Origin of the sequence: Listeria farberi, assembly GCF_014229245.1 — a bacterium.
GTDB classification, from domain to species: Bacteria; Bacillota; Bacilli; order Lactobacillales; family Listeriaceae; genus Listeria; species Listeria farberi.
On the sequence record NZ_JAARZJ010000002.1, the window covers coordinates 57,672 to 115,342 of the forward strand.

General features: G+C 37.1%; 61 protein-coding genes and 1 pseudogene (2 of these 62 cut by a window edge). 4 read left to right on the top strand and 58 right to left on the bottom strand.

Annotated features, from left to right (window positions below):
• From HCB45_RS02080 to HCB45_RS02115, 8 genes are all read right to left on the bottom strand, one after another.
• Window positions 1-783, bottom strand: partial view of an ABC transporter permease gene (locus HCB45_RS02080; protein WP_185318209.1) — the 5' portion only. Its footprint begins 198 nt before the window's first position; only the first 783 of its 981 coding nucleotides appear in the window; the start codon lies at window positions 781-783; its stop codon lies beyond the left edge, outside the window.
• Entirely contained in the window at window positions 776-1,681 is a 906-nt protein-coding gene (locus HCB45_RS02085) for an ABC transporter ATP-binding protein (protein WP_185318208.1), read from the bottom strand. The genes HCB45_RS02080 and HCB45_RS02085 overlap by 8 nt, the downstream gene beginning before the upstream one ends.
• The gene (locus tag HCB45_RS02090) at window positions 1,653-2,474 is read right to left on the bottom strand and encodes an SGNH/GDSL hydrolase family protein (RefSeq protein WP_185618533.1); all 822 of its coding nucleotides are present in this window, start codon (window positions 2,472-2,474) and stop codon (window positions 1,653-1,655) included. The genes HCB45_RS02085 and HCB45_RS02090 overlap by 29 nt, the downstream gene beginning before the upstream one ends.
• Window positions 2,475-2,593: 119 nt before the next feature.
• Window positions 2,594-3,610 (bottom strand): adenosine deaminase, encoded by a 1,017-nt coding sequence (gene add / locus HCB45_RS02095; protein ID WP_185618535.1) that lies wholly within the window; start codon window positions 3,608-3,610, stop codon window positions 2,594-2,596.
• Between the two features lie 18 nt (window positions 3,611-3,628).
• Window positions 3,629-4,447: a purine-nucleoside phosphorylase gene (locus tag HCB45_RS02100; protein WP_185618537.1), complete on the bottom strand. Its 819-nt coding sequence runs from the start codon at window positions 4,445-4,447 to the stop codon at window positions 3,629-3,631.
• A 60-nt stretch (window positions 4,448-4,507) separates the two neighbouring features.
• Complete coding sequence (locus HCB45_RS02105; protein ID WP_069888252.1) at window positions 4,508-5,926, bottom strand: PTS transporter subunit EIIC; 1,419 nt, start codon at window positions 5,924-5,926, stop codon at window positions 4,508-4,510.
• 18 nt (window positions 5,927-5,944) lie between these two features.
• Window positions 5,945-6,874, bottom strand: a complete 930-nt coding sequence (locus HCB45_RS02110) for a nucleoside hydrolase (RefSeq protein ID WP_070006258.1) — start codon at window positions 6,872-6,874, stop codon at window positions 5,945-5,947.
• Window positions 6,875-7,025: 151 nt separating this feature from the next.
• On the bottom strand, window positions 7,026-7,808 hold the full coding sequence (locus tag HCB45_RS02115) for a DeoR/GlpR family DNA-binding transcription regulator (RefSeq protein ID WP_185618538.1): 783 nt from the start codon (window positions 7,806-7,808) through the stop codon (window positions 7,026-7,028).
• A gap of 188 nt (window positions 7,809-7,996) precedes the next feature.
• Between HCB45_RS02115 and HCB45_RS15545 the strand changes: the two are divergent.
• Window positions 7,997-8,068: pseudogene (locus tag HCB45_RS15545) on the top strand (hypothetical protein); the annotation flags it as partial.
• A gap of 117 nt (window positions 8,069-8,185) precedes the next feature.
• Here HCB45_RS15545 and HCB45_RS02120 read toward each other — a convergent pair.
• The 5 genes from HCB45_RS02120 to HCB45_RS02140 are packed head-to-tail and all read right to left on the bottom strand — an operon-like array spanning window position 8,186 to window position 12,485.
• Window positions 8,186-8,689, bottom strand: a complete 504-nt coding sequence (locus tag HCB45_RS02120; RefSeq protein WP_003731229.1) for a hypothetical protein — start codon at window positions 8,687-8,689, stop codon at window positions 8,186-8,188.
• Window positions 8,690-8,718: 29 nt separating this feature from the next.
• Window positions 8,719-10,719, bottom strand: a complete 2,001-nt coding sequence (locus HCB45_RS02125; protein ID WP_185618540.1) for an ABC transporter ATP-binding protein/permease — start codon at window positions 10,717-10,719, stop codon at window positions 8,719-8,721.
• 14 nt (window positions 10,720-10,733) lie between these two features.
• Window positions 10,734-11,438 (bottom strand): hypothetical protein, encoded by a 705-nt coding sequence (locus tag HCB45_RS02130; protein ID WP_003727183.1) that lies wholly within the window; start codon window positions 11,436-11,438, stop codon window positions 10,734-10,736.
• Window positions 11,435-12,124 (bottom strand): ATP-binding cassette domain-containing protein, encoded by a 690-nt coding sequence (locus HCB45_RS02135; protein WP_185607596.1) that lies wholly within the window; start codon window positions 12,122-12,124, stop codon window positions 11,435-11,437. Before HCB45_RS02135 ends, HCB45_RS02130 begins: the two co-directional genes overlap by 4 nt.
• On the bottom strand, window positions 12,108-12,485 hold the full coding sequence (locus tag HCB45_RS02140) for a GntR family transcriptional regulator (RefSeq protein ID WP_185618542.1): 378 nt from the start codon (window positions 12,483-12,485) through the stop codon (window positions 12,108-12,110). Before HCB45_RS02140 ends, HCB45_RS02135 begins: the two co-directional genes overlap by 17 nt.
• A 264-nt stretch (window positions 12,486-12,749) precedes the next feature.
• Here HCB45_RS02140 and HCB45_RS02145 point away from each other — a divergent pair, with 264 nt between their 5' ends.
• Entirely contained in the window at window positions 12,750-13,409 is a 660-nt protein-coding gene (locus tag HCB45_RS02145) for a Crp/Fnr family transcriptional regulator (protein WP_185318198.1), read from the top strand.
• On the opposite strand, the gene HCB45_RS02150 is transcribed toward HCB45_RS02145, so the two are convergent.
• From HCB45_RS02150 to glmS, 7 genes are all read right to left on the bottom strand, one after another.
• A complete protein-coding gene (locus tag HCB45_RS02150) occupies window positions 13,406-15,295 on the bottom strand; it encodes a MucBP domain-containing protein (RefSeq protein WP_185618544.1) in 1,890 nt (629 codons plus the stop codon). The genes HCB45_RS02145 and HCB45_RS02150 overlap by 4 nt on opposite strands.
• 701 nt (window positions 15,296-15,996) lie before the next feature.
• On the bottom strand, window positions 15,997-17,565 hold the full coding sequence (locus HCB45_RS02155) for a leucine-rich repeat domain-containing protein (protein ID WP_185618545.1): 1,569 nt from the start codon (window positions 17,563-17,565) through the stop codon (window positions 15,997-15,999).
• A 248-nt stretch (window positions 17,566-17,813) separates the two neighbouring features.
• Window positions 17,814-18,209 (bottom strand): DUF4064 domain-containing protein, encoded by a 396-nt coding sequence (locus tag HCB45_RS02160; protein ID WP_185318195.1) that lies wholly within the window; start codon window positions 18,207-18,209, stop codon window positions 17,814-17,816.
• A gap of 149 nt (window positions 18,210-18,358) precedes the next feature.
• Entirely contained in the window at window positions 18,359-18,697 is a 339-nt protein-coding gene (locus tag HCB45_RS02165) for a GIY-YIG nuclease family protein (RefSeq protein WP_185318194.1), read from the bottom strand.
• Between the two features lie 13 nt (window positions 18,698-18,710).
• Window positions 18,711-19,190 (bottom strand): DUF6530 family protein, encoded by a 480-nt coding sequence (locus tag HCB45_RS02170; RefSeq protein ID WP_003765864.1) that lies wholly within the window; start codon window positions 19,188-19,190, stop codon window positions 18,711-18,713.
• 85 nt (window positions 19,191-19,275) lie between these two features.
• Entirely contained in the window at window positions 19,276-20,013 is a 738-nt protein-coding gene (ribC, locus tag HCB45_RS02175) for an FAD synthetase RibC (RefSeq protein WP_185618547.1), read from the bottom strand.
• A 112-nt stretch (window positions 20,014-20,125) separates the two neighbouring features.
• On the bottom strand, window positions 20,126-21,931 hold the full coding sequence (glmS, locus tag HCB45_RS02180) for a glutamine--fructose-6-phosphate transaminase (isomerizing) (protein ID WP_045553507.1): 1,806 nt from the start codon (window positions 21,929-21,931) through the stop codon (window positions 20,126-20,128).
• A 447-nt stretch (window positions 21,932-22,378) separates the two neighbouring features.
• Between glmS and HCB45_RS02185 the strand changes: the two genes are divergently transcribed.
• Window positions 22,379-22,591, top strand: coding sequence for an LPXTG cell wall anchor domain-containing protein (locus tag HCB45_RS02185; protein ID WP_185618549.1), 213 nt, complete (start codon window positions 22,379-22,381; stop codon window positions 22,589-22,591).
• Window positions 22,592-22,631: 40 nt separating this feature from the next.
• Here the strand turns inward: HCB45_RS02185 and HCB45_RS02190 are convergent, their stop codons facing one another.
• The 3 genes from HCB45_RS02190 to HCB45_RS02200 all read right to left on the bottom strand — a co-directional run bounded on the left by HCB45_RS02190 (window position 22,632) and on the right by HCB45_RS02200 (window position 27,065).
• Window positions 22,632-23,360 (bottom strand): C39 family peptidase, encoded by a 729-nt coding sequence (locus HCB45_RS02190; RefSeq protein ID WP_185618551.1) that lies wholly within the window; start codon window positions 23,358-23,360, stop codon window positions 22,632-22,634.
• Window positions 23,361-23,373: 13 nt separating this feature from the next.
• A complete protein-coding gene (locus tag HCB45_RS02195; RefSeq protein WP_185318190.1) occupies window positions 23,374-25,173 on the bottom strand; it encodes a methyl-accepting chemotaxis protein in 1,800 nt (599 codons plus the stop codon).
• Between the two features lie 161 nt (window positions 25,174-25,334).
• Window positions 25,335-27,065 (bottom strand): pyruvate oxidase, encoded by a 1,731-nt coding sequence (locus HCB45_RS02200; RefSeq protein ID WP_185618553.1) that lies wholly within the window; start codon window positions 27,063-27,065, stop codon window positions 25,335-25,337.
• 271 nt (window positions 27,066-27,336) lie between these two features.
• On the opposite strand from HCB45_RS02200, the gene HCB45_RS02205 reads away from it, so the two are divergent.
• Complete coding sequence (locus tag HCB45_RS02205; RefSeq protein ID WP_185318188.1) at window positions 27,337-27,984, top strand: FusB/FusC family EF-G-binding protein; 648 nt, start codon at window positions 27,337-27,339, stop codon at window positions 27,982-27,984.
• A 44-nt stretch (window positions 27,985-28,028) separates the two neighbouring features.
• Here the strand turns inward: HCB45_RS02205 and HCB45_RS02210 are convergent, their stop codons facing one another.
• The 35 genes from HCB45_RS02210 to HCB45_RS02380 all read right to left on the bottom strand — a co-directional run.
• Window positions 28,029-28,352: a DUF1048 domain-containing protein gene (locus HCB45_RS02210; protein WP_185618555.1), complete on the bottom strand. Its 324-nt coding sequence runs from the start codon at window positions 28,350-28,352 to the stop codon at window positions 28,029-28,031.
• Complete coding sequence (locus HCB45_RS02215; protein ID WP_003765846.1) at window positions 28,345-28,677, bottom strand: PadR family transcriptional regulator; 333 nt, start codon at window positions 28,675-28,677, stop codon at window positions 28,345-28,347. Before HCB45_RS02215 ends, HCB45_RS02210 begins: the two co-directional genes overlap by 8 nt.
• Before the next feature lie 119 nt (window positions 28,678-28,796).
• Entirely contained in the window at window positions 28,797-29,441 is a 645-nt protein-coding gene (locus HCB45_RS02220; RefSeq protein WP_185618557.1) for a hypothetical protein, read from the bottom strand.
• Window positions 29,442-29,454: 13 nt separating this feature from the next.
• A complete protein-coding gene (locus HCB45_RS02225) occupies window positions 29,455-30,114 on the bottom strand; it encodes a lytic transglycosylase domain-containing protein (protein ID WP_185618559.1) in 660 nt (219 codons plus the stop codon).
• A 16-nt stretch (window positions 30,115-30,130) separates the two neighbouring features.
• Window positions 30,131-31,432, bottom strand: a complete 1,302-nt coding sequence (gene fliI / locus HCB45_RS02230; protein WP_185618561.1) for a flagellar protein export ATPase FliI — start codon at window positions 31,430-31,432, stop codon at window positions 30,131-30,133.
• Window positions 31,429-32,121: a FliH/SctL family protein gene (locus tag HCB45_RS02235; protein ID WP_185318183.1), complete on the bottom strand. Its 693-nt coding sequence runs from the start codon at window positions 32,119-32,121 to the stop codon at window positions 31,429-31,431. The genes fliI and HCB45_RS02235 overlap by 4 nt, the downstream gene beginning before the upstream one ends.
• Window positions 32,108-33,214, bottom strand: coding sequence for a flagellar motor switch protein FliG (locus HCB45_RS02240; protein WP_185318182.1), 1,107 nt, complete (start codon window positions 33,212-33,214; stop codon window positions 32,108-32,110). The genes HCB45_RS02235 and HCB45_RS02240 overlap by 14 nt, the downstream gene beginning before the upstream one ends.
• A 2-nt stretch (window positions 33,215-33,216) precedes the next feature.
• Window positions 33,217-34,866: a flagellar basal-body MS-ring/collar protein FliF gene (fliF, locus tag HCB45_RS02245; protein ID WP_185618562.1), complete on the bottom strand. Its 1,650-nt coding sequence runs from the start codon at window positions 34,864-34,866 to the stop codon at window positions 33,217-33,219.
• A gap of 67 nt (window positions 34,867-34,933) precedes the next feature.
• Entirely contained in the window at window positions 34,934-35,230 is a 297-nt protein-coding gene (fliE, locus tag HCB45_RS02250; RefSeq protein ID WP_185318180.1) for a flagellar hook-basal body complex protein FliE, read from the bottom strand.
• A 16-nt stretch (window positions 35,231-35,246) separates the two neighbouring features.
• Window positions 35,247-35,657, bottom strand: coding sequence for a flagellar basal body rod protein FlgC (gene flgC, locus HCB45_RS02255; protein ID WP_185618564.1), 411 nt, complete (start codon window positions 35,655-35,657; stop codon window positions 35,247-35,249).
• A gap of 11 nt (window positions 35,658-35,668) precedes the next feature.
• Complete coding sequence (gene flgB / locus HCB45_RS02260) at window positions 35,669-36,070, bottom strand: flagellar basal body rod protein FlgB (RefSeq protein ID WP_185618566.1); 402 nt, start codon at window positions 36,068-36,070, stop codon at window positions 35,669-35,671.
• A gap of 20 nt (window positions 36,071-36,090) precedes the next feature.
• On the bottom strand, window positions 36,091-36,372 hold the full coding sequence (locus HCB45_RS02265; protein WP_185618568.1) for a hypothetical protein: 282 nt from the start codon (window positions 36,370-36,372) through the stop codon (window positions 36,091-36,093).
• On the bottom strand, window positions 36,344-36,730 hold the full coding sequence (locus HCB45_RS02270; protein WP_185318177.1) for a flagellar export chaperone FliS: 387 nt from the start codon (window positions 36,728-36,730) through the stop codon (window positions 36,344-36,346). Before HCB45_RS02270 ends, HCB45_RS02265 begins: the two co-directional genes overlap by 29 nt.
• 18 nt (window positions 36,731-36,748) lie before the next feature.
• Complete coding sequence (locus tag HCB45_RS02275) at window positions 36,749-38,038, bottom strand: flagellar hook-associated protein 2 (protein WP_185618570.1); 1,290 nt, start codon at window positions 38,036-38,038, stop codon at window positions 36,749-36,751.
• A gap of 11 nt (window positions 38,039-38,049) precedes the next feature.
• Window positions 38,050-38,925, bottom strand: coding sequence for a flagellar hook-associated protein 3 (locus tag HCB45_RS02280; RefSeq protein ID WP_185318176.1), 876 nt, complete (start codon window positions 38,923-38,925; stop codon window positions 38,050-38,052).
• A gap of 11 nt (window positions 38,926-38,936) precedes the next feature.
• Window positions 38,937-40,457 carry a flagellar hook-associated protein FlgK gene (flgK, locus tag HCB45_RS02285; protein WP_185618571.1) on the bottom strand — a complete coding sequence of 507 codons (1,521 nt, stop codon included), beginning with the start codon at window positions 40,455-40,457 and terminating at the stop codon, window positions 38,937-38,939.
• A gap of 19 nt (window positions 40,458-40,476) precedes the next feature.
• Window positions 40,477-40,905 carry a Myocilin gene (locus HCB45_RS02290; RefSeq protein ID WP_185318174.1) on the bottom strand — a complete coding sequence of 143 codons (429 nt, stop codon included), beginning with the start codon at window positions 40,903-40,905 and terminating at the stop codon, window positions 40,477-40,479.
• Between the two features lie 9 nt (window positions 40,906-40,914).
• A complete protein-coding gene (locus HCB45_RS02295) occupies window positions 40,915-41,379 on the bottom strand; it encodes a YaaR family protein (protein WP_003721824.1) in 465 nt (154 codons plus the stop codon).
• A 106-nt stretch (window positions 41,380-41,485) separates the two neighbouring features.
• Window positions 41,486-42,652 (bottom strand): hypothetical protein, encoded by a 1,167-nt coding sequence (locus HCB45_RS02300; protein ID WP_185318172.1) that lies wholly within the window; start codon window positions 42,650-42,652, stop codon window positions 41,486-41,488.
• A gap of 22 nt (window positions 42,653-42,674) precedes the next feature.
• Entirely contained in the window at window positions 42,675-44,060 is a 1,386-nt protein-coding gene (locus HCB45_RS02305) for a hypothetical protein (protein WP_185618742.1), read from the bottom strand.
• A 23-nt stretch (window positions 44,061-44,083) separates the two neighbouring features.
• Entirely contained in the window at window positions 44,084-45,625 is a 1,542-nt protein-coding gene (locus HCB45_RS02310) for a flagellar motor switch protein (protein WP_185318171.1), read from the bottom strand.
• Window positions 45,626-45,627: 2 nt separating this feature from the next.
• On the bottom strand, window positions 45,628-46,620 hold the full coding sequence (gene fliM / locus HCB45_RS02315) for a flagellar motor switch protein FliM (protein ID WP_185318170.1): 993 nt from the start codon (window positions 46,618-46,620) through the stop codon (window positions 45,628-45,630).
• Between the two features lie 20 nt (window positions 46,621-46,640).
• On the bottom strand, window positions 46,641-46,877 hold the full coding sequence (locus tag HCB45_RS02320; RefSeq protein WP_003721819.1) for a flagellar motor switch protein FliN: 237 nt from the start codon (window positions 46,875-46,877) through the stop codon (window positions 46,641-46,643).
• Between the two features lie 13 nt (window positions 46,878-46,890).
• Window positions 46,891-48,126, bottom strand: coding sequence for a flagellar hook protein FlgE (gene flgE, locus HCB45_RS02325; protein ID WP_003721818.1), 1,236 nt, complete (start codon window positions 48,124-48,126; stop codon window positions 46,891-46,893).
• Window positions 48,127-48,145: 19 nt separating this feature from the next.
• Window positions 48,146-48,568, bottom strand: coding sequence for a flagellar hook capping FlgD N-terminal domain-containing protein (locus HCB45_RS02330; protein WP_185618572.1), 423 nt, complete (start codon window positions 48,566-48,568; stop codon window positions 48,146-48,148).
• Window position 48,569: 1 nt separating this feature from the next.
• Complete coding sequence (fliK, locus tag HCB45_RS02335; RefSeq protein ID WP_185618573.1) at window positions 48,570-49,616, bottom strand: flagellar hook-length control protein FliK; 1,047 nt, start codon at window positions 49,614-49,616, stop codon at window positions 48,570-48,572.
• Between the two features lie 15 nt (window positions 49,617-49,631).
• A complete protein-coding gene (locus HCB45_RS02340; protein ID WP_014600605.1) occupies window positions 49,632-50,042 on the bottom strand; it encodes a hypothetical protein in 411 nt (136 codons plus the stop codon).
• 18 nt (window positions 50,043-50,060) lie between these two features.
• The gene (locus HCB45_RS02345; RefSeq protein WP_003724429.1) at window positions 50,061-50,360 is read right to left on the bottom strand and encodes a flagellar motor switch protein FliN; all 300 of its coding nucleotides are present in this window, start codon (window positions 50,358-50,360) and stop codon (window positions 50,061-50,063) included.
• A 12-nt stretch (window positions 50,361-50,372) separates the two neighbouring features.
• Window positions 50,373-52,229 carry a chemotaxis protein CheA gene (locus HCB45_RS02350; protein ID WP_185618574.1) on the bottom strand — a complete coding sequence of 619 codons (1,857 nt, stop codon included), beginning with the start codon at window positions 52,227-52,229 and terminating at the stop codon, window positions 50,373-50,375.
• Between the two features lie 19 nt (window positions 52,230-52,248).
• The gene (locus HCB45_RS02355; protein ID WP_003721812.1) at window positions 52,249-52,608 is read right to left on the bottom strand and encodes a response regulator; all 360 of its coding nucleotides are present in this window, start codon (window positions 52,606-52,608) and stop codon (window positions 52,249-52,251) included.
• A gap of 263 nt (window positions 52,609-52,871) precedes the next feature.
• Complete coding sequence (locus HCB45_RS02360; protein ID WP_003724427.1) at window positions 52,872-53,735, bottom strand: FliC/FljB family flagellin; 864 nt, start codon at window positions 53,733-53,735, stop codon at window positions 52,872-52,874.
• Between the two features lie 237 nt (window positions 53,736-53,972).
• Window positions 53,973-54,881 (bottom strand): chemotaxis protein, encoded by a 909-nt coding sequence (locus HCB45_RS02365; protein ID WP_003760944.1) that lies wholly within the window; start codon window positions 54,879-54,881, stop codon window positions 53,973-53,975.
• A gap of 12 nt (window positions 54,882-54,893) precedes the next feature.
• Complete coding sequence (gene gmaR / locus HCB45_RS02370) at window positions 54,894-56,807, bottom strand: transcriptional anti-repressor GmaR (RefSeq protein ID WP_185618575.1); 1,914 nt, start codon at window positions 56,805-56,807, stop codon at window positions 54,894-54,896.
• A 22-nt stretch (window positions 56,808-56,829) separates the two neighbouring features.
• Window positions 56,830-57,330 (bottom strand): hypothetical protein, encoded by a 501-nt coding sequence (locus tag HCB45_RS02375; protein ID WP_185318166.1) that lies wholly within the window; start codon window positions 57,328-57,330, stop codon window positions 56,830-56,832.
• A 9-nt stretch (window positions 57,331-57,339) separates the two neighbouring features.
• Window positions 57,340-57,671, bottom strand: the end of a protein-coding gene (locus tag HCB45_RS02380) for a flagellar motor protein MotB (RefSeq protein WP_185318165.1). 496 nt of this gene lie beyond the right edge of the window; the window shows 332 of its 828 coding nt (coding positions 497-828); the start codon falls outside the window, past its right edge; it ends in the stop codon at window positions 57,340-57,342.

Genomic DNA, 57,671 nt, shown 5'->3' on the forward strand with positions numbered 1-57,671 from the left:
AATCGTTCCGGTGATAAGGGAGGCAAGCATAATCCCCATAACCGCTGCTGTGGAGCGAACTAACACGGATACAAACATTGTTAACACGCCGACCACAACACTGACAAACCATGCGAGTCCGAACTCCATGAGTAGTAGTTGCCAAACCGGCAGTTGGTACACGTCCATTGTGGTCACAGCGCCATCTTTCATCCCAAACCCGGTGAGAACTGGTGCATCCCAGCCACCGTAACCAAAGACAATCCCAGAAATCAGATAGGCAATAACGGCGGATAATACCATAATTGCGGAAATCGAGAGCAACATTGAAATATATTTACTCGTCAAAATCCGCCATCGCTTCACAGGCCTTGTCAGCAGAAACTTCATCGTTCCCGCACTTGTTTCAGCACTGATTAAATCGGCTGCTATAACCATAATAAAAAGTGGAAACAATAAACTAATACCATTTTCGACGAATGTTTTTAAGAAAGTTGGTGCTCCAGGGGCGTTGGGATTGATGTCATTATCTAAGTAATATTGTAGTTGCCCGACAAGCACTTTGAAATATTTTTGATATTCTTCGGGAAGACGGCCTGTACCGAGTCTATTTTCAAGGTCGACGATTTGTTGCTGGGTCTGCACATGCCAATCGCTTGTCCCAGCTTGCTTTTCATCTTCTTGATGCTGCCGGAACTGTGCGTACGTAAAAATCGCTACAATAATTGCCACTAGCACCAAAATAACGATAAGTCGCTTTTTACGCCAAAGTTTTAATTGTTCATTATAAACTAAATTAATCAATCGAATGACCTCCTGTTAACTCAAGAAACAGGTCTTCGAGAGATGGTTTTTTCTTGTCAATTTCATGGACTTGAATGCCTTTTGCAACCAACTGTTCGTTCCATTCGGCGCTATGTTCATTCACTGCGGTCACGAGGTATTCGCCGTCCACTTCTACTTTGGTTACACTTTCCAAAAATACTTTAGCTTGTTCAAAAGGAGTCGCCCGCCAGCGTAATTGTGCGCGAGAGCTAAGAAGATGTGAAACTTGATCGGTTTTAATAATCGTCCCGTCCGTCATAATCGCCACCCGGTCACATAAAAGTTCAATTTCACTTAATAAATGAGAAGACACAAGTACGCTAATACCTTCATTTCTGGCAAGCGCACGGATAAAGTCGCGCATTTCATGAATTCCAGATGGATCGAGACCATTTGTTGGTTCATCAAGAATTAATAGTTTCGGACTGGAAAGTAATGCTTGAGCAATGCCTAAACGTTGGCGCATACCAAGTGAATAAGTAGAAACTCGGTCATTTATCCGTTTTTCTAGCCCCACTAGCTCGGTTACTTCTTGAATGCGTTCTTTTTTTATCGAAGAATCCATTCGGGCAAAATACGCTAAATTTTCTTGTCCTGTTAAAAATGTATAAAATTCCGGATTTTCTACGATGGAACCAAGACCTCGCATTGCTTCGGTAAAATTTTTCCGGATATCTTTCCCACCAATTAAAATCGTTCCAGATGTTGGTTTAATTAGGCCGACAATCATTCGAATCGTCGTTGTTTTGCCAGCTCCATTCGGTCCAAGAAAGCCAAAAACTTCTCCGGGCATTACTTCAAAAGAAATCCCTTTAATAATTTCTCGTTTACGAATTTTTTTATGCAGATTAGTTACTTGAAGTGCTCGCTCCGTCATCGTCTTCTCCTCCTCCCGTCTCTATAACCTGTGTCACCCGATTACCGATAAACTGGTATCCAGCGTGATTTGGATGGAATTTATCACTCGCTAAATAAGCAGCCCCATTTTGCTGAAATAAATCAAAAGTCGGAACATAAATGATATTTTTCTCGTTTTGCGATAGATTTTGACTTTGCATGTTCCACTCATTCGCAACCGCTGACATTTCGCTCGCATTTTCTAACGACATAAACGGATTATACAGCCCAATATGAAAAACTGGCGCGGATGAATTTAATTTTCGTATCGTTTGGTAAATTTGTTTTAGATTGCTCGTATAACTTGCTTCGGCTTGTTTAATCGCATCACTTTTGAAATCATCCAGTGCTTCCCCGCCGCGAAATAAATCATTGCCGCCGATTGTCATTAAGACTACATCAGCTGATTTTATTTGGTTTTGCACTTCTTTTTGTTCTAATTGTTTGAGTAGTTGTCCTGATTTCGCCCCGCTAATAGCAAGATTGACGTTCTCGACATTTTTCTCTTTTTGTTTGTAGAAATTCTCCACCACTCGGACATACCCGCCGCCTTCTGTATCACCAACGCCATATGTAAGTGAGTCGCCGAGCGCCGTTATTTTAAAGGTATCTTGTTTTTTCGTTACAGTAATATCTTTTTTTGCAGCTGAATTTGTATTATTTGCTTGATGATTTTTTTGCCCTAACCAGATGGAACCAACACCAATAATGCTTAGAATAAGCGCTATAACTGAAAAAAACAGCAAAAATTGAACTGTTTTACTTTTTTTCATTGACTAATCACCTGCCTTATTATGAGGTTTATTTAGGACTAAGTATACCAGACATTCTCGAAAAGCACCTAGTAAAAAAGCACCTATATCATTCGCGTAGGTGCTAATTTTATGCTATTTCATATTATATTGTTTGGTAAAATTAATTTTTCCTTTAGCATCCGTTTACTATCTTCATCTATAAAAGAATAATCCAATGCTATTTCAGTCTGCCTAAGTATCCATTCTGCTGATAAAGTAAAACTATTTTGATTCACTTGTAAATATTCGTTCGTTAGTGTTGTATTGGAAACTGTACGATTATCCGTATTAAAACAAATCTGAATTCCGTTTCTATGAAAAAGTTCTACAGGATAGCTTTGCCAGTTTTGTGCAGCCCCTGTTTGAATATTACATACTGGACACATCTCAAGCAATACTTGCTGTTTAGCTGCTCGTTCCATCACTTTCTTTGACTGAGCTAGTGCTATACCGTGACCAATGCGTCTAGCTCCGAATTCCAATGCTAATAAAACGCTTGTTAAATCACCAGTTTCACCTGCATGAATCGTGTAAGGCATACCTATTCGGCTAGCATAAGAAAATAATGATTGATAGTCTTTTGTAGGATACTTTCCTTCATCACCAGCTAGATCAATTGCTACTACTTCTTTTCCTAAGTATTTTTTAGCTACATCAATTACTGCTAAATTAGCTTGCTCAGATTGTCTACGCATACAACAAAAAATCAAACCTATTTTTATTGAATAAACTTTTTCAGCAACGCGGCTCCCGTCAATTAAAGTCTCAGCAACTTCTTCCATTGAAAAGTTAGTGGTTACTAGGTGTATAGGAGATAGCCTAATTTCAATATAGATAATGTTCTCTAGTGCTGCTTGTTCTGCTAAATCCAAAAGAGCTAAATATATCGCTTCTTTTGTATGTAAACCTGCTGAAACTAATCTAAAACAATTAATATATTCTGTTAAACTGCATCGATTAGCAGCAACTGTCATTCGTTGTAACTTTTCTTCTGATAACATTAAAGGGTTACCTTGTAACTCATAAAGCTTACGAAGCGTTTTTAGCCGAATGGAACCATCTAAATGACAATGAAGTTCTACTTTAGGTATTTTTTTAACTTGTTGCTCATTCACTAATAGTCGCCTCCCTTCTTACAAATCATATAATACTTCTTTGATGAGCATACCAAAGCCAATTTTTGCTTGCTGAGTTGTTTTTACTACTTCTTCATGATTTAAGTTCGACTGTAAACCTGCTGCTAAATTCGTAATACACGAAATTCCTAACACTTTTATTCCTGCATGATTAGCTGCTATTACTTCTGGGATGGTTGACATCCCAACTGCATCTGCCCCTAGCCTTCTCGCCATTTGTATTTCTGCAGGAGTTTCATAACTCGGACCGGAAAACGCCATATAGATACCATCTTTTAAAGGAATATTTAAATTTCTAGAAGCTAAGTGCGCTTTTTCAATATAGTCGCGGCAGTATGCTTGACACATATCTGGAAAACGCGGACCAATCTCTGCTTGATTTTCACCTATTAAAGGATTCGCTCCCATAAAATTGATATGATCAGTAATTACCATCAAATCTCCTACAGCAAAATTCCTATTCACTCCACCTGAAGCATTGGTCACAATTAGTGATTGCACTCCTAACGCTTTCATTATTTGAACCGGATAAATAACTTGAGACATTAGATTCCCTTCATAAAAATGAAAGCGCCCTTGTAATGCCAAAATAGTTTTCCCTGATAAGACACCAAAAATAAGCTTTCCACTGTGTCCAACCACTGTTGTTGCTGGAAAATGAGGAATGTCTTGATACGGAATTTCTATTTTATGTTGAATTTCTTCTGCTAAATCACCTAAACCAGATCCTAAAACTAAACCACAGGCTACTTTTTTAATACCTTTTGTTTGGAGAAAGAAAATCGTTTCCTTCATTTTTTCAGTTGCTAGTTGCATCATTTTCCTCCTTGTTATTTATTACAAAGCCAAGCAAGAAATTTCTTGCTTGGCTAATTACTATGCCTCTTTGAAAGTAAAGAAGGCTAATAAAAATGAAATTAACATTGTTGCTAGTGATGCTAATGCTACAACAATCACATAAGAAACATCGCCTGTTTGAGGATTGATAAACCCACCAATTCCTAAAACACCAATTGTACTAGCAAAATTATGAACTCCAGCTACTGCAATAATAAGCGCCCCTATCGCTGTTCCAATACAAGTAAAAACAAATCGTCTTTTCACTGGTAAGGTAACTCCGTAAATTGAAGGCTCAATGATGCAAAAGAAATCAGAAACCATTGCAGGAACACAAATTTTCTTAACATCTGGATTCTTCGTTTTCAAATAAACTGCAAATACGACAGCCATTTGAGCTAATGGAGCTGTAAAAATCATTGGCAATAAATAATCGGTCCCTGTTGTTGCGAGATTATTTATTCCTATGGCAACTAATGGCCAATGTAATCCAAGAATAACCAGTGGTGTATAAAGAATACCTACGAACAAGGCTGCTACAACTGGTGAGAAACTAAACAGAGCTAAAATCGCACTAGAGATAATACTACTTGCTATATTAGCAATTGGACCAAATACTAAAATTGTTGCTGGAACACCAATAATTAAAGTAAGAAATGGGACAAAGGTGAAATGTAATGATTGAGGAATAATTTTTTTGATAAAATGCTCAAATTTCGATAGAAAGAACATCGAGAAGATAATAGGAATAACTGTTGATGTGTATCCATTCGCTGGAAAAATAATAGGGATACCTAGAAAATCACTATAAATATCCATCTGAAGAAAAGTACCATTAAACAACTGGTAGATTGCCTCTGGTCCAACTAAATCATTAAGTAGATTTGGGAAAACAAGTGAAGCACCAACAATCATCCCAATAAATGGATCTGAGTTAAATGTTTTTGCACTAGTGTACCCTAAGATAACTGGAAAGAAAGTAAACAAAGCATAACCAATTGCATTTAAGATGACAAATGCGCCATCCCCTGGGCTAATTACTTTAGAGGCAACTAAGAGTGACTCCACACCTAAAATCAAAGAACAACCAATCATTACTCCAAGTGTAGGGGTAATGATTTTAGTTATTGTATCAATGAAACGATTTAATAATGTTTTCTTATCTTTATTAGTAGAATCATTAGTGCTAGTTTCCTCATTAGTATTCGAAATAGATAATTTAGATAACATTTCTTGATAAATTTCTCCAACTTGCATACCAACAACTACTTGATATTGACCATTTGCAGATTGAGCAGTCATAATTTTTTCATGATTTATCAGAGCATCTCTATTAACTAAACTTTCATCTTTTAGTGTAAAACGTAATCTAGTCACGCAATGTGTTAACGCAATTATATTACTATCTCCACCTACATTTTCAATAATGAACGCATTTAATTTATCATATTTTCCCATATGCAATTTTCTCCATTTCTAATTATTGTCAATCTTGGCGAGTTTCTCAAATAAATCTTCCATTAATTTATCTCTTTCAACAAAGTAAACATATTTTATAAAATGGCGTCTAAAGTCTTGGCTGTAATAATGATTATCTTGCATAATGGGACTATTAACCAATTTATCTTTCATAAATTCTTCACCTAATAGCCAACCAATAGGAACAACATCCCATAATGCCCGTGACCAAACCTTTCCACCATTTTTTAGATTAGTTATTTTCGCTTCTTCTTCCGTTCTTGTCACCATATAATCACAAAATTTATTTTTTCCTTTTAACCAATACTCTAACTCCGGCCCGGTTGTAGCAAAAGCAGAAATAACTCCCATCCCTGGAAACTGAACTAGTGGCATCGGGGTATCAAGTAAAACTCGAGCAGCTACTAAATCTTGTCGACAATTAAAGGATAAATTATTATGCCATTCATAGCCCAGTCCACCTAACCATAAAACAACTATATTTTCTGTTATTTTTGGTTCTAGTAAAATAGCTGTAGCAATATTAGTAGCAGCGGCAATTCCAATGACATAAAGAGGATTTTCTGAACTATGCGCTAATGCTAACTCAATCAAATGTTGGACAGCATCACTCATTTTAGGTTTTGAATTAACTAAAAAATCAACTGATCCTTTAAAAGTGATTTTTTCTAATTCTGGACGGTTCAATAATTTATAAACCCTAAGAATTTCTTCATAACTTTTTTCCATACCGTCTTTCGGCCCATTAGAATGATGATTTAAAAATGGTGCTGCATACACTCCTACCACATTAAATTTTTCTTTTGACTGAATCATATAGGCTAAAGCATATTGATCATCAATTTCGTTAAATGTATCTGTATCTAATACAACATCAACCTTTCCTGATGGTCTTTCTAACATTTTTAAAATTTGGCTATTATCCATTCTTATAAATCCTCATTCCTTAATATTTTATAGAAAGCGCTTTCCTTAAATTCATAATAACATTAATTTGGTTATTGTCAAATAATATTTTGTTTTAACCAAATTAAAAACCAAAAAAAAGATAAATTGGTTTTTAGCAATTTATCTTTTTTTAAATATTTAAAATCTCTATTTTTGCCTTGGATAAAGTTTCTAACTGCTCTGTAGTAAAGTCCACTTCTGTAATAATGGTATCGTAATCCGTTGCATGATTTACTTTCCACATCGCAATACTTGGGTACTTACTGTTTTCTATAAGCAGAATATTTTTTTGTGAATTTTTCATGATTGCTTTTTGCAAATCGGCATCTTGTTCTTTATAAGCGGTAATTTCTAAATCTTCATCTATCGCACCTGGGCTTATAAAAGAAATATCCGCTTTTAGCTTTTTCATTTGATGGATAGTCATTGAACCGAAAGAATTTTCTTGGTTTAAGCTAAAAGTTCCGCCTAAAAAAATAATAGAAAGCTCTATCTTTTTCTCTTGAACATAGTGCATAATACTAAAGGAATTCGTAATTACAGTAATATTATTTAACAACTGTGGATATTTACTAAGCATATGGATAAGCATAACTGAAATGCTATTATGTTCAATGGCGATTACTTGACCTGGACTCACTAATTGACATGCTTTATCCGCTATTTTACTTTTAGATTTTGAATTAATTTCTTTTCTAAATGAGTATGGGACATCTCTAGCAATGGTGGTATGAGCAATAGCTACACTACCATGAGCTTGAACTACTTTTCCAGCGAGTTGTGTGGATTTCAAATCGTTTCTAATTGTTTCTGTCGTTACATTAAGAAATTCAGCTAAGTTAGCCAATGACAAAATCGAATTTTCATTTAATATTTCAATTATTTTATTTCTTCTTGACTCGACTTTTCCCATCTAATTCTCCTTTTCTCTTCAATACTAAAGTTAGTATACCTTATTTCGGTTAAAGTTTGTATGAATTTAATCATTTATATCCAAAAAAGCTAACTCGTTAGCGCCCGTTAACATATCCTTACGTATTATCAATCAGTCAGGTTTGTATCAAAATAACTTTGGGTTCTCTGCTGGTTCATTTAGGTTATTTCATTTCTTCCAAACACTATCAAGAAGCATTTGAAGCAATTGAGGCTTTAATTCATGCTGGTGTAAAAAACAACAAACAAGTTCGAGTATCTTTTCATTCCTTTATTTAAATGACAGTAATATAAAAATAAGAGGCTTGGACATAGGGGATTTTAGCGCCCCTTATGTCCAAGCCTCTTCTGCTATTTTTATTCTGCTACGATTGCTTTTGTTAAATCGTCGACAAAATCTTGTTTGTTTTCTGCTTTCGATGCTTCGGAAATTGCATCAATATCTTTCGGTTTATCATCCCAGCGACCAGAATCTGCTGTTACTGCAATATGGATACTTTTATCTTTATTGTCATTCATAAAAGTGGTTACGTTTTCTGGGATATCATCGGACTGTACTGTAGTGAATAGAACTACTTTGTCATAATCATCTGCTTTTACTTTGTCTAGTTTTGTTGTATCAATAATGGAAACATGTACGTTTTTACCTTCCATGTCTTTTTTCACTTGGTCCATTACACTGTCTTTAAATTTACTACCTTGAGTTGCAAGTAATACATGATCTCCTGTAGCTGATTTGTTTATTTCGGCATTTTCAGTAACATCCATTGATTTAATAAAACGGTAGGATAACATTACTCCTGCAAATATTACTACTGCAATTCCTACGACGATTAAGCTGATTTTTAGTGGTTTTTTCATTATTAAGTTCCTCTTTTCTGTTAGTTGGGTCATTCTGATCTTAAAGCTTCTGCTGCATCTAATTTTGCTGCTTTATTACTTGGATAAATCGAGAAAATAAAGCCAATTGTAATTGTTATTGCGAGTGTGACAAGGAAATTCCAGAACGAAATGTGAATCATATCTTCAAAGCCAATTTTCGTTTCTAAAATAGGACTAGCTATTTTTGCAATTGTTACAGCGACAAGACTTGATAGTACATTAGCTAAAATAATAATATAGCTTGCTTCCATCATGAAAAGTCCGCGAATATGACGTTTACGATAACCAATTGCTCGGAATACACCGATTTCTCTTGTTCGTTCAACCACACCGATATAAAGCACAATAGCAATCATCACGCCAGCAACTGCAAGCGAAAGACCTGCAATAAAGGCAATCAAGTACACAATAATATCGGTAAACTGGCTAAATGTATCTACGAAAGCATTCGCATTAGTAATCGAATAATTCGCCCAGTCTTTGTCATCCTCATATTTTTCAACGATTTCTTCTGCTTGTGCTGTTGTTTTTGTGAATGCATCCACAGATAAAATCGGTTTTTCAATACCAGTTGTTTTAATAAAGTCGTTCATTGTTTTTGTTGAAACATCAAATCCTCTAGCAAAGCCTTCTTTAGATGGGTTAGTAATACCAGATATAGTTGTTTCTATTTTGACAGTATTTTTTGTGTCGCTATTTCTTCCGGCATAAACTAAGGTTATTTTTTTACCAATAAGTTTATCACCATCACTTTTTGTTAATTCATCAGAATCCTTTTTTCCAAGAATTGCTCTTGCTACATTAGAAGGGATAACTGCTCCGACTTCATCACTTGTTACCATTTTCCCGCTTAGAAGATATTCATCTTTGACAGTCAAATCTTCATAGCGTGATGGCTTAAAGTTGGCTTCTTGCATTTCACCAGAAATACCTTTCAAGTATTCGCCATCGTATTCAAATTTAATGCCTTGGACAGTAGTGCGTTCATATATTTCTGTAATATTTTCATCTTCATACAGCTGCTTAATTTTCTTAATCTCACTACTTGTTAGTGGAGTGGTAGGTTCAGGTGATTTCGAGCCACCATCTTCTTTATAATAAGTCGTAATCTGATTGGGTGAAAAAGTTGTTCCAAAAATCTTTGAAAGACTTTGATTCACTCCATTTCCAAGTCCAAATGCTAACAAAATAGCGATAATACCAATCGAGGTTCCAAGTGCTACAAGCAAATTCCTAAACTTTCTATTGAAAAAACTTTTAAAAGAAATTTTAGCAGTAGCCCACCAGTTTAGTCTTAACTTTTTTTCGTTTTTGTGACTAACTTTTTGGATGACTTCTTTTTTTCTTTCAAATGAAATTACTTCTCCATCTGCTAAGCGTAATACTGCATCAGTTTGGTCCGCAATGTTTAAATCATGGGTTACAACAATAACGGTTGTACCTTTTGCTGCTAAATCCTTAAGCAGTTTAATAATTTCATCTGATGTAACACTATCGAGTGCTCCAGTTGGTTCATCTGCTATAATCATATCTGGATTATTAGCGAGAGACCTTGCAATCGCCACCCTTTGTTTTTGTCCACCAGATAGTTGTGTTGGTTTTTTACTAGCAAAGTCTTCTAGTCCAACTTGTTTCAGCAAATCAAGTGCTCTCGCATTTCGATCACTTTCTGATAATTCAGGATTCAAATATAAAGGAACTTTTACATTTTCAATGACTGACATATGATTGACTAGATGAAAGCTTTGAAAAATAAAGCCGATGTGATTAAAATGATATGCATCTAAATCAATATCCTGTAAATTTTCTCCATTGTATAAAACTTGACCTTCGTAGTCAGTGTCAAGTCCACTAATAATATTTAGTAACGTAGACTTCCCACTACCACTCTTTCCTATAATTGCTGCAAATTCTCCGTCTTGAATGGTTACATTGATATTTTTCAAAACTGGTGTTTCGTTTTTCTTTCCTAACTTATAAGACTTTTTAAGGTGTTTAACTTCTAACATTTATTCTCCTACTTTCAAATAGTATCCATTTTTTTTGATTTCATATAGATGTAACTTCCTGCAATCACTGAACATAAGCCAATATTCCAAACAATAGATAGAAGGGAAATATCAAAGTGTCCATTAGGTAAAATGGAAATGATTCCAGCACTGTTATAAATATGCAAGTAGTATTCAGCTAGTAAATTGACAATTAGGATAGCAAAAAGAAGTAGAATAACTGCCGCTTTTTGAAGAGAACTTGCTTTCACATGATCTTTTAACCACCCTACCGGAATAACGAAGTAACAAACAAACATAGCGATAAATAAGAACATCATCAGCGTTCCAGATACAAACGATAACGCATCGCCTGCTTCCATACGTCCTGTTTCAAAACCGTAATACCAAATAAAGGCACTTTGAAGTAAAATTACTGTTATTGCTGATAAATAAGCAGCAAATAGTTTTCCAAAAAATTTCTTTGTTTCCGAAAATCCAGAAAGTGAAGCGAGCGTTAAGTTTTCTTTCGATGTGTCGAGTTTCGTGATTTTCCAAGTAGTGATAAGAACTAGAATTAAGCTCATCACCGTAGTTCCTCGAATCGCTCTAAAAAGCAAATCCGATCCCTCCAGCAGATTCATTGTGAACCCTAGAAAGTTCAGCCCTAAGATAATTGCAAGTCCAATCAAAAGAATAGGACTAATTTGTTTTAAATAAAAAGTAATAATTTTTGTCATTTGTTCATTTCCTCCTTATAGAAATCGATTAATGAGTTGCCTGTTTCCTCGCGATAAGATTCTGTTTCTATCGTTTTTAATGTGTTATCTTTAATTAACCAAAGTTTGTTATATAATTTTTCCGTACCTTCTAAATGATGCGAAGAAATAATCGTGATAACATCGGGTTCTGTTTCGCTAATAATAGCTTTCATTACTTCTGAACGAGCCATAATATCAATACTTGCAAAAGGCTCATCATAGAGATATACTTTGGCTTTTCTTGCTAATACACTGCCAATCTTTACTTTCATCAACATGCCTGTCGATAATTCACCAAGTTTTAGCCGTTTATTAATGCTCCATTTAGAAAGTAGTCTTTCCCACTTATCTAACTCCATGTTTTCAAAAAGAAGTGCATGTTGTTTCATAAATTCTTCTATAGTAGTACTTTTTTTAGCGTAAAGTTCATTGTTCAAGTATGCAATTTTCTGGCGGATATCATTTGTAGTAAAAAATTCATTGTCTAATTCTAATGTACCGCTATCCGGTTTTTTCAAATTTGCCAACATATCTAGCAAAGTTGTTTTGCCGCTACCATTTTCACCAGTGAGTACAATCATGTCGCCTGGTTTTGCTTCGAAATTCAAGTTTTGTAACACTAGTTTATTTGGATATGATTTAGCAATATTATTTCCCACTAGCATTTGCTTCAGCCCCCTCTACTTTTTTCACCCAAGCAATAATTTTTTCTTTATCAATTCCTAGTTTACTCATTTCATTGATAAAATTTTTGGTAAGTTGTTTTGCGATGTCATTTTCCAATTGCTCAATTCTCCTCTTATCTTCTGTCAAATATTTACCAGTACCTCGAACGGTGAAAATAATTGCCGCTTCTTCCAGTTCCGCATAAGCTCTCTGGATGGTTGTCGGATTTACTTCTAACTTTGTTGCTAATTCTCTTACAGATAGTAGCTTGTCACCAGCTTTGTAAATTCCTGTAACAATTTCTGTATGAATATAATGAACGATTTGTTTATAAATGGGTTTACTATCATCAAACTTCATAATTTCCTCCTTTCGCCTGTCTGTCCGTATCACCGTACCACCTGGGTCACACTGGCTATGAATGTACTATATCAAATGAAAATCGCTCCTTTTATACATTAAATATACCTAAAAGACTTTTTTTATTGCTCCAAAAAAAAATTTTGATTATAAATGTATACAATAAGCCGATTTAAACAATGTCACAAACTGTTCATAATTCTTTTTTTTAAGAAATAGCGTATAATAAAATGGTAATTATTTTAAAATAAGGGGGGAACTATAATGCCAGAGAAACTTAACACTGTGCTTGGTTATTTAAAAGAATTTCCAGATTACTATAAATATGTAACGAAGAAAACCTATACTGTAAATGAAAAAATAATTTTTGAAGAAGAAAAAGCGAAAAATATCTTTTTTATCGTGGAAGGCTATGCTGCAGTTGAATTAGAGGATAATTTAAGAAAAACAAACTACATTTCCATCTTTGTTCTTCCATATAATGTTTTAGGAATCGATGCATTTTCCTCTTATCCAAAGAAAAAACATAGTATTACTGTCATGAGTGAACATTTAATGCTCTATAAAATAGATGCTGACTTTTTACTCAACATATTATCAATCAAACCTGATGTAAATGATTTTCTTTTAACAAGTATTGCGGATGTTTTTGCTCGCCACTATGCACTACTTGGAATGATTGCAAAAACGCCTAAAGAACGGATTTACATGGCTCTAGAAAATCTTGCTGTAGAGATGGGTACTGAAGATGAAGAAAGAAATGAAATGGTGTTACCAAACTTTATCAATCAGTCAGTCCTTGCAAGATATTGCCGCACAACCCAGCCAAACATATCCAATTTACTAACAGAACTTGTGGAAGAAGAATTCTTAATCAATAAAAAAAGCCCTTATCGGATAGATAAGGACTCCTTAGATATTTAATTTTGTTTGTGCTTACGGTGTAATAGTCTAAGAGCTGCAAATACAAACATTAAACCAAACATACTATACAAAACGCTATCCCAAAGTTTATCGCCAGTAGTTGGAAGTTTTAATTTTTCAGCTATAGTTGGTTTTTCGCTTTGGGTTGGCGTTATTTTTATTGTTTCAGTCTTTTCAACTGTTGCTTGGTGTTTTGTAACTGGTGTAGTTTCGTTGACTGATTTTTCTGGAATGACAGGATTTGATGGTGTAACTGGGGGCGCTGGAATAGCTTTTTCTTTAACCGTTACCTTAATCGTTATTGATTCGCCACCAAAGCTATAAGTTACCGGATAAATACCTGCTTTCGTGGTGTCAACTTTACCGTCCACTTGCACCTCACTAAAGGAAACAGCGGTACCGACTGAATCTATCGCACCATCAAAATTGTCCTCTCCGCTCCATGCATCATCTACATAAATCGTCGAATCGTGTGCTTTAATTTTCGCAGGTACTGCTTGATAAACATAAGTGACTGTTTGCGCGTTTGTTTCGAATACGCCACTTGCATTTGCTGGTAGTTTACTTTCATCTAATGTAAATCCAGCAATTTCTTTTGCTCCAGCTTGATACGTATCATCTAGTTTCCCTGTTAACATATCTGAAGTGGTTAGTTCCTCGCCATTTTGGTTTACATATTTTACTGTGACTGGTGCGCCATCTGCTTTTTTATATACATAAGTCACCGTTTGCTCGTCTAAGCTAAGTGTACCGGTCGCATTTCCTGGGAGTTGGTCCGTATCAAGTTCATATTTATCAATTGATAGTTCATATTCAGGTGTCGTCACATCGTAATCATCGCCTACATTACCACTTACTGTTTGCGGCTCATGAATTTCTGCTCCTGTTTCATCCACATACTTAACCGTCAGATCCTTTGCTTTGACTGGTAAAATATCAATTAAAAAAGAGGCTTGGGTTTGAGGGTTGTTAGTCGCATGATCAAGAACTACATTAATGACGTGTATACCTGATTTAAAATTAGTTAATGGAATGCTTACATCTGAAGTGAGCACTCCGTCATAAAGTACTTTACCATCATTCATATCAGTAAGCGTCACATCATGTCCATCAAACAATTCCGTGTCAAACATAAATACTGCTTGTAAATTAATAAATGTAGTACTATTTTTTTTAAATGGTGTAAGTGTCATATCATTAGTTAGATTAGAAATAAAAGAATTATTTGCTTTAATATGCCCACTATATTCTGGTGTACTAGCTGGATAAATAAACGTATATGCTGAATAAACGCTTGGTTCTGGTGCTTGACTGTTAATCGTCACTTGGTTTCCTGAAACATTCACTTCATTTGCGCCAGTCCTATTTTCATACAAACTTAAAGGTAGTTGCCCGACTAATTTATTACCTTGCAAAGCGATGGAAGGAATATTTCCAAGGCCATCCGGAATTTTTCCTGAGAATTGATTATAATCTAAGCGCAGTTCTGTTAATTTTTGTAATTCACCTAATTCGCTAGGAATCTCCCCTGATAAATTATTACTATATAGTAACAGTTTTTCGAGAGACACTAGATTTTTAATTTCTGGTGGGACTTCTCCCGTAAGCGACCTATTGCTTAAAGAAATGGTCTTAATCTTAGCCAAATCCTCAAAAGTTAGATCAACACCGACTTTTTTCGGCGCTAATTGTCTATTTACCTCATTGATTAACCACGCTTGACTTCCTAAATCTTCAGAAGTAACAATATCTGTATTACTTTGATTTAAATTAATTGGTTGATTTGTTTCTTTTGTTGTCTCTGATGCTACTCCAGAAATAGGATGACCCCAAACAAAATTTAATGAGAGAACAACAGCAGAAAGACAAAGAAAAGCTTTTTTCATTAGTGTATAACCTCCAGTGTTTTTGATTACTCCTAAAATTATACGCTAAACAATAGTATTAAAATGCCTTATAAGGTACCTAAAATTGTCATTTGTGAACATTTTTCGAACATTTTGCATCATAAAAGTAGCGAGTCTTTTGAATTCCAGGTATTTCCCTTTGACAAATCCACTCAAAAAATCGAAAATAATTGCAACGGACAAAAAAGATTATCCTGAGAATTAAAAGCATACAATACATTGATATTACTTGTTTTACTATTCGAAAAAGAGTTTAAATTAATACTTTCCAAATAGTTCCCTTCATCCTCAAGAGCATCCAAAATAATTGCAAAACAGTTAAAATCATGTCTTAATTTAAACATCCCCTTTTTTTCGCGATTTTCATAATTAGTCACTAAATAGTCACATTTAAGAAACTATATGCAGTTTTCAAGTCTGATTTTAGTGCTTCGATAATATAGAAAAGGACTAAAATCAACTCATAAATTATAATAAATCTATAATAAAAGCAGACTCATGCACGATAGATATGCCAAAACTTTCAAAAAATGGTGATAAGCGTCCATTAATTTCTTCATTAGTAGGAATGTTCTTTTTAAGTTCTGCCATTATTTTTTGGAGAAAAAATCCTCTGTAATTCCGAATAATGGTTAATAAAAAAAGACGATAAACCTCGGTTTATCGTCTTTTTAAATGGTTTAAATATGTTTTTTCTTCCAAAGTAAACCAGCAAATCCAATAAATAATAGACCAATCAGCACCAAGTACAAGTTAGTGTCACCAGTCTTTGGTAATGTACTTTTTTCTAATTCTGTTTGTTGTTTTGAGTCATCTAAAGAAGTAGCTGTCTCTGATGCCGTTGTAATTCCAGATTGTTCTTCCTTAATTTCCAGATTTCCTGACTCTTCGGAGTAAACTGTTTCTGCCGGTTTAGCTGGATTATTAGGTTCTGTTGATTCTGGTGGATTTATTGGGGTAACTGGATCTGTTGTTAGTTCTTCATACTGAGCATATAGTGTCATATTGTTTGCTGGCATTTTATCTATAGCGAAGTTCCATTTCTTGCCACCAGTTTTTGCATCGTACCAACCAGTGAATTTAAACCCGTTTTTACTAGGCTCTGTGGGCTCAGTTACTAATTCATCACTGGCAAAAGTCTCTGCAGATAGTATTCCTTCATTGTCAAAGGTTACTGTATACCCTTCAACAAGGGATTGTGTGACCTTCCCACTAAATTCCCCTGTCGATCTACCAATTTGAGTTGTTTCAGAAAAAGAATAATCTAGATCTGCTACAAAGCTTGGAAGTTGCCAAGATAAGATATCGTCTGAATAAATACCATTATTACTAATATTCTGCGGCGTCGCAGGTGTTCCATCGATATTTTTTACTTTATTTTCCAGTGTGAAATTCGTAGAAAAAGCTTTGGGTTGATTGATAATACTCTGATTCTCTGCGAAAAAGTAATCTAATTTGCCAAGGTCAGCATTTTTTAATGAGCTAATATCACTAATGTGGTTGTTACTAATGTCAATATAAAAGTTATCTGTCCATGAATACTCTGAGTATAATGTCATCATACTTAATGGACTAATATCACTTATTTCATTATCATTAAGCGTTAATTGATGAAATGATTTACCAGCAAGCGGGCTAATATCTTCAATTCTATTATTATCCAAATAAATATAAACAAATTGGTCTGCTGGAAAATCTCTTAACACACTTATATCACTTATACTATTATTATTTAGTTCTAACACATTTATATTTGGACATGAGCTAAGTGCACTTATATCACTTATATTGTTACCCGATGCGTGTAATATTTTTATGTTTGGAGATTTACTGAGTGGTGATAAATCACTAATTCTATTTTCCGAAATATATACAGTTTCTAACTGTGATAATCCTTCTAGCGGTGAAATGTTACTTACAGACTGCTCAGAGATATTAAATTCCAATAAATTTTGAAGATATTCTACACCTTCTATAGAATAAATTATTGGTCCTGGCATTCGGTCTGAGTTGCTACCATCTAACTTTGTAATCTTATCTAAATCTGCCTGAGATACTTCATCTGCTGAACTACTCTTATAGGTCACTTCAGCTATTATTTTAGCCAAATTTTCATCAGGAAAAACTTCATTTATTGGCTTCGGTGATGTTAATATATCTTTTTCAGACGCATTGGCATTTGGAGAACTAATAAAACCAATTAAGATGAGAGATATGACTAGTAGCGACATTGTTATTGTTTTTTTCATTTAGTTAATCATTCCTCCTAGATGTATAAACGATTATATATGCAATTCGCTTTTAATTATTATACAATCAATACAAAACTATTAAGTGCTAATATTAGACTCCATTTTCTAAATTAAATTAAAAATGTGGTTAAAATACGAAATTTAATACATATATACTAATTTTTTAGTAGTTTTTTAGTAAAAAAATAGACTGTAAACAAAATGATTTCTCAAATTGTTACAATCTATTTTTCCTAAGGCCCCTTTTAGAAAGTTTGTACTTTTCTCGCTAGACACATAATACCTGCGATAACTGCAAGTACACCTGGAACAATCCATAGTAAGCTAACTAAGAAAAAACCACCTACGCCAGCTACTAGCGTTAAAATACCAAATACTTTCGCATTACGTTTGATTAATACTGCGAAAACAATTAAAGCAATACCAATGACTAAAGCGACTGCAGATAAAATTACAGCAAAACCACCGGCAGCAGCAAGTGCTTCTGTATCAGTAGTAGACATTGTTGCTGCGCCAGATAGTTCTTCGCTACCAGATAAAGCAGCAAGAAGACCTCCACCTGCGATTCCTGTAATACCAGCGATAATACCTGTAATTCCTGCTATTAATGTTAGAATGAATTCTGGTTTTCTTGGATTCATGTTGTTAAAACCTCCCTTTTTAAATAGTCATTTATTAGTATACCATTAATTCACACGAAAAATGTAGACATTTAGTGTATTTTTATTTAAATTATCTTTTTATTGTACAATTTCAACTCTTTAAAAAAGACCTCTCATCTGGAGAGGTCTTAAATATCTTCGCGTTCTAGCCATAAACTGAGTAGAACATCATTTTCTTCTTTAATATCTTCTTTTGTCATTTCGGGTTTAATGTCTACTTTTTCAAGAATTTCAAATTGAATAGTGTCAATACCATGTTCAATTGCTTCCTTGGCCATTTCTGGTGGCAGCATATTTCCCGCTCCAATTTTCACTCCGAAAGCAAGCTTATTGGCTATTCCTTTTAAATCCATTGTATTATCGATGAAGTATTTGCCAGTTTTTGTACTGATAAAACGGTATACTCCAGCGTCAGGCGCTTTTTCTTTATATGCGCGAATCAGCTCTTTGCGGTTTTCTTTATCCATTTGTTTCACATCCTTAATACCCTGCTTCTTGTAAAAGTTTGCTAAGTGTCTTGAGGCGTTCGCTGAGGAGTTCATCATCATTTTTTAATGCTTGTTCAAATAATTGAATGTCTTCGTCGATATACTCGTTATCTTCACAAACAGCAATAGTCAGCGCATCCCCTTGCAAGCCGATACGGTCAAGCGTTGGATTTTCTTTATCGTAAAAATTGGGTAGACGATAAGCATCTTTGAAATGAACCTTCGTTCTTGCAATTAAAATAGCTAAGTCAAGTACGCGATGTAAAGGAAGCTCTTCAGATTGGCGCGACCATTTATCTCCCGTATGACGCCAAACTTTAGCTGAAATATCTACTTTTCCGCGATCGTTCCACTGTGCAAGTCCAAGTGAAAGACCTTTAGCATCCGAGTGATACGCACTTTTACCGTCTACTTCTTCGTAATTTTCGGCAACAATCACTGGTTTATGTTTTAAGGTAGTTGGAATCTTCATTAGATTTCTCCTTTTAAATTTTAGTAATTTACTAAATTAGTATATTACTAATTTTATAAAATGTAAAGAAAAACTTTCCTAATGACTAGGAAAGTTCATTTTTCATATGTAATTGTTGTAGTCCGTCTGGCAGGTCTACTTTGATGGTTCGACTATTTGTAACTTTTACGAGGTCCTTGTCGGTTTGATAAGTGCCGGTTGCAGGAAGAACATAATCATCTAAGCCGACCATTTCACCATTTTCTACCATTCCGGTAATGTACCACGGGTGACCAAGAAGTTGTTCAGCTTCTAGGAAATGACCGCGCCGAATAAAAGCTCGAATGTTCGTGGAGCTGATTTTTGTTTGGTTTGTTTCAATCACTGGGACAGAAGTGACGCCGATACCATAGGGCTTACAAAGGTCCCGCAGTAAATCCACATCAGAATCGCGCCCTTTTCCAAAATTAAACTCAGAACCAACGATGATATGCGATAGTTGTAAATTGGTCAAATGGTCCGTAACAAACTCTTCTGGCGTGGTTTCCGCATACCTTGGTGTAAAAGCTGTTTCGATGAGATAATCTACACCATAATGCGCGAGCCAGCGTTCTTTTTCCATTCTTGGTGTGAGCATTTCGCGGTATATTTCGATTTGTTTTAAAGCCCAAAGCGGATGTGGACTGAAACTAATAGCAGTCAAAATTTCGTTTTCTTTTTTGATGGATAAAGCTGTATTTAAAATGGTTTGGTGACCAAGATGAACGCCGTCAAATTTACCGATTGTTAATACTGCGGGGCGACTATCTTTATTTGGTTCGAGTGTTACGTGTGATACTTCCATTGGCTGATTTCCCCCATTCCTCTCTAAGTTTATAGTATAACAAGGGCATCGTGCAAATTTATTGATTGCATAAAAAAAGACCTTTTCTAATTTCGAAAAGGCCTTGAATATTTTATTCTACTGTGACACTTTTTGCTAAGTTTCTTGGTTTGTCAACATCGCAGTCACGGTGAAGTGCTGCGTAATAAGCTAATAGTTGACACGGGATAACGCTTGCGAGTGGTGTTAATAATGGATGTACTTGTGGAATAACAAAGCGGTCACCTGGTTGCGCAACGTTTTCCATTGCAAATACACAAGTTTTTGCTCCACGCGCTAAGACTTCATTTACATTTCCACGAATATTCCAATTGATTGACTCTTGCGTGATAAGTGCTAAAACTGGTGTACCGTCTTCAATAAGCGCAATAGTACCATGTTTTAATTCCCCACTTGCAAAACCTTCTGCTTGAATATACGAAATTTCTTTTAGTTTAAGTGCTGCTTCCATCGCTACGAAATAATCGATATTTCTACCTAAGAAGAAAGCGTTACGAGAAGTCGCTAAGTATTCGCCAGCAATATGTTCGATTACTTCTTTACTAGAAACCATTGCTTCCATAGCAGTTGCAACGATACCTAATTCAGCAGCCAAGTTAATGCTAAGTGCTTCAGCATCACCAATTTCACGACCAAGTGAAACTGCAAGTACTGCTAAAACCGAAATCTGTGCGGTGTATGCTTTTGTTGATGCAACCGCAATTTCAGGTCCAGCATAGAGATACATCGAATGATCTGCTTCACGGTCAAGCGTAGAGCCTGGTACGTTCGTTAATGTCAACGTCCGGTAGCCCAGTTCTTTCACTTTTACAAGACATTGGCGGCTGTCCGCAGTTTCCCCACTTTGGGTAATGAAAATGAATAACGGCTTTTTAGACATTAGCGGTAAATTATAGCCAAACTCACTAGAAACATGTACTTCTACAGGAATTTTCGCCATTTTTTCGATTAAATTTTTTCCGACTAAACCAGCATGATAGCTCGTGCCACAAGCGACTATATGAATACGGTCAGAAGATAAAATTTCATCAAGGATTGTTTGATCGACGTTGATTTCTCCAGCTTCATTTTGGTAAGCTTGGATGATTTTACGTGTTACTGCTGGTTGTTCGTCGATTTCTTTTAACATATAGTGTGGGTATGTGCCTTTTTCGATGTCAGATGCATCTAATTCAGCAGTGTAGCTTGCGCGGCTAACTTCTTCCCCTTCTAATGTTTCTAATGTAAAACCGTCTTTTGTAACGATAACGATTTCTTTATCCATAATTTCCACGAATTCATCGGTTTCTTTAAGAACAGCCATTGCGTCACTTGCAATAACGTTGAAATTTTCGCCTTTTCCGATTAGTAACGGGCTTTTGTTTTTTGCTGCGTAAAGTGTTTCTGTATCAGTTTGGTCAATTAAGCAAATGGCATATGAACCGTGAAGTAATGATAAAGCTTTCTTGAAGGCTTCTTTTGTAGAAAGATTTTCAGCAAATAATTCAATAAGCTGCACGATTACTTCTGTATCTGTATCACTAATAAATGAATGATTTTTTAAATATTCTTCTTTTAAAAGTGTATAGTTTTCGATTACACCGTTATGAACAATCGTAAAACGGCCTGATTTGCTTTGGTGCGGGTGAGCGTTCTCGTGATTTGGTTTACCGTGCGTTGCCCATCGTGTATGTCCGATTCCGGTTGTACCAAATGCATCACTTGGTACAAGGCTAGCAAGGTCTGCAATCCGTCCTTTTTCTTTTACAACTGTTACTAGGTCTTTGTTTTGTAAGGCGATTCCTGCTGAGTCATAACCGCGATATTCTAATTTTTCAAGTCCTTCTAATAAAATACCTTTTGCATTGTTTGTTCCAATATATCCAACGATTCCACACATAATAAATTCCTCCAATAATTAGCTTGAGGGCAGACTTGTCCAATTTCAAGCCCTCTACATTTTTTGGTTTCCTTGGAGGGTTCTTGCACATGTTTCATTACTACTCTGTCCACTTGGTCACCCAAATGATTTGTAAGTAAGACTTAACGACTGCATGCACAGCCGGGAGACTCCCGCCGAAATTTCGATTAATCTCCTCCTCGTCAACTGATCCGTTACTTTCCAGGAATTTCACCTTTAAGCATTTTCGTCCCAATCAGTTCTGGCGCTTCTATTCAGTTGTACTATCCTCCTTCAATACTTTTCAAGGAAACAAATTCATTTTACAATAATATGTATACTAGGTCAAGCATTATATATAGCCGTTTATTCAAAATTGGTCTATACATTGACAAAAAATAACAAATGACTAATAATATAGTTATGATAGAAAAAGGAGCGAGCCGTATGGTTTTATCAAAAAAAATAGTTTCTAGTATTGCTATATTTTTTTCGCTAAGTTTTATTTATTTTCGTGTGAGCACAGTTCATGCAGTCGAGCATACAAGTAATGCATCACTTTTACCTTCGACTGGAGATGCATTTTCGGTTTGGCCGATTGTTATCGGAGTACTTCTAGTAGTCTTAGCAGTCGTTCTTTTCATTAAGAAAAAAATATAAAAAAACGTTTGGAAGCTCGATTATGCTTCCAAACGTTTTTTTATGATTTGCTTAAATAAATAGCTTGTTTTCCCATGGCGGACCAACCTTCTTCTAAGACAGCTCTTTTTACAGCGCGATTTTTATGTCCGTATGGATCGTTGATATAAAAATTTTCCTTATCAAATCCAGTAATGACAACGCTATGCATGGAATAAGTGATTTTCTTTTTGCCTTCTTTTGTTTGTACCGTTTGCCAATTTTTTGGTGCATGGTAATCGGTTGTTGTGATAATCCAAACGGGTGCTCCTGTGCTAAGTACGGTAACGATATCGGTTATATCATTCCCGCTAATATCATGTACATGCGCTTCGTTAACATACTTAGCAGCAAGTTTAGCGATGGGAGCATGATTCACCCCTAGTCCTTTACTATCTCCACTGATGCTCCCAACAAATGCTTTATCAGGATTTCCGTGAAAGCCGTTTTGTTCAATAGGCGTGGTTGGAAGGGTCGCTGCTAGTTCATTTTTGGTAACATTTTTCCCAGTGAATTGTAAGAGCATTGCAAGACTTGTTACTTCACAGCCGTTAAAAAGAATAGGCGCATCCATTTGATTAACGAGAGGAACATCGAGTCTTACATTAAAAGGTTCATTGTCTAATTTATAAACTACTTTGGCGCTTTCGAGTTTGACGGTTGGTGAATAAAAGGTATATTTCGTATTTAGAAGGGTCAAACTAAATATACAAGCTGTAATAACAAGTAGTGATTTTATCCAAATTCGCATTTGTACATGCTACCTAGACATTTTCGGCTAGGACTGGCTCTCCGGGTTCTTTTGTTTCCAGTTCTTCTTCTACTTCGACCGCTTCTTCGCTTACTTCGGTATTGAAGTTAGCGATATACCCTTCTAATGAGCCGGAAATTTTTTGCATTTCTTCTGAGATAACTACTAGCTCGTCCACTTTCATTTTATTAACTTCCGCGAATTCAAGTGCGGCTGTTGATTTTTCACCAATTTGGTTAGAGATTTCTGTGACATCGCTAATCGATGTGTTTACTTCTTCAATTCCAGCAGCCATTTCTTCTGTTTCTTGTGAGACGTTTTGCATTTGTGCAGAAATATCGTTCACACGGTTGAGTAAATCTGTAAATGTCGCTTCTGTTTCAGAAATGATTTTTTGACCTGCTTCTGACTCAGAAAGTCCAGTGTTCATTACTTCAATCGTTGTTTTTGATTCAGTTTGGATTTTTTTCAGTACCGTATTAATATCTACAACAGCAAGACGAGATTGTTCTGCTAACTTACGGACTTCTTCAGCTACAACTGCAAAGCCGCGGCCATGTTCTCCAGCACGTGCGGATTCAATTGCAGCATTTAAGGCTAGCAAGTTCGTTTGGTCAGCGATATTTGTAACGGTATCAAGTGCTTTTTCGACTTCGCCAACGCGATTAACGAGTTGAGATACGACGTCTGTGCTCGAACGCATAACACCGCTGATACGATCCATTTGTGATACTAAATTGTTAATAACAGCAATTCCATCATTTGTTTTTTCTGCGGAGTCTTTTGTTAAGTCAGATACTTTCAGGGCATATTCCGCAACGTTTTGAACGCCACCTGTCATTTGATCCATGGCATCGGTACTTTCTTTCATGCTGCCGATTTGCGTTTGGATTTGTTCGCCCATCATTTTCATTTCGATGTCCATTTCTGTTGTCATTGCTGAAATAATTTCTGAACTAATAATAACGTTATCACTGGAAGATTTAACGTCTGTAGATGCTTTTTTAATATCTTCAATCATTAATCTTAGGTTTTCGCTCATTTCGTTTAGGTCATTTGTGATGTCACCTAATTCATCTTTACCATTGTATGTGCTACGGTATGACAAGTCCCCACTCGCTACTTTATGTACAGCCGTTTGCAAGTGACGAATTCCTTTTAAAATAACTCGTGTAATATAAGCGTTGAAAATGAATAGCGAAATAAGTACAGCAATGATAACCGCTGTGAAGATTAAACTAATTTTCACGCCAAAATCAGAAATGGCTTGCGAAGACTTTTCGACTTCATTATAGTTCATTTCATTTAAAACGTTTAATTGTTTTGTCGCATCGTCAAATTTTGTTTTAACATTTTGGTAATATCGATTTTGTGCTCCTAAAAGTTCTGCGTCGTCCAGTGCACTTGAAGTATCACTGATGACAGAGGATGCTGCTGACTTCATATCCGCTAATTTTTCTTCAAAGTAGGCTAATTGTTTTTTATCCTCTGTTGTTAAATCTGCTTTTTTGAAATTATGGATTGCTTGGTCATTTTCAGCATAAAGCGTATCAATTTCTTTAATAAGGGTTGATTTTCCGTTAATAGTGTCGAACATGGTCAGGATGTCGATATTGATTTGTGCCATGTTTGTTTGGATTTTTGCAATTTCTTTCATTGGTGCTACATTATTATCAACCATATTATCTGAAAGTGTTGCAACATGACGAAAACCTAGGAAGCTAGTTGCGCCAAGTCCGATTAACATGATGGTCGTTATAACAATATTGATGCTTAGTTTTGTTTTCAATTTACGATTTTTAATTAAATTCACCCATTCCACACTCCTATTCTCTAATTCTAGTTCATTATCTCATATTTTTTTAAAAAACTCCATATTTTATTGTAAAATAATTAGTTTTAATAAAAAAACGTTATAATCATTAGTGAATATTGGCATGAAATGGGTGAAAATGTTATTTTTTTATTTATTTTTTATAAAAATCTACGTAAAATAGTTTTAAGTGGTGGCATTTTGGCGAAACGATGGTCTTCTAGGACTGATTGGATTTCGAATTTGGTATAACCTAATGCTTCGTCCATCACGATTTTCCCTGGTAGTGGAGCGGCTGCGCTATCTACAGAAACATCAATGATTACTGGTTTTGTTGCTAGTTTGGCGTTTTCGAAAGCAGTTTCTAGGTCTGCCATTTTTTCTACTCGGAAGCCAATTCCGCCACAACTTTCGGCGAATTTTGCGTAATTGATGTCCGGAAGGTCGATTGCGTAATTTAATTCTCCGGCAGATTGTTGTTCATATTTAATAAATGATAGTTGTTGGTTATTTAACACGACGACAATCATTGGCATATTTAATCCTACAGCCGTGACGAAATCTTGCATAACCATTGAAAAACCACCGTCACCGACAATCGCAATTGCTTGGCGATCTGGAAATGCTTTTTTTGCAGCGATGGCTCCTGGTAAGCCGCAGCCCATAGTACCAAGCCAGGCAGAAACGATAAAGTCACTTTCTGGTGTTAAATGTAAATAACGTGTACTCCAAACAGTTGCAGTCCCAACGTCGATAGAGAAAATGGCATCTTTGTCCGCGATTTTTTGGATGTTAGCCATCACGACTTCTGGAGCAATTGGGTCTGTTGTTTGCGAAATATCTTCCTCCAACCATTTCCACCATTCTTGCATATTTTCTTGGCATGCTTGAAGGAATTTCCGTTCTTCTACGGGTGCTATTTTAGCCGTTAGATTACTGATTATTTCCCTGGCATCGCCAACTAGACCTACTGTTGCAGGGAAACGTTTGCTAATTTTGGCTGGATTAATATCAATTTGGATACATTCAGCTTTTTTAGGTAAATAGTCGGTATAGGGATAATCATTTCCAAACATTAAAAGTAAATCCGTTTCTTGCATGGCTTCATACGCTGGTTTCGTACCTATTTTACCAAGGTTACCAAGTGCATTTGGATGGTCATCTGGAACGATTGTTTTTGCTGGTAAAGAATGAATAATCGGGATTTTCGCTTTTTCCGCAAAGGCGATTAACTCTGGTCCAGCGTGTTTTGTTCCTAGGCCTGCTAAGATAACTGGTTTTTCAGCTTTATCAATTAATGTTACAGATTCTTGAATTGCTTTTTCGTCTAGTTTTGGAATTTCTTGTTCAAATTTTACTGGTTTTGCTTCTAGGCTCGCTTTAATTTCTTGAGATGGAATATCATTTGGAATTGTTAAAACAGCGACTCCTTTTTCTTGATAGGCAGTCCGAATCGCTTCATCAACAACATCCGCGAGCGTTTCAGCATTATCGATTTGTTTATTATAAACGGCAACATCTTCAAAAATAGCTGGTAAATTAACTTCTTGGAAAAAGCCTGTATTTAAGACGTCCGTTGTCACTTGGCCAGCTAAAACGAGCATTGGTACGTGGTCCATTTTTGCATCATACATGCCGTTTAGAAGATGAATGGCACCAGGGCCGCCGATGGATAAAGCGACACCGATTTTGCCAGTTAATTTGGTATAGGCAGCTGCTGCTAGTGATGCGACTTCTTCGTGACGCACATGAATAAATTCAATTGCCTCTTGTTCTTTTCTGAGTGCATCGACCACGGTATCAATCGAATCACCAGGTAAGCCGTATACATGGTCGATACCCCAATTTTTTAATGTTTGTACGAGTGTTTCACTTGCTTTTACTTTTTTCATTTTACTTTCTCCTCCCATGGATGTTTTCTCTTATGTCCAACAGTTTTCGTTTACCCTGTTTTTAGAAGAATATTCATGAAAGAGAATTGACGAACAATTCAGAAGTGCTTATAATGAAGGCAAGGTGGTGATCAAAGAGATGCAAACAAAATTGCACTGCTCTCTACTTTCTAACAACGGCTTTAGGATTGTTTAGAAAGTAAGAGTGAAAATAAACTCTTCAATCCTTCAGCTAGTTTAACCAAAATTAAACTATTAAAGGAGAATCATAATGAAAGAGTTTATCGAACCATACCAATATAATTTTATCAAAAAACAATTAGAAAATGTCTCACGCGCTTATCGATCCGCGAATGATGCTACTACTTTGAAGGCGTTAAAGTCTTTGACGGAGGAGAAAATCAACGAACTATTTCCGGAGAGCGTGCTAGAAGAGCATAAGGAACTTTTTAGCGAGCTCCATTTGATAACTTCAACCAAAGAAGCAGAGCCGTTTTTAGAGGGGTTAAAAGCCTATGTGATTCCTTTCGCTCCGCCTAGCGATGTGAAACTTAAAAAACTTTTTGCGAAAACAAAAAAATTAAAGATTCCCGCATGGTCGAAACTTGATTTGCGCGATTATACTTTTTACGGCTGGAATGATATTGCTCAGCAGCGTAAATATATCGTGACTTATGAGGACGGAAATTTGGTTGGCGTAAATGGAACTATTTCTTCGGAGATTCAAAAGGGTGTTTGTTCTATTTGCCAAACGCATTCCAAAGTGTCACTGTTTATGGCAAAAACGAAATCTTCCAGTGATGGCGTTTATACGACAAATGGTAATTATATTTGTTACGATAGCGATGTTTGTAATCAGCAAATAAAAGCCCGCGAAACATTAGATGAATTTATTGAGGTTGTTAAGAAACGTAAATAAAAAAACAGCAAGTCTCTCTAAGTATAAGAGAGGCTTGCTATTTTTTATTTGATGGAATCACGTAATTTTGAGCGTTGTTTATCCATCCAAGTTTCTTCTGGATATTCGTTTAGTAAGCTGTCTGCGAATTCGGCTAGGTCATCGCCTACAACTGCTTTTAATTCTAATTCATCAGCGGCCGCGTTTTCGAACATTTCGAGGACGTTTTTTAAAATTTCGTACATACCTGCACCTTTTGCAAAGTTCCATAAATAGGTTTCAATGGCTTTCATGGCACTTTTATAGTCTTCTGGGAGTGCGGCGATTCTTTTTTTGTATAGTTTATAGTCTCGTTTTTCTTCGCGATATTTTGTGTACCATTTAAACATATGCTGGTCCTCCTTTAATTTGGACGATTTTTGATTGGATAAAGTCCCATCGTTTCCAAAAAGTTGCTAGTTCTTCTTCACCGGCTGGGCTTAGTGTGTAAAATTTTCTTGGTGGACCCAATTCTGATTTTTTCTTTTCGATATTGACTAGCTCTTTTTTCTCGAGACGAACGAGAATGGTGTAGACGGTTCCTTCAACGATTTCATCAAAACCTAGGTCATTGAGATACTTGGTGATTTCATAGCCGTATGTTTCGCCTTTAGAAATTCGCTCTAATATCATTCCTTCTAAACTACCTTTGAGTAACTCGGTAAGTCCTTTCATTTGAATTCACTCCTCTACTAGTTGTTACTAGGTACAAGTATATAGTAATACAAAGTAGATTAATTGTCAACCCCTACAGAAAAAAACTGCTCTCTTTTACTGAAAGCAGTTCACTTATTTTACATAAAAAGCACTTCGGGATTTTGTTTCATTGCACTTAAATTGGCAATGTTAATCGTTAAAAATTTCTTTTTTGGCGCTTCTAAGGTTTCGAGCCATTCGTTTATTATATTTACAGCAAGTTCAGAAGACTCATCGTTTTGGCAAATGAAACCAATGTTTTTATATTGGCATTTTTCATCAAGGATGTTGTAGTGGTGGGCTTTTTCTTCGTCAGGGTTAAAAATATCCATGTAGAAGTTGCGGTTGCCTTTCAGAAATTGCATATGGTTTTCGTTCGAGTCAACTAGGTTAAAATCACGTTTAGTAAATTGATTAATTGCTTCTGATTTTAGGATAGACAGATCGAAAATTACTTTTGTACTTGGTTTTTCTAAGTTTTGAAGTTGGCTTGCTTCGAATGATTTAGACGCTTCTTGGTCGGATGTGAAGGCTTGAAGTTGTTCTTCGACTCGGTTCATTTTTGCTTCAAAATCAAGTTCGTTTAGGAGATTTTCGGTTTGTCTGATGACATTAATTGCTTCTTCAAATTGGTCATTTTTTATATAGGAAGTCACTTTTTCTGCTGCTTCGATTTTAATTTCTTGCTGCATTGCTGCTGTCATATCGCGCCATGATTCCCATTTTTTTTGCCAGTTTCCCATCGTTTATTCTCCCCTACCCGATAATTTTCGTTAAATAGTTTTGTGTTTCTTTGAATGGTGGGACCCCGCCGTATTTATGTACGTTGCCTGGTCCAGCATTATAGGCTGCTAATGCTAGTTTGAGGTCGCCGTCATATTTTTTGATGTAACCAGCAAGTTGCTTTGTCCCTGCGTCGATATTAGTCGCTGGGTCGGTTCGATTAGAACCGTACATTAATTGCATTAAGCCAGTAGCACCAGCACTTGAAACCACATTCGGATTAAAATTAGATTCTACTTGGATAACTCGTTTGATAAGCGCTTCTGGGACACCATATTTGGTTGCTGCTGTTTTAATTAAATCGCTATATTTGCCTTCGTTCTCAGCGCTAATTGGTTTAATCTGGTAGTTGTTCCAGTTAGTTAATTCGCTGGTTGATGTTGTGGGAGTTTCAGTTGTCGTGGTTGCAGTAGACTTGGTTTCGGATTTATTGATTAATGCTTCGTATGCTTCTCGGGCACGCGCTAGTTCAGCATCAGTAACAGTTTGCACGCTTGTTGTTTTAGCACTTGTGGTCACATTTAAACGTTCATTTAATTTCGTTTCAAAAGTGGTAGCCGATTGTTTCGATGCTTCGAACGCGCTTTGAAACTCGGCTTGTCTAGCACTCATTACTTGTTCTACTGGATTCATCCACGGCACTCCTTTGTTATACTAATGTTTCCATCAGCTTACTTGTTTCCTCAAGTGTTACACTTTCATCTCGCAATTGCTTTAAAAATTGATAGATAAAATAGGACTTTTCTTTACTAGTAAAAATAGCCGCATTATCGCTTGTTTGCTCGATTGTTCCAAGTTTGAAATATAGTTCATTTTCTTGATAAATACTCATCCATTCGCGAAGTTTTGACGCAGTTTTCCACTGGCTTTCTGGAACGATTTCTTCCATTACCCGGCTAACGGAGCTAAGGACATCAATGGCAGGATAGTGGTTTTTGGTTGCAAGTTCACGGGTGAGAACGATATGTCCATCTAAAATACCCCGCGCTAAATCGGGTACTGGGCCATTCATATCATCCCCATCTACGAGTACTGTATAAATGCCTGTAATCGAGCCGTTTTGCGTTTTACCAGAACGTTCTAGCAATTTCTTCATATACGATTCCATTAGTAAGGTTTTTCCACCGATTGGTAAATCTTTGACTGCAATATCAACACTTCTTCTTGCATCGGCGAAACGAGTGACAGAATCCATCATTAATAGGACGGTTTTTCCTTGATCGCGGAAATGTTCTGCAATGGAAGTAGCAAGTTTGGCAGCACGCAGTTGCATGAGATGGCTTTCATCCGAAGTGGCTGCGACAATAACGCTTTTACGCAACCCTTCTTCACCAAGATCTTTACGCAAGAAATCTTTTACTTCACGACCACGTTCTCCGACTAAGCTGATCACATTAATATCTGCTTTGGCGTTACGAGCAATCATTCCAAGTAAAGTTGATTTACCAACACCCGATCCTGCAAAAATACCAATTTTTTGCCCGATACCAATGGTTAGCATTCCATCAATTGCTTTGATGCCAGTTTCAAGTGTCTCCGTAATTTCTGCTCGGCTAAAGGCATGGATTGGCGGTGCTTCAAGTGGCATCTTTTGTTTAAATTTAGCAGTTCCAGCTTCTTCGTTTAATATGTCACCGGATGCGTTGAGGACTTTTCCAAGGAGGAATTCGTCGGCTGGAATAGTGATTTTCGTATCTGTTACGTACACCCAGTCACCATACGCCACTTTATCGCTTTGATTAAATGGGAGTAGCATATTGTTTTCTTTTTCGATAGAAATCACTTCGCAGAGCACTTTATTTTCGCCGACCATGACAGTGTCCCCAATTTTTACTTGGGGGCCTTTGGAAATATAGACTTGTTCTTGGACGGTATGAATTTTACCTTTTTGAATGTATGGGACGGTGTTTTTTAGTTCTTGCCAAGCCTCGGTTTTTGGCGACCAATTCACGGTTTATCGCCTCCTAGAATTTTCCGTTCTGCATTTTGCTTATGTAAGGTTTGGAAAATTTCTGTGATGCGGTAGTCGAAGTATTCTTTTTCTTCTTCTACAGTAAATTCGCCGTACTCAAGTCGCATATCGAAGTTCCAATGGATATTTTCTAAAAGCCAGTCGTATTTTGTGCCTGTGTTTTCTTCTTTGAGTGCTTTCAATGTTTCTGGGTGGGTGGTGACATTTAGTTTGTCGAAAGCTACTGGGAGTTTTTGAATAACTTCGGTTAGCATTGGTAAGACTTCAATTTGGCGGGTGTCAATTGCTTGGTGGACGATTCTTTCTGCGAGATCAATGCTTTCATCCCACAAAAAGTCGGTAATTGTTAGGTAAAGCTGTGTTTTTTCTTGTTCAAAAGCTTGTTTGTTTGCTTCGATTTCAGCTTCAGCGTCTCGTCTTAATTCCTCAAGGGCTTGGCGCTCAGCTTTTAGTGCCGCTTTTTCATTTGCTAGCTTTTGTTGTTCAATTTCAATAGCTGACATATGCTTTTCGAGTTCTTTTTGATGGTTTTCTAGTTGTTCAAGTTCTTTCGAATATGGTGACTCGATTTCTTCTGTTTCTTCTATATCATCTAAATAAAACAGTTCCATTTTCACGTCGGATAAAGTGACTTTACCTTTTGGGATTCGCGGATTAGATAAGGACATCCTGTTCCCCCCGTTGGATAACTATTTTGCCATCTTTTTCCAGATTTTTAACGACATTGGCGATATCTTGTTGGGCTTGTTCGACATCGGAAAGTCTGATTGGACCAAGGACTTCTAGTTCTTCGGTAATCATATCGCGACGGTTTTTTGATACGCAAGAAAGGATTTTTTCTTTGAGTTCTTCTTTTTCATTTTTAAGTGCACGAGCGATTTTGTTGTTATCTTGAATTTCTGCTAGCACTTGTTGCAAGGTCATGTTATCAAGCAGAATAATATCTTCAAACATAAACATTTTCTCTTTGATACGTTCGGAAAGTTCTGCTTGTTCGGCGTCGAGATGTTCGAAAATTGTTCGTTCTAAACCGCGGGTAACGTTGTTTAAGATATTTGCAACATTTTTTATGCCGTCTGTTTTGTTCAATGAGCTATTCGACATTGTGTCGAGCTTAATTCTTAATAAGTTAGATACGTTTTGCATGACTTCACTATCAAACTGTTCTAAGCTCGCGATACCAATAACGGTGTTAATCATTTTTTCTTCCGGCAATAAGGCTAGAAGTTTCGATGCTTCTTCTGGTTTCATATATGAGGCTATCATCGCGATAGTTTGTGGCGATTCATCGCTAATAATTGTAAACAAGGAATCAACATCATCAATTTCGCGTAGAATATCTAGCGCGGTTTCGCCAATACGTGATTCTGCTTCTACACCATAAATGAGTTGATTTAGTTCTTCAGTTGTCATGTCTGGGAACAAGCGTTGTAAGTGTTCACGGTCGAGTTTAGCAATTCCTCCAGAAAGAAGTTCTAATTCTCCTAAAAATTCTCTCGTTGCTTCTTCTACTGCACCGCCGTCCATTTCTTTCATTTTGGCCATTTCTCGTGCAAGGCGTTGTTTGGATGCATCAGGGAGCAAATCTACCACTTCGGTCGCGATTTGTTCATCGAGGCTCCAAATAATAAGTGCGGCTTTTTCACGTCTTGAAATACCTGAATCTGCGGAAGTAGTTGTTTTTTCTTCTGTTTCTTCTACTTCGACAGTTTCTAGTTCAGCATTTGTTCCTTCTAAGGTTTCTTTGAGTGTTTCTGCCATTTTTATTCCTGCCTTTCATTGAGCCATTTTTGGATGACTGCTGCGGCGCGCCCTGGGTCTTCTTTGGCCATCTCACCGAGTTTATTTTTCAAGCTTTCTTTGCGAGCTTTTAATTCTGGTTCTGATAAATCAAATGCGTCTGTTTGGAAGTTGAAGTCTGGATGCTCTTCTGGATTAACTATCGCCTCTTCAGCTGGGATGAAGTCTTTCTCTTCTACTTCTAAGGCTTCTTCTATTTGTTCTTTACGTTTCAAGAAGATGATATAGGCAATTATTCCAGCTGCAATTAGGGCAAATAGTAAACTTCCTACAAGCCACCAAACCCAAGCTTTACTTGCTGGTTCTGCTTTTTCGGTAGTATCTTTTTCTACTGGTGTTTGATTATCTAAAAATTGGATTGGCATAATGGTCACGTCGCCGTTTTGGAAGGTTCCTTCAAATGTTGGTGTGGCTGCTTCACCGCCTTCACCAGCTTCTTCGGTCGTCATGTTAGGTGTGAGTCCTGCTGAAACTCCAATAGCTTTCGTAAATTCAGCCATATCAACACCATTTTTATTGAGCGATTGTTGGTCCACCCAAACAACGACATTTGTTTTTGCCAAGGCTGGATGTTTTTTTATTTCTTGAATAGTAGAATCTAATTCATAATTCGTTGTTTCGCTTGATTTTTCGCTTGTATATGTGTTTGTATCGTCACCATTTTGTTCCGTGTAATTTGGTACGTCAGCGTTTGAGGCGGTTCCTGATTCCGTCGTATTGGTGGAACCTTTTGATGTGTCTGTTGATGTATCTTTTTGGTTGCTACGTACTTTGCCGTCGTTTGGATAATGTTCGGTATTTTGTTTGATTTCGTCAAAATTAACTGTGACATTTGTATTTACTCGGAAATTATCTAGCGCAAAAATGCTTGAAAGTGTACCTTCGATATCTGATTTCACATTTTTTCCAATCGCGTTTTGGATATCGACTTCATTTTTATAAGCAGAGCTACCTTCTTCTTTGGATGTGTCTGCTTCTGAGATAACGCCATTTTTCGTATCGATAATCGCTACATCATCACTAGCTACGTTTGGTACTGCTGCGCTGACAGTGCGCTGAATGCCGAGAACTTGTTCGCTTGTTAAGGTTTGATTATTTTTGGTTTTGAGTGTTACTGCGGCAGTCCCTTTTTGGCTTGCTTCTTCAAAAATTGAACTCGATTCTGGTAAAGTTAGCTGTACAGAAGCGCTATCAATGGTCGTTCCGTAACTTTGAACAATTTCTTTTTCTAAATTGACTTTTGTACCAACTTTTTCTTGCATTTTTTTATCTTCTTCGCTGGCTCCTAGCGAGCTGTTTAGTAGAATATCATTACCATCTTGGCCTGTATAAGGGATTCCTAAGTCAGCAAATTTGTCACGAACAAGCGTCTCCACTTTTTCATCAACTAGAATATTGCCGCTTTTGTCAACAGTATAATCAACGCCCATTTTGGCTAGCTGATCGGTGACTTGTTGTTGGCTTGTTTCGGACAAATTTTTATAAAGGGTAACTTCTGTTTTGGGCGTGTTCATGTAGAGTAATAACACCGTGACTACGACAAAAAGGCCGACTAAAATCGCGCCTTTGTGCCAATTCTTCAATTTCGAATACATTGTTTTTATTTTTGCCATCTTAAAAACTTCGCTCCATTTTTCTCGTGTGGACGATTGACTAAAACTCCCCCGACTAGTCTAACCGCTACACTTGCATATTTAAAAGCTGTTTGTAGCTTTCGATTACATTATCCCGAATGACCGCAGCAGTTTTCATTTCTGATTCTGCTTTTTTCATTTGAATGAGTACATCACTTGCGTTTCCTTCTCCAGTTGTTAAAAGGTTCGAGACGGAATTTTGCGCGCTTGATTGTGTATCACTCATACTATCCAGCATTTGCGTAAAGGTATTTCCGGCACCTGTCGCATTGTCTGTTTTCGCGGTTTCCCCAAGCGTCACTTTAGGTAAGACGCTTGCAGCATTAATACTTTCAATTGCCATTTCTTAAAACACTCCTTTATACTTTGCCAATTTCTAAATCTTTTTCCATCATTTTTTCATTCGCTTGCAAAGCGGAAGTGTTTGCCGCGTACATTTTTTGTCCAACCATCAAATTGGTCATTTCTGCTGTCATATCCACATTCGCGTAATTGACGTAACCTGCTTCATTTGCGTTAGGATGGGTTGGATCATATACCCGTTTGACGCTTCCTGTATCGCTTGATATTTCGCTTACTTTAACACCTTTTGTACCTGTTAAAGCTGTTTCAAATGGTGTAATTTCGGATAATACGACGCGTTTTCTAAGGAAAGGTGTTTCACCAGGTGCGGCGCTTGAATCAGCATTCGCGATGTTATTGGAGCTTACTTCCATCCATTGTTTCGCAGCATTTAACGCAGAGGCGCTTGTATTGATTCCTTCAAACATAGGTCTTCACCTTACTTTCCACGGGCTGCTGTGTTGATGGATGAATTGTAGTTGAGTGCACTGATAGCGAGCGCGTACATTTGGTTATTTTTAGTTAAGCTAATCATTTCAGAAGTGACATTGACATTGTTGCCGTCTTCGTTGATGGAGCCGCTTTTGGTGGTTATTTTTGCATTTGTTTCGTCTATATCGGTTCCGGCTAAATGCTTGGTGTTCGTTTTCGTTAAATTTCCCGTTGATTCGATATTGTTCGAACCGGATGCTCGCAAACTCGAGCCAAGTGATTCTTCAAAACTCGCTTCACTTGCTTTAAAATTTGGCGTATTGGCATTCGCGATATTATTTGAAACTACTTGGTTCGCTGTTTGAAGATAGTTCAAGTAGTTGCCAATATGCGTGGTATAATTTTCCACTTGTGATTTCCTTCTTTCTTTTAGAAAAATTTCGCATAATTCAAGTTGGCGGCATTGCGACTTTTATTTTCAGAAAAAGCATTTTCAGTGGATTCTAATTGTTTTTGGGTGAAAAGAATACCTTTATTTATAACATCTCTCGTTTCTTTTAAAATGACTTCTTTTGTATCTTTCGGTAGATGTTCCGCACTTTTTAGTAGTTCATTTAGTTTCGCTTGATATTCTTCGAGGTTAACGTTTAATTGTCCCGTCGAGTGAAACAGCGCTTTTAACTCAGCCAAATGTGTCTTTGCTTGATTCATGTTTCATCACTCCCTCGTAGCCTTCTTTAAGCTGCGTGATAACGTGAATGATGGTATCAATATTAACAGGTTGTTTTAGTAGTTGCATTTGGCGAATTTGTTCAGAAATCCATTCGTATAAGCCAAAAATGTTATCGTAAAGTTCTTGGCCGGCTTCTGGATTTAATTGTAATTTTAATTCTTCAAAGATTTTTTCCATTTTATCAAGAATAAGATCGGCTTCGGAAAAATGTAGTTCTCTGAGTGCTTTGTCTAATTTTTTAAATTCAATAATACAACGTTCGTATATATAAATGGTGTTTTTAATGGGGTTGCTCGTATTTAATTCATTTTGCGTGTATCGTTTCCAAGCTTGCATTTTTTTCACCTACCATTTTTATTTATTAGAACTGTTCATGCCATCGATGAGTGCGTCTAGCGTCATGGCGTCGCTTTGCATAGCTTGCATCATTTCAAGCCATTTGTTGTACTGGTCGGTAATATTCGTTAGTAAGGTATCATTTCGGCTAGTAATGTCGGTTAGTTTGAGATTTAATTTATTAATTTCATTCGTCATCGAAGTTGTTTCATCACTGATAAAGCCTGTCGAGCCAAATGTTTTGTTCAAAGATTGATAAAGTTCATCGCCAATTCCACCAATGCCAAAGAAAAATCTTTCGACGGCGGTTGGATCTTCCGCTACCATTTTTTTCATCGCAGTTTCATCTACTTTTAAAACGCCTTCTTTATCGACGCTTATCCCAAAATCAAATAATGTATTTCTGTCTTTTTTATGTTGAAATACGTTGTTTAGGGCGCGATTGGCTTCGAGGTCGGCAGCCGATGCTTGTAAAATGGTTCCTTTTCCCGTGTACGTTTTCATTGTGCTTGTTAATGCATTGTATGTATTTACAAAACTGGTAATCATGCTGGCTGCTTTTTCATCACTTTGATCTTGAATCGTTAATTTTTCAGCGCCAGTTGTTTCTTTTTTGAGGTTGATTGTTACGCCTGGAATGTAGTTGGTTACTTTGTTTGTAGCGCTTGTGACAGTTGCTCCGTTGATTCTCAGTTTAGCATCTTCTGCAGCTAAATGATCTGGTGAATTTTGTACTAAACCAAGCGCTTCTAAAACTGCCGAATCACCTTCAAATTTAATGCTGTTCTCAACACCAGTAGTGGAAGCAGTAACGACCATATTTTCGCCTAGTGTGTAGATGTTTACTTTGGCACCAGCGCTATTAATAGAGTTCATGACATTTTTCATCGAGCTATCCGCATCAACTTTAATTTCTTTGCCGTTGATTTTAATTGTTCCACTTACACCAATTTTCGCTTCAATATCAGGTACTGCTTTGTTGTAAGTGTCTGCGGTCGCCAAGTTTTGTACTTCGATAGAATAACTGCCGTTAACGGAGCTACTAGTTGATGAAACGGTAAAGCTTGTTTCGTTGGATGAAGTCGCAAGTTTGGTTTTACTTTCATAAGTAGTGAAAGAGCTCATCGTTTTGAGCGAGTCAGATAAAGCGTTTTTCAAACTAGCATAAAGATCAATCCGTGATTGGTAGCTGGAAATTTGGTTCTGGTAAGGTGTTTTTGCTTTTTCTAAACTGGCTTTTTGAAGACTAATAAATTGCGAATAATATTGCGTTGGGTCCATTAAACTACTTGCAATCGAACTTCCCACTTGGTTTCACCTCACATATAATTTAGAATGCTTAATTTTTGTACCATCACACTGGATTGCAGTGCGGCTTGGTAAGCGATAGACGTTTTGTTTAAATTACTTACAGCTTCTGGCATATTGACTTCTTCGACATTAGATTTTCGTTCGGAGAAATCAACAATTTTGCTAGAAAGTACATTGTCATAGGCTGTCACGCCGTTTTTCTGTCCGCCGATATTTGTCATCGAATTGGTAATAATTTCGATATTTTTGCTATTTGTTTCTTGTAGGGCAGACAAAGCATCTTTATCGCCACTTTTCATTGCGTCCACGATTTTTTGAATGTTGTTAAAAACATCCGTCATCGCGCTACCATCATGAAAAACTTCTACTTCTAATGTGTCCGTTACGCGGAATTTTTTATTTTCTGTCGTTCCGTTATAGATGATTTCTCCAGTTGTCTTATCAGTTGTAAATGGCTTCACGCTTGTACTAGAACCACTAAAAACATATCTGCCATCGTCTTCTGAGTTAGCAACAGAAAGAAGAACATCAAGTAAACCTTTGATTTCTTCGGCTGATTGCGACATATTGTCTTTATCGCTCGTACCGTTAATTGCTTGCAAGACTAAAGCATTTACCCGGTTCATCGATGTAGACATGGACGAAAGGGATGTTTCTGCCGTATTTAATAGTGATTTCGCTTCGGTTACGTCCGTTTTTTCGCGATTTAGCTGACTAAGCACGTGATTATAGGATAAAATTTGCGCTGTAGCACCAGGGTTTTCGCTCATCGATTCATACTTTTTCCCAGAAGATACTTGTAATTGGTATTTTGCAAGGTTTCCTGAGACATTATTCAGCTGATTAATTATTGAATTTGCTTGTTGATTCGTTGAAATTCGCATTATTTTCCTCCTTATAACATGGCTAAGAGAGCTTTCATCATATCGTTCACTGTGTTCATGGCTTTCGTATTGGCCACATAATAGCTTTGGTATTGCATGATATTGGTCATTTCCTCGTCAATATTAACTCCTTCAAGAGATGATTTTGATTCAGAAAGGGAATTTAAAGCTTGCGTGTCTGCTGTAGAAGTTGCGCTACTTTTACTCGCATCTGTTGCAACTTCTGTAATGATTCCATCCATGAAACTTGGGAAAGTCGTTCCTTGAATATTTTTATCGTTTTTTAAAGATGCAATATCTGGCGCAATAACGCCTAAGAATGGCTTGTTTTCAGCATTGCTAGTGATTGCGGGATTCAGAATCCATTTACCAGAGCTTTGGGTGAAAATTGGAATCGAAAAATCTTTCACATCAGTTACATATGTACTTGTACCAAGCGTGTCAATCGCGTGGTCAACTCCGCCAATCGTCAGCGTATCACCAGAACGAGTCACACCAGGGAATTTTTCTAATTGACGTAAGAGTTCTTCGCGGTTGCTAAGTAATTTTTCGTCATTCGGATTTGCTTGGAGAGCATCATTGATTTTTTGCAAGTCGTCCATTGTCTTATTGACGTTTTTGACTTGAATATCATCTAATGCTTTTGCTAAGCCATTTGAAAATGTTTCGATTTTTTCTTGGTAAGATTTAATTTCATTTTGGTTAACTCGTACAGAAGCGATGATGGAACCTTCTGGCATATTGAGTTTTTGACCGTCCACGGAGAATTCGAAGCCTGTCGCTGTTCGTGTCGAGGTAATTTCAGTTGTTTCATCACCTTGTACGACAAGTCGCCCGCCAATTGTCACATCGTATACATCTGGGTTATTTGGGTGAGTGCTAACAGAAATACCAGCATAGCCCGACATCGCACTAAGCAGTTGATCGCGCTGGTTAAGTAAATCGTTCGGCGGATTAGAACCTGCATTTCCGATTGCTTTATTGATACTGCCTAGTTTTTTAATCAATGTATTTAAATCTTGAATCGCAGCGTCTGTATCTGCTGCTATCGTTGTTTCTAATTCCTTTAAGCCAGAATGAAGTTGATTTAATTGATCAGTAAAAATCGTCATACTGGATAAAAGTGCTGTTGTATTCGTTGCTTGATCGGGATTTTTTGCTAATGCAGCCCAAGCGGTGAAAAAGTTATCTAAATTATCACTTGGGGTATTTTTCCCGGGAGTACCAAATAAATTAAGTGCTTGACCGAGCGCCCCACTTTGATATAACGAAGCGGATTGTTTGGCGATTTGGTTATTGTATTGTGTCGTAAGCGCTGTATTTGTTAGACGTTTAATGTCTGTCACTTTGACTCCGTAGCCCGTCTGTTTCCCACCAAGCAGACCACCGTCACCGTAAACCGCTGTCTGATCCACAGCTTGTCTAATATAACCTGGCGTATTCATATTACTAATATTTTGCTGAGCGACCATATTAGCGATTTGCGCCGCTGACATGCCCGATAATGACGTATTAAAATCACTTAAACGCACAAAAAATCCCTCCGTTTACTTAAAAAGTTTCGTTAATCATCATATTATTTTCTGCTTGTGTTTCCGCGTGGTGCCCCGTAATAACATCAACCATATGTTCCGAAAAAGCTAATTGCATTTCTGTTCTAATTTGATTTTCAGAAACGGCTACTCGTAAAAAGCTTTCTTTTTCAAGCAGCATTTTTTTACGTTCATCAATAAATGTATTTTCAGCAGGTGTCCATGTTTTTTGTAAGTTTCTAAGTGTATTATCTTCGCCAATAATTGTTTTTAAAACGTGATATTCGTTTTGTAAACCAGCAAGTTCGCGCTGAAGCCCTAGTTGGCGCTCTTCTGCTTCAATCCAGTTCTCTTCTTGCACTAATTTACCTAATAAAATCGCTTCATCAGTCGCTTTGACATTTTTTTCGATTAAGATTTCTAATTGATTGATTAATTCATTTTGCATTCCCATCACCTACAATACGACATCGAGAATCATGCCAGTAATCTCACCAATTCGGTTTAGCATATCTAAATGTCCAGTTTTTGTATCAATTAAATTCATTACATCATCTAGTTCATTGGTTTGTTTTTCTACTTGCTTTAAAATCGTCATTTTTTGCGAAAACCCGTATTTGGGATGACGGCTTTCGATATTGTCGTAATCCATCACATTATTCACATAAAAATTCAAAAATGTTTGGACTGCTTTTTTGTAGCTCAAAACATTATCTACCGTCATATCCATTTCAACGAGTGACTTTTTATCTGTGACATTCGTGATTAGTTCGTTAATTTCAGTCAGGGAAGGAGTTTGTTTCTTGCCATTTGCCTTCATTTGTTCAAAATAAAGCTGTTGTGTTTGATTTAATTCTTGTATTCCCCTAACTACATTCGTCTGTTTGGACTGCGAAATTTGGCCAATTGAAACATTATTCATCCTTTTTCCCCCGAAAAACTCATTTTCGCTTTCTAAACCTTATTTTTCTATTTAATTATACTGAAACAAGCTGAAAAAGTATATATTTTTTCAAAAAATATCTTTTTTAAAATAAAATAATTAATAATAAAATAATAAATATAGCAACTATCATAAAAAATATTGGTTGTTTAGAGACACTGCGGAAGTCTTTTACTAATAAATCAAAAAAAGACATTTCCTGTTGTGCAAGTAGCATCATTTTCGTCATATCGCTCGCAAATTCTGCGTCCACACTGCCTAAAATTCGTTCAGTATCTGTAAAGCCCGCTTCAATTTCCATTTTTTGAAACAGTTGTGCAAGTCGTGTAAGTTGGCCTTGCATCCGGTCTAAAATAATGGCGATTCCACCTTGCGTCATTTGCCCGTCCGCTAATCTTTGCAGTTCTTGAAAAAGTTCTGTTAACGGCTTGGTTGCTTGTTGGTGAAAAATTTTGATATTCCCGTTTGGAAATGCACCAATTTGAGGTAAAAGTTGGTTCATTAGTTTTAAATATTCACTACCTAACTTCCAAATATTGATGTTTTCCGCCTGCAATTCATATGGTAATAAGTGGCGCGATTGGAACATATTGCCAAATTCACGTAACACTTTAATCATCCAGTTTGTTTCTTGTTTAGCATCAACAATGGGATCTAGTCTCGTCGCATGCTCAATATGCCCTTGGAACTCACGCAACATTTGAACTCCTGTCTCCATATTGCCAGAAGCTATTTGCATCATACGTAAAAAATCATATTTCCCAGTTGTTTCAAATGTTAAAGTTGGTAACATTTTGAGCAAAAAGGAAATTTCGTTCATAATTTTTTGATTTGCTAAAAATAATTTTTGGTTGGCTGGATTTTCAGAAAAGTATGCTTCAAAATTGTGTTGTTTCATTAAGATGGTGCTTAATTGGCTGCTGATTTCGCTTCTGACTGTTTGCCATTTTGCCGAGTCAGTTGGATTTTTTATACCTGCGCGCATGACGTAAAAAATTAAGTCATTCGCTTTTTTGGCGTTATTCATCATTAATTTCATATATAATTCTAAATTTGCGGTTGTTGTGCCGTTTAATTGCAAACTGCTTAGTTCTTTAAAGGAAAATGATACTGGTGGCGTTTTTGGTACCGCGACTTCTGTATTCATTTGTGCCTTTGCACTACCTTCTTTTAATAATGGATTTTGTTTAATTAATTCCCGTTCGAGCTGATTACGATTTTCTGCGGATTCTTGAATGCCATCTATTTTCATTCCGTCCACCTCACTTCTGCTTTTATTTCATTGCTCTATTACCTGAAAAAATAATAATGCCTATAATCATGAGTGCCGGAATCCAAAACGGGATACTACTTGACTTGTTTTTAGTTGAGGTTTCCTTTTTAGCCTGCTTCTTTGGAGTTTTTTCGCTGGATTCAGTAGATGGTTTAGGGGCAGGCTTTGTAAGTATTGGCTCTTTTTCATTTGGTATAACTGGTGGTGGTGCAATTATTTCTTTATCTGGTATAGGGATCACTGGTTTGATTTCTTGACTCAATTGTTTAGCATAAGCCCGGCCGTCCCAGTCAATCCAGTGTAATATGATTTTTCCGGTTGATGAGATTTCCGCACTTTTGAAACTATTATCCGTTCTAACGGTGCGGAATGTTTGACCATTTACTTCGACGGATAAAGCTGAAATTAAAGCAAAATCCCGATTAATTAGTCCAGTTAAAATCGTATTATTGATTAAATTAATCTCCGCAAATGGCTCACTTGTGGAGCGAACAAGCATTGCAATATTCATTCCTTGAAAATGGATAATTTCACCGGAAAATTCTTTTGTTAAAGTGAGACTTCCAATCCATTCGTTGGCGTTTTTTTGCCATTTTAGTGGAATTTTTATACCACTTTCCGTTTCAGCTTCTGGAAATTCGGTTGTATATTTGTCGAGCGTTAATTTGATTTGATTGCCAACTTGGACGATTTTTTTCTCGTCGTTGGTGATGTCAACGTCGTCATAACTTAGATGAGGCTCTTTCGGCTGATACATCTGAATCGTGTTTTCTAAGTTAATCGTGATTTCATTCTCTGCAAAATCAACTAATTTCAACTGAAAAGTGAGTTTTTCTCCTGGTTGAAATTTTTCTAATGGTACTTTGCCTTCAAATTTCCCAGTCCAATTGTTTTGTATTAGTTCAGCTTCTGCATCATTCAAATCACTATGAACAACTAATATCGCTTGTTTTATACCTGTTTCTACATCGACTAAATCCAGAGACACATGAAGGATACTCGTATTTAAAACATCTTTGTCATGTGTGATGGTAATATCTGTTAAACTAGGCGCCGTTTCATCTTTTTCAACTTCCTTCAGTTGTCGCACTTGGAATAAATCATCTACAGTAACAATGGCTTCAGGGTTGTCGTTTGCGTAAAATTCTGCGCGGTAACTTCCCTCCAAATCAAAGTCAGTCACCGTATATGTTTGGTCTTCTAGGAGTCTTTTTTGTCCTTGTTCATTCACTAAAACGATTTTCATCTTTTCCGCATTTTCGATATGAAACGAAATCACTTCACCTGACGTAAAAATCTGCTGTTCCTTTTCAAGTGAAATCATCGGAAGTTCCGGTTCTGCCGCGAATACTTGAACCGAAAAAAACATCCAAAATAAAATTGTCATCAGTCCAAGTTTTCGCACATTTTTCACCTTACTAACTCAGTCATTTGTATTCCAAAATGATCATCTACGCGAACTAAAATCCCTTTGCCAATCGTTACGCCGTTTAGCGCTAAGACTAGCGGTTCGTTCATGCTTTCTTTTAGGATAATCACGTCTTTTTCACACCATGAGATAAATTTTTCAAGTTTTACTTTAGCTGTACCGAACACTACTTCAAGCGTTACAGGAATATCTTCCAAAATTTGTTCCATTTCAGATAGTGTTTCTTTTTCTTCCATTACTACTTGTTGCGCTGGCTCTTTTGTTTCATGCTCCATTATTTCTACTGGTGTTGCTTCTTTTTCCTCGACTTCTTTTGCTTGAATCCCGAGCATTAATTGTGCCATTTCTTTTGCTGCTGCCGGATTAAAAATTTGATACATGGGAGTTTTTAATAAGCCTTCTACTTCAAGTGGGAAGATAACTTCGACGGTTTTTCCTTCTGCGATATTTTTTTGAATCATCGTATCACCAAAATTGCAGAATTCCATTGTTGGCGGGCTAATATCAATCTTTGTTCCAAGCATTTCTGACATTGCTGTCGCTGAGAAGCCCATCATTTGATTCATTAATTCTTGCACCGCACTGACTTCAAGTTCTGTTAATTCCGCATCTTCTTGAACGATTCCGTCCCCCATCATCATTAAGTCCGCCATGATTAACGCGGCATTTTTACTAATGATAAAGGTGTTACTTGAACGTAGTCCTTCGACAAATTCCACACTGGTTACTAAGCACGGTCGTTCATTAAACTCGAATTCTTTGCTATCAATCACGCGCGCTGTCGGGATTTGTAGCGAGACTTTGCGATTAAGTAATTTCGATAGAACAGTTGATGCAGAGCCAATGCCGATATTACAAACTTCTAAAAAGACATCTAATTCTTCGGCAGTTAAGCTAATTTCTTCTTTTACAGGTTCTGGCTCAGGGATTGCGTCGCCAAGCAATCTTTTCGCAAGTTCACGACCTTTATCAACGGGAATAAGTTGCATTAAATTCGATGTAATTAAGTCGCCAATAATTAAATCAAAGCCGACTTTTATCATTGTTTGGTCGTTTGTGTCTTCCAATTGTTCTTTTAACGCGATTACTTTAATGTCAGGTGTTGTAATATCAATCATTTCACCAAACATATTGCTCATTGCGGTTGCAGAATGCCCCATCATTTGGTTCATCGCTTCCTGTACGGCGCTGAGATGAAGTTCTGAAAGCTCTTCGTTTGGATCGATATTCCCGTCGCCCATCATCATTAAGTCCGCGATAGCCGCAGCCACTTCTGATTGCAGAACAAATAAATTCCGCATTTCGATTCCTTTGTGAAAATTCACTTCTAACACGACATGTGGAATATCAATGTCTTTCGTATTATATAAATCAACAATCTCTACTTTTGGTGTAGAAATGGTGACTTGTTGGTGTAGTAAATCAGATAAGACCGTAGAAGCTGAGCCAAACGAAATATTGGCGATTTCTCCTATCACATCTAGTTCCATTTGCGTGATATTTTTCTCTAGTAATTGCTCCACTTCTACCTCTCCTGCTCTGTCCGCCCTGTATGACGCATAAATTTAACGGCTTTTTGGTTACCACTTTTTCCCATATAGCATTCAAATTTCCATTTCTCGGTGACGTAACCCTTTAGTGTGTCACGTATATGAGTTTCTGTTAGAAGCACGTCGCCAACTTCTAGCATATTAAGCTCTTTCCAGGTTGTTTTAATTTCCCCCACCCGAATGCGCGCTTCTTTCTCAACTTGATGCAATTCTTGCTCCACTTCTGCATCGAAGTTCCGTCTTTTATCAAACGTATACTCAACCACGTTTTCAAGTTTATTCATAATCTCTTCCACTGAGAAAAATGGCACACCAATCCGCATCGTACTAATCCAGAATTCCGATTTAATATCGACACTGATAAGCGCCATCATATCGTTTGGTGATGTGACACGTAGAAGCGCTGGATTGGTTTCGATATTAACGATTTCTGGTGAGATTGGATGCACTGATTTAAAGCTATCTTTAAGTGCTTCACAAAATTTCTCTAAAATAGATTTTAACGTCAACTCTTCAAAAACGGATAACAGTCTGCGCTCGCTTAATTTTCGTTTTGGATTCCCGCCAGATAAGCATTCATGGATATAAATGATATAGGCTAAATCGAGTTCAATAATAATTTGGCCGAGCTCCGGATTACCAAGATCGATAATGCAGAAAATATAACTATCATTTGGCATTGTTTCAATATACCCGCTCGCAAAAGAAACTTGATCTGCAAGGGTTGCTTCGGTATGAATTGGAATCCGGATACGCTGGGAAACAAACTCCATGCTTTTTTTCGTAAAAGCGGATGCAATCGTCTTTAAGCTTTCGAGGTGTTCTGCACCAAATTTCTCTGGTTTATGAAAGTCATAGGGATGAAAGCGCCCAAAGTCGCCAATTTCCGTACTTTCATCAACCACCTTACCTTCACTCATTTGGGAAAGCAGGGCGTCAATTTGTTCTTGACTTAATTTATCGCTCATTTTTTGTCACTCCCTAGCTCTCATGAAGAACTTCCCTCTCCTAATTTCGTTATTTTGACAAACATCTTGCCATCTTTTGTCAAAATTTCGCCGTAACCGATGCATTTGCCTGAAATAGTAATTTTGACCACATTAGCTGTTGAATCTTCTAACCGAAAAACGGTCCCTTTTTTTACATCTAGCAAACTACCGACTGGCTGTTTCGTGCGTCCTAACTCGAAGTCGATTCTGAGTGGAATAGTATGATTAATTTTCATTTAGCTAAACTCCCTACTGAATCAAGTTCACAATTTGTTTCATCACGTCATCTGCCACACGAATAACTTTTGTATTGCCTTGGAAACCACTTTGGTATGTCATTAAGTTAACGAATTCGCGGGATAAATCTACGTTTGAGCCTTCTAATGAAGAGCCGCTAATTCCGCCAGCACCATTTTGGCCAGCAACGCCGTAAACTGCATCTCCAGAAGATAATCCTGGAACATATTCGCCGTTCCCCATTTTGACTAAACCGTCTTCATTGGAGAAAGTAGCCACCGCAAGTTGAGCAACTGGGATAACTGTACCATCTGAGTAACTCACTGCAATATAGCCAGAATCGGTAACTGCATAATCTTTTACAGTCGCAGCGCCTTTACCATCAGAAGTTGGTGAGAATACTTGGTTTGTTCCGTAGTTGGTTAATCCACTTAGGTTTAAGCCCATGTTGACTTGTTTGCCGTTTACTGTGGAATTGATTTGAATATTTTTAAGTGCGTCTGGGTTCGTTAGTTCACCCTGCGCATTGTAGTTAAGTGTTCCTGTCACTGGAGGAGTTAATGCTTTGCCGTCCATTTGAATTTCATATTCGTAGGAAACATTACCGCTCGCATCTGGTGTAGCAGCTTTCATATTGACTTGAAGTTTATGTTTTCCGCCAGCATTATCATATACAGAAAGCTCGGAAGAAATCGTATCTTTTTCGCCCCAATCAAGTGGGATGTTACCGCTTAAACTACCATTTTTTGTTGCTTCCCCTGGAATTGCGCTATTTAGCGGGATTTGAATTGGTTGCAAGTTGCCGTTTAAAACGTTGCCATTTTTGTCCGTTGCATAGCCCATTACGTATTTTCCTTGCTGGGTAGTTAAATAATTGTTGTCGGAAACTGCAAAGCTACCGTCACGTGTATAAACGATATTCCCGCCAGCGTTATCGCCAGCAATGAAAAAGCCGCGACCTTGTAATGCTGCATCTTTGTTTCTGCCAGTTGAAGTTGGGGAACCTGCTGTATAATCGGTTAAAATCGCCCCAATTTTCGAACCGGAACCGAAGCTCATTGGGTTTGTTCCCGCATAAAGTCCGCCTGCAACAGATCCCATTGTGTTTTGGTAAAGTAAATCATTGAAAACGACGCTTTGTTTTTTATATCCTGTCGTGTTGGCATTGGCAATATTATTTGATGTTACTGATAATGCTTGTTGGAACGCATTCATCCCAGAAATAGCTGTATACATAGTTTGATTCATAATTCACACTCCCAAATTTTTAATTAATTTCTGTTACATAAGTCATTGGCACGAGGCTATCTTGATCTTTTATTTTCAGCATGACGCCGTTTGTTGTTTGTTGAACGCTTTCGACTTGGCCGCTAATTACTTCACCGTTTAGTGAAACTCCTTTTATATCTTTACCGATGAAATTAACCGCGGATTGTAAAGCGGAGTTTTGTGTTTGTTCAGAAAGTTTATCTACGGCAGTGGTCATATTGGCAACTTGTTCCATTAAGGAAAGTTGCGCCATTTGTGACATCATTTCATTCGTATCAAGCGGGCTCGATGGATCTTGATATTGTAAACTTGTTAAAAATAGTTTCATGAAGTCATCTTTGCCAAGGGTTTTTGATACGCTAGATGTTACTGCATTGTTTGTATCCTGACTCGCTCCTGATAAACTACTAATTCCGTCCAAATTACGTCTCCTCCTCTAAATCAAATGCTTCTTGTTTAGCTCTTTCTTGATGTGGATTTTCGCGTTCTTTTTCTTTTTTAGATTCGCCTTGAGGTCGTCCATCTGAGCCTTGGTTATGCTCTTTCGGCGCTTGTTTTTCCGTCATTGTCACGGCAACTTCTACGCCACGATCTCGAAAGCGATTATGTAAATCTTGTGCCAACTGTTCTAGCTTTTGTTTCGCTGTTTGCTCCTGATATTCGATATGTACAAATATTTTATCGGGCATTTTCTTAAGTAAAACTTCGACTTTTCCGAGTGATTCCGGTTGGATTGCGAAAAAGGCTTTGTTTTGCTTCACTTGAAATTTTTGCAGCTGTTCGATTTGATCTGTGATGGTTTTATCGAGTTGTTTCAGCGTTACCGGGACTTCGGGTTTGGCAGCTGGTGTGAGTTGTTTAGCTGTTTCGTGCCAAATATTGCTGGATTCTGCGGGCTTTTTGACGGCAACTTCTTCTTTTGCTGTTAGCGGTTCTTTAATGCTCGCTTTGAAAAGTTGTACGCCTTCTTTTTCTTGTGGTAATTTGGCTAGCACTGGTTGATTTTTTGCTACTGTCTCCGCTAACTTAGATGGTTCTTTTGTAGGCATGATAAGTTCTGGTGGCGGTTGTTGCTCTCTGGTAGCGTTTTTTGTGGCTTCTTTCGGTGTATTTGTTACTGGAGTCTGTACAACTTGCGGGGCACTTTCTATTTTGGGTTGTTCAATTGCTTGTTTGGCGATTGCCGCAAGTGTATCTTTTACTTCTTTGAGTTCGAGTGGTGCTTCTTGCAGTTTCGTTTCTGGTGCATCGCCTAGTAGTTTGGCTGAAACGAGTGGTTGAGCGATTTCTTTTAGTGGTATCGTAGCTTGTTCCCTGTTATCCGTTTCTCCCTTTAAGAGCGGCGCAGGGCTATTTTCCATTAAAAGGGAAATAAAAGGGAGTTCAACTAATTCTTCTGCTAACAATTCTTTTGGTTCGACCTGTTTTTTTCCAACGAGTGGTTGTAGCAAATTATCTGGGATTAGCATGCGTTTTCCTCCCTTTTATTTTAATAGCACCATTTTTAAATCGCGTAAGGTTTGTTCTTCTCTTTTATTTTCAAGCTGTTGCCATTTTTTTCGTGTGTCATCGTACATTTTTTTCGCTTGTTTCCCTTTTTCCTCGAGTTTTTCTAAGATTTGTTCATTGCTTTTAATGTACTGGCTAATTTGAGTAATTTCTCGCTCCATTTGTTGAATGCGGCTCGGCGAGAAGGCATCAAGTTGCATACTTCCGGCTAATACCGCCACTTGGAGTCTTTCTTTTTTTGTTCTTGAGTAATACACTTCTTTTTCATGCGCTAATTTTTCTGTAACTTTTTCCCGTTTGGATAGTAATAATTGCAATTCCTTCAAAATGGCCGTTTTCTCTTGGTCCACTTTCATCTTCACTGCGTTATAAGCCTCTTGCTTCAAATCACTTGCCTTCTTTCTTTAGTCGATTTCTGAAATAACGATTCCGAAGTTCTCGTCCATTAAAATAGCTTCACCGATGCCGACTTTCTTTTCATCGAGGAAAATTTCGACTTTGTGGCCAGGTTTCTTCTCCACTTCGAGGACATCGCCAATGCTTAACTCGGCAATGTCCCCTACTGGCATTTCTTTTTTTCCAAGGCGGACGATTAAGTTAACGCCAATATTGTCAACTTGGCGGATAGAGCCTTTTTCGCGTCCTTCTTGGCTCGGTTCTTTCGGTTCCCATTCAGGAAGTTCTACTTGAAATACTTGTTCCATCATGGTCCCTCCTTAAAATGTTTCTAAATTTAAAATTAATACAACACGGCCATCACCTAAAATCGTCGCACCAGAAAAGGCAATTTGACTTTCGCTGAAAAAGCCGCCAAGTGTTTTTAAAACGATTTCCCGTTGACCGATAATATCTTTAATAATAAGTCCAAAAGTTCGCTTGGCATTTTTCACGACGAGTAATAGTAATTCTTCCGTGTCTTTTAAAGGTGTTTCATGGAAGCCTTCGCCTAAATCGAGTACTTCAATAATGGTTTCGCGGTAGTTGATTAAGTCTTTACCGTGAACGTGTTGAATGTCCGCTGGATTGATTGTAATCGCTTCTGCCACATTTGCCAGTGGTACAGCATAGCGGCGTTCAGATGTGGCAACGAGCATCGACTGGATGATGGATAATGTTAGTGGAATCTCAATTCGAAACGTCGAACCAGCATTTTCACTTGATTCTACGCTGATTTTTCCGCCAATTTTAAGAATCGTATTACGAACCACATCAAGACCAACCCCTCGTCCAGAAAGGTCAGATACTTGGTCCGCGGTACTGAAACCGGAATCAAATAATAAATCAAAAATTTCCGAGTCCGTCATTTTTGTTGATTCTGCTCTTGTAACGACATTTTTTGAAATCGCTTTTTCTAAAACTTTACGTTTATTGATTCCCGCACCATCATCTGCAATCTCAATCACGACATTGTTGCCGCTATGAAAGGCTTTTAGATTAATTGTGGCAGTTTCATTTTTCCCATTTTTACGCCTCACTTCGACTGTTTCTGCCCCGTGGTCTACTGAATTACGGATTAAGTGAACAAGTGGGTCGCCAATTTCATCAATGACAATTTTATCAACTTCTGTATCTGCACCTTCAATCACTAAGTCGATTTTCTTGCCTAATTCTTTGGCAAGCGTACGTACCATTTTTGGAAAACGATTGAACACACTATCCACTGGCACCATACGCATATTTAGTAAGCCGTTTTGAATTTCTTTGGAGATGGAACTGAATCGTCCTAAGTGTTCCATCAATTCTTTGTTATTGGTTTTTTCTGCGATTTCATCAATTCTCGCCCGTTCAATGACGCTTTCTTCAAAAACGTTCATTAGCTTTTCGATTTTTTCAAGTTGTACACGAATGGTTTTATTTTCTAATCGTTTGGTTGTTTGTTTGGCGGCTTTTTTGATTGGTTCAATAATTTGAACTTCTTCGACTTCTTCTGTTACTGTCACTTTTTCGATTTCAGAAATAGCTAGAATAACCGCTTCGATTTCTTCTTTTGTTTGCGCCGACTCTAAGACTACTTCAAACGTCTGTTCAAACTCTTCTAGCTCGATTGCTTCTCTATCTGGTGATGTTTCTGAGATAATTCCAATTTCTGCAAGTCGTTCTAAACACATTACCGCCCGCACTGCTTTCAAAATGGCTGCTTCTTCAATTTGAATGGCAATACGATATGTTTTCTCAACTGTCAAATCTGTTTCTTGTTCTGGATGTAAAAGTGCTTCTAAGTCAGCTACAGTTTTCGAAATATCCGCCGCGCCTTGCCCGCCGTGCTGGATATCTGAAACCATTGTTTCCAAATGAGATGTACATGTAAAAATAATGTCTACCAAATGTTCTGTTACAGCCAATCGATTATTGCGTACCTCATCTAGTACATTTTCCATTGCATGCGTTAAATCAGCCACCTGCTGGAATCCCATCGTTGCGGACATCCCTTTAAACGTATGTGCTGAACGGAAAATTTCACTTACTAACTGACCGTTCGTCGGGTCTTTCTCAAGCTGTAACAGATTATCATTTAGCGCCTGTAAATGTTCTGAAGCTTCTTCTATAAACAGGTCTAACATATTTGTAGTCATGCTATCCACCTCCATTTCTCTACTTAGCTGCTTTTTCTAACGCCTCTAAAACTCGGTCCGCCTGGAAAGGTTTTACGATAAAGTCTTTCGCACCTTTTTTAATGGCATCAACAACCATGCCTTGTTGTCCCATCGCTGAGCACATTATTACTTTTGCCGATGGATCTTTTGCCATAATTTGTGCAAGTGCTTCTAAACCGTCCATTTCTGGCATCGTAATATCCAGTGTCACGATATCCGGTTTTACTTCATCATACTTTTTCACTGCTTCCAGTCCATTTTCCGCTTCTGCAACTACTTCAAAATCGCTATCTTTCACGATATTCTTAATCATCGTACGCATGAACATCGCATCGTCGACAATCAACAACTTCAACATAAAATACAACTCCCATTCCTATACCTATAAATATTTTTTAAAAAAATCGCATAATATCATTTTATAATAAAAATAAGACAATTTCTACCTTTTTCTTAAAAAATATCCATTTTTTATAATAAAATTAGTTAATCTGCTTAACTTTGGCTCTGCGTCCTATTTATAATCCAAAAATATTTTTATAAATAAAAAGAAAAGCCTCTCGTCCGGGGTGACGAGAGGCTAAGGGTAAACAATGTTCGATAAATGAATTTGATATGTTATTAGCTGTTAATTAATTGAGTTAACATTTGCGGTGTTTGGTTTGCTTGAGAAAGCATGCTGATAGATGTTTGTGTAAGAATTTTGTATTTAGTCATTTCGGACATTTCAGCAGCCATATCTGCATCTTCAATAGAGGAAGCAGATGCTTTAGTTGCGATGGATTGGTTGTTCACGTTAGATACATTGTAGCTAAGGCGACTCATACCAGCACCTAGAAGCGCACGACCGTTAGAGATGTTATTGATTAATTCATCAATAGCTTCAGTTGCTTCTTGAGAAGAATCAGCATCAGCAACGGATAATGCACTATAACCAGCAACTGTAGAACCACTACCTAAAGTGATTGTTCCAGCAGAAAGACCTTTCGCATTGAAAAGATCGATATTGATTAAGTCATTAGCTTTATCAGAAGCTTGGATGCTTACTTGAGTTGCAGCACCAGTAGCAGTTTGATCTAGAAGTTTAATGTTGTTGTAGTTAGTAGTATCAGCAACGTGATCAAGTTCTTTAATCAAGCTACCGAATTCAGCAGTATATTGTTTACGATCTTCGTCACTGAACGAACCGTTAGAAGATTGTACTGCTAATTGACGCATACGTTGCAAGATTGAACTCATGGAGCTAAGAGCTGAATCCGCTGTTTGTAACAAGTCGATACCCATGGATGAGTTTTTGCTTGCTGCATCTAAGCCTGTAGATTTAACGTTCATACGAGTAACAACTGCAAGACCAGCAGCGTCATCAAGAGAACTGTTAATACGTTTACCAGATGCTAAACGTTCTTGCGCTTGAGTCATTCCTTCGTTGTTTTTACGAAGATATTCTTGTGTTTTCAAGCTAATGATATTAGTATTTACTTTCATTTGTGTTTCCCTCCTACATTCGGTTTAGAAAAGACTTCTCTTCTCTATATGCTTTATTATATCTTCATTTTTTTAAAAAATCAAATGTTTTTTGTTAAAAATGTAAAAATAAGTTATTTTTATTTATATAAAAATGGTTAAACAGCTCAACATCAACGTTTTTTCGTTTTTACAAATTATTTTTTTAAATAAAATAAAGAAGTGTTTGAACAGAAAAGTTTGTCCAAACACTTCTTTTTATAAAACTAGTTCATCTAAAATATTAATGAGTTGATGAATATTCGGCTTACTTACTTGCGCATCGGCTCCAACACCTGCACCTTTATGTTCCAGATCTTCTGTAATTAGCGAAGAGAAAATAACAACTGGTAATTCACGACCAATTTCATCTTCTTTTATTACTTTGGTTAAATGGTGTCCGTCCATTTGTGGCATCTCAATATCCGTGATTAACAAATTGACATTTTCAAACGTTTGCTCTTTTTGTTCTTTGAGCAGTTTGAAAATATGTTCTTGGGCTTCACGACCATTAGCAAAGAACTGCAGATTGGTATAGCCAGCCTCATGAAGTGTATCTTCCAGTAATTGACGTAGCATTTGCGAATCCTCGGCAATGAAAATAGTCTTCTCTTCGCGGTTTACTTTTCGAGTAATGCGATCTTCACCAGTAACGGCAAAATCGGCATTTCCGCTAATTTCATAAATGATTTTTTCATAATCAAGTAAGAGTACTAAATTACCATCTAGCTTCACGATTCCAACAGCTAATTCTTCTAAACCAATCGATAGTTTCTCTGGTTCTTCAATTTGTTCCCAAGAAATGCGTTGGATACGGTGAACCTCATCGACACGGAAAACAATTTTCATTTGGTTTAGTTCTGTGATAATGAATTTCGTATTTTCTGGTTCGATTTCTGGTAATTTCATCACACGCGCAAGATTGACAACTGGCATAATTTCACCACGAACTTGGGAAACGCCTTCAATTGCTGGATTCGAATCTGGTACAGGCGTCACTTCTAGCGGATGAATAATCTCTTTCACTTTTAAAACGTTAATACAAAATAAATTTTCGCCTACTGTAAAAGTAACAATTTCTAATTCATTTGTTCCACTTTGTAGTAGAATTCCTTTTTCTTCTGTCATATTACTGGCCTCCTATCGATTGTTTGTAACTGTATCTTGTAGCATCGTAACTTCATCTAACAATTTTGCTAAATAGCGGTTATTTGGGAATTCGTCCATTGCTTCGCTGATCCGGTTCGCACGATTTTCGGTATCAATTTTGATTGCCCAAAGGTAGAAACGGAAATCGGTACCAAAATTATCGATGCCTCGTTCTGCAATCGCAAGCGCCTCATCCAGTACATCGGCATCTACTAAATAATTGATTAGATTGATATAACCTTGCTTCGTCACCTCGTCCGCATCAACAATATTGTAAAAATCAAGCGCAATATCGGCAAAATCATATTGGAAGAACAAATCAGCAATGTGGCTATTAATACTATCATGGTAGACATTACGAAGCGCAAGTAGGTAATCAGCAAACTCGCCTTTTCCAAGTGCAATCGCTCGTTCTAATACAAATAAATAACGTTTTTTGCTGATTTTCGGACCGTTTTCAAAGATAAAATCATAAATTTCACCAACATCGCTATTTTTCATGACGCGTTCGATTGGTAATTGCGGATTTTCATAGTGCCACAAGCATAAGTCAGCAGCATCAATTAACTCTTCCTTAATCCCGAATAAAATGGACGATTCGCTAATTACTGGGAAGACATTACGAATGGTCGCGATTTTCACTTCGGTAGCTTCTGCAACTGGCGGGTAAACATCCGTTAGTGACTGAACGATGAGTTCAGATAGCTCCGCGTATCCTTGTTGTGTTGTCATTGAAAGTAAACGCAATCCTGTTTCCGTACTAGAAATAAAGTTATGACGTTCCATAAATGCGAAAATTTCTTTTGGTTGATGGAATTTGCTAAGTAACATAATCATTTGGAACATCACGCCGTAATCAGAACTATTTTCCGCATATGCTTTGGAAAAATGAGTCATTGCTCGTGTGTAATCTTTTTCTTCTAAGTAAATCGTTCCTAGCATTTTGTGCGGCATAAAGTTCGTTGCTTCGTATAAAACAATGGGTTGATAGTCAATCACAGTATTTTCTAGCAAACTTTGATAAATTTCTTTCGCATCCTCAAGTTGGTGATTAACGTATAAGATGTTTGCTTTTTTTAGTGGAAATTCTGGTACATTTGGCCAAATGACTTTTGCTTCTTCAATAATTGCCAAACTTTCATCGTAGCGTTTTTCTTGTTCAAGTAGTTCGGAAATATGATAAGCACTTAGTTTTGCCCAAATATAATGGTTGTTATCACGCAAACGGAAGGCCTCCGAAAACTCTTTTAAGGCTTCTTTTTTGTTCCCAAGACGATTCATTTCTTGTCCAATATTGAAATGAACAAATCCACTGTTTTTATTATTTTTAACTTCTTTTTCTAATAAGCGTAAATTACGGTCTGATTTGTCTTGTTTTTCAACAATTTCAGACATATAACCATAATGATAAATTTTTACTTCGGCAACACCTGCTTCAATCGCATGCTTATCAACTGCTTCTAGTTGTTCGTGAATGACGCCGCGGAAACAAATGGTTCCATCATTTTTATAAACCCGTGCCATTTGATTCGTTGTTGTCACTCGCCCTTTTTCCCCTGTAAAACTAATAATTTGTACCATTTGAATTGGTTCGATTGGTGATTTTAATTGTTTTTCTAATTTGCGATAACTTTCTTCTTCTAAACATTCATCTGCATCAATCGCTAAAATCCATTTTCCCGTTGCATGTTTGGCTGCAAAGTTTCTTGCATCAGAAAAGTTGCCTGTCCATTCAAAGTCATAGACAAAATCAGTGAATTCTTTTGCGATTTCCTTGGTGTCGTCAGTGGAACCTGTATCTACAATAATGATTTCTTCTGTAAATTTTCTAAAAGACGCTAAACTTTGTCTTAAAATATGTGCTTCATTTTTGACTATCATACAAATCGAAATTAACGGCCGCATGAATCTTCCCTCTTTCTATCAATTAATTCACTAATTTTATTTTATCGCTGCTCGCTCGGTGTAGTAGATGTTTTTTCGCTTTAGGTAAATCATAAATCATACTTTGCACATCGAACGATTTCGCTACATCGACTGGTATCACATCAGTCGGCTTATCCCCGTTATAAAAACAACAAACCAAATCCATTTTACTAACAATTTGTGCTAAAAATTTCTCATAAGTCGGCTTTGTAATCACCGTATCAAAATAACTAAATGATTGATAGCTACTACCCAGGCGCTTCAAGTAGTCTATCGCGGATAAAAATGGCTCTGGTAAACATTCTTTTGGTGCAAGTGTATAAATCGATAATCGCGGAGCCAAATGCTCTTTTTTTAAGAAAAATTGCAAAACTTCATTTTCAATCGACTTATAACAAAGCAAGTGAATGTGGTTCACTGGTGCAAATTTATCGAGGTATGCTTGTATTTCTTGTTTGTCATAATCGGTTAACATATGCGAACCGCTTAAAAAAAGTTGCATTACTTTCACCTACTCATCTTCATCTAGCGTATCGCGATTAATTGGGCGCACCATTATTTCTACACGCCGATTTTTTTCACGATTTGCTGCGATATCATTTTTGGCGACGGGCCTGAATTCTCCGTAACCACGAGCGCTGAACTCGCCTGGGTTGACTTCGCTATTTTCTTGGATGATTGCTTCCATGAAATTAACAGCACGAGCTACACTTAGCTCCCAGTTGGAAGAGTAAATGGAGGTGCTTATTGGCACATTATCGGTATGTCCAGAAACAATTCCTTCCATCGTTCCTTTACCTTGCGCAAATAGTTCGCCAATTTCTTTTGCTATTTCTCGCTTCC

Excerpts from the sequence above, each read along its gene's own strand:
- HCB45_RS02350 (WP_185618574.1), bottom strand. The coding sequence starts at position 52,229 with ATGACTACAAATATGTTAGACCTGTTTATAGAAGAAGCTTCAGAACAT.
- HCB45_RS02290 (WP_185318174.1), bottom strand. The coding sequence starts at position 40,905 with ATGCAAAATGAATTAATCAATCAATTAGAAATCTTAATCGAAAAAAAT.
- HCB45_RS02220 (WP_185618557.1), bottom strand. The coding sequence starts at position 29,441 with ATGGGAAACTGGCAAAAAAAATGGGAATCATGGCGCGATATGACAGCA.
- HCB45_RS02130 (WP_003727183.1), bottom strand. The coding sequence starts at position 11,438 with ATGACAAAAATTATTACTTTTTATTTAAAACAAATTAGTCCTATTCTT.
- HCB45_RS02210 (WP_185618555.1), bottom strand. The coding sequence starts at position 28,352 with ATGTTTAAATGGTACACAAAATATCGCGAAGAAAAACGAGACTATAAA.
- HCB45_RS02090 (WP_185618533.1), bottom strand. The coding sequence starts at position 2,474 with ATGAAAAAAAGTAAAACAGTTCAATTTTTGCTGTTTTTTTCAGTTATA.
- HCB45_RS02225 (WP_185618559.1), bottom strand. The coding sequence starts at position 30,114 with ATGAATCCAGTAGAACAAGTAATGAGTGCTAGACAAGCCGAGTTTCAA.
- flgC (WP_185618564.1), bottom strand. The coding sequence starts at position 35,657 with ATGTTTGAAGGAATCAATACAAGCGCCTCTGCGTTAAATGCTGCGAAA.
- HCB45_RS02305 (WP_185618742.1), bottom strand. The coding sequence starts at position 44,060 with ATGACAATTTTATTTTGGATGTTTTTTTCGGTTCAAGTATTCGCGGCA.
- flgE (WP_003721818.1), bottom strand. The coding sequence starts at position 48,126 with ATGAATCAAACTATGTATACAGCTATTTCTGGGATGAATGCGTTCCAA.
- HCB45_RS02280 (WP_185318176.1), bottom strand. The coding sequence starts at position 38,925 with ATGCGAATTTCAACGAATCAACAAGCAAATTCAATAATTAATCAGCTG.
- HCB45_RS02300 (WP_185318172.1), bottom strand. The coding sequence starts at position 42,652 with ATGAAAATAGATGGCATTCAAGAATCCGCAGAAAATCGTAATCAGCTC.
- HCB45_RS02100 (WP_185618537.1), bottom strand. The coding sequence starts at position 4,447 with ATGCAACTAGCAACTGAAAAAATGAAGGAAACGATTTTCTTTCTCCAA.
- HCB45_RS02155 (WP_185618545.1), bottom strand. The coding sequence starts at position 17,565 with ATGAAAAAAACAATAACAATGTCGCTACTAGTCATATCTCTCATCTTA.
- HCB45_RS02085 (WP_185318208.1), bottom strand. The coding sequence starts at position 1,681 with ATGACGGAGCGAGCACTTCAAGTAACTAATCTGCATAAAAAAATTCGT.
- HCB45_RS02270 (WP_185318177.1), bottom strand. The coding sequence starts at position 36,730 with ATGCAAGCTTGGAAACGATACACGCAAAATGAATTAAATACGAGCAAC.
- gmaR (WP_185618575.1), bottom strand. The coding sequence starts at position 56,807 with ATGCGGCCGTTAATTTCGATTTGTATGATAGTCAAAAATGAAGCACAT.
- HCB45_RS02165 (WP_185318194.1), bottom strand. The coding sequence starts at position 18,697 with ATGGATAAAGAAAACCGCAAAGAGCTGATTCGCGCATATAAAGAAAAA.
- HCB45_RS02145 (WP_185318198.1), top strand. The coding sequence starts at position 12,750 with ATGCCAGAGAAACTTAACACTGTGCTTGGTTATTTAAAAGAATTTCCA.
- HCB45_RS02375 (WP_185318166.1), bottom strand. The coding sequence starts at position 57,330 with ATGCAACTTTTTTTAAGCGGTTCGCATATGTTAACCGATTATGACAAA.
- glmS (WP_045553507.1), bottom strand. The coding sequence starts at position 21,931 with ATGTGTGGAATCGTTGGATATATTGGAACAAACAATGCAAAAGGTATT.
- HCB45_RS02120 (WP_003731229.1), bottom strand. The coding sequence starts at position 8,689 with ATGAAAAAACCACTAAAAATCAGCTTAATCGTCGTAGGAATTGCAGTA.
- HCB45_RS02150 (WP_185618544.1), bottom strand. The coding sequence starts at position 15,295 with ATGAAAAAAGCTTTTCTTTGTCTTTCTGCTGTTGTTCTCTCATTAAAT.
- HCB45_RS02115 (WP_185618538.1), bottom strand. The coding sequence starts at position 7,808 with ATGGGAAAAGTCGAGTCAAGAAGAAATAAAATAATTGAAATATTAAAT.
- fliM (WP_185318170.1), bottom strand. The coding sequence starts at position 46,620 with ATGAGCGATAAATTAAGTCAAGAACAAATTGACGCCCTGCTTTCCCAA.
- HCB45_RS02110 (WP_070006258.1), bottom strand. The coding sequence starts at position 6,874 with ATGGATAATAGCCAAATTTTAAAAATGTTAGAAAGACCATCAGGAAAG.
- HCB45_RS02125 (WP_185618540.1), bottom strand. The coding sequence starts at position 10,719 with ATGTTAGAAGTTAAACACCTTAAAAAGTCTTATAAGTTAGGAAAGAAA.
- HCB45_RS02240 (WP_185318182.1), bottom strand. The coding sequence starts at position 33,214 with ATGGCAGAAACACTCAAAGAAACCTTAGAAGGAACAAATGCTGAACTA.
- HCB45_RS02185 (WP_185618549.1), top strand. The coding sequence starts at position 22,379 with ATGGTTTTATCAAAAAAAATAGTTTCTAGTATTGCTATATTTTTTTCG.
- HCB45_RS02320 (WP_003721819.1), bottom strand. The coding sequence starts at position 46,877 with ATGAAAATTAATCATACTATTCCACTCAGAATCGACTTCGAGTTAGGA.
- HCB45_RS02160 (WP_185318195.1), bottom strand. The coding sequence starts at position 18,209 with ATGAATCCAAGAAAACCAGAATTCATTCTAACATTAATAGCAGGAATT.
- HCB45_RS02345 (WP_003724429.1), bottom strand. The coding sequence starts at position 50,360 with ATGGAACAAGTATTTCAAGTAGAACTTCCTGAATGGGAACCGAAAGAA.
- HCB45_RS02190 (WP_185618551.1), bottom strand. The coding sequence starts at position 23,360 with ATGCGAATTTGGATAAAATCACTACTTGTTATTACAGCTTGTATATTT.
- HCB45_RS02170 (WP_003765864.1), bottom strand. The coding sequence starts at position 19,190 with ATGAAGATTCCAACTACCTTAAAACATAAACCAGTGATTGTTGCCGAA.
- ribC (WP_185618547.1), bottom strand. The coding sequence starts at position 20,013 with ATGGAAGTATCACACGTAACACTCGAACCAAATAAAGATAGTCGCCCC.
- HCB45_RS02365 (WP_003760944.1), bottom strand. The coding sequence starts at position 54,881 with ATGACAGAAGAAAAAGGAATTCTACTACAAAGTGGAACAAATGAATTA.
- HCB45_RS02235 (WP_185318183.1), bottom strand. The coding sequence starts at position 32,121 with ATGTCCTTATCTAATCCGCGAATCCCAAAAGGTAAAGTCACTTTATCC.
- fliK (WP_185618573.1), bottom strand. The coding sequence starts at position 49,616 with ATGCTAATCCCAGATAATTTGCTACAACCACTCGTTGGAAAAAAACAG.
- HCB45_RS02205 (WP_185318188.1), top strand. The coding sequence starts at position 27,337 with ATGAAAGAGTTTATCGAACCATACCAATATAATTTTATCAAAAAACAA.
- HCB45_RS02140 (WP_185618542.1), bottom strand. The coding sequence starts at position 12,485 with ATGAAGTTTGATGATAGTAAACCCATTTATAAACAAATCGTTCATTAT.
- HCB45_RS02200 (WP_185618553.1), bottom strand. The coding sequence starts at position 27,065 with ATGAAAAAAGTAAAAGCAAGTGAAACACTCGTACAAACATTAAAAAAT.
- HCB45_RS02265 (WP_185618568.1), bottom strand. The coding sequence starts at position 36,372 with ATGAATCAAGCAAAGACACATTTGGCTGAGTTAAAAGCGCTGTTTCAC.
- fliF (WP_185618562.1), bottom strand. The coding sequence starts at position 34,866 with ATGGCAAAAATAAAAACAATGTATTCGAAATTGAAGAATTGGCACAAA.
- HCB45_RS02360 (WP_003724427.1), bottom strand. The coding sequence starts at position 53,735 with ATGAAAGTAAATACTAATATCATTAGCTTGAAAACACAAGAATATCTT.
- HCB45_RS02105 (WP_069888252.1), bottom strand. The coding sequence starts at position 5,926 with ATGGGAAAATATGATAAATTAAATGCGTTCATTATTGAAAATGTAGGT.
- HCB45_RS02355 (WP_003721812.1), bottom strand. The coding sequence starts at position 52,608 with ATGTTGAAGTTGTTGATTGTCGACGATGCGATGTTCATGCGTACGATG.
- HCB45_RS02135 (WP_185607596.1), bottom strand. The coding sequence starts at position 12,124 with ATGCTAGTGGGAAATAATATTGCTAAATCATATCCAAATAAACTAGTG.
- fliE (WP_185318180.1), bottom strand. The coding sequence starts at position 35,230 with ATGGCAATTGAAAGTATTAATGCTGCAAGCGTCTTACCTAAAGTGACG.
- HCB45_RS02215 (WP_003765846.1), bottom strand. The coding sequence starts at position 28,677 with ATGAAAGGACTTACCGAGTTACTCAAAGGTAGTTTAGAAGGAATGATA.
- HCB45_RS02295 (WP_003721824.1), bottom strand. The coding sequence starts at position 41,379 with ATGAATAATGTTTCAATTGGCCAAATTTCGCAGTCCAAACAGACGAAT.